Here is a 57,671-nt window from a genome sequence, read left to right as displayed (position 1 = left end):
ATACACTATGTATTGATGAGAGACACTTTGTCTCGATAAATTGAATTATTGCACGTCACGAGCCCAGCCCGCATCGACAGGAGACGGCAGATGTTCACACCGACCCACGACCTCCACCCAGATCACCCCCGCCCGGCCGGGCCCGAGAGCCTGTACGCCACCAAACCGCCCTGGGATATCGACCGCCCCCAACCGGCCTTCGACACGCTCGCCACGAGCGGGCGACTACGTGGCCGGGTTCTCGATATCGGCTGCGGCACCGGCGAACACGCGATGCTGGCCGCACGACTGGGGCACGCCGCGACCGGCATCGATCAATCGGCGCAGGCAATCCGGATCGCGGAGCAGAAGGCGCGCGACCGCGGCCTCGACGTCCGGTTCATCCGCCACGACGCGCTGCGACTGGCCGAACTCGGCGAAACTTTCGATACGGTGCTCGATTGTGGCCTGTTCCACATCTTCGACCCGGCGGCTCGCATCGCCTACGTCGAAAGCCTCGCCACGGCACTACGTCCGGGCGGCAGCTACTTCATGCTCGGATTCAGCGATCGTCAGCCCGGCAGCTCGGGTCCGCACCGGCTCGGCCGCGACGACATCACCGCCGCCTTCGCGGACGGTTGGCGCATCGACTCGATCGAGGAATCCACCATCGATATCGCCCCGGCCCCGGACAGCGTCCGGGCGTGGCTGGTCGCGATCACCCGGGTGTGATCGGCGATGCCCACCATCGAAGCCCGCATCCCGACCGATCGCCCGGGCCGATACATACGTCAATTCGCCCAGCACGCAACAGCAATGGGGACGCCGCGCGGTCACCGGATGCGCGGGCACGGCGGCCGCGTGGAGTTACGTGTCGAATCGAGCAATACCAACACCACCGTCGTCTTCGAACCGTGGGGCCGATGCGTCCTGCGCGCCGATGCCGACGCGCTGGTCGTGCGCATCGATTCGCCCGATGACACAGCGCTGCAACGGATCCGAGAACTCGTCTCCCGCGACCTGGACCGCTTCGGCCGCCACGAACTCATCGTGTGCTGGCAGCGGGTCGACGAACCCGACAGTTCGGGGGCGGCGCAGTAACCGAGTACGGCGCCTCAGCGCGGCGTATTTCCGATGTAGCGACGCCAGGCCTGTTCGAGTTGGGCGGCCATGTCGATGGTGGGGTCGATCAGCCAGCGGGCCTGGAGACCGTCCGCTAGGGCGAAGAACATGGTTGCCGCGCTGTCGGTGTCGATATCGGCGGGGAGGGTGCCTGCTGTTTGCATCTCGCGCAGCGCGTAGGAGAAGGCTTGGATGCCTAGGCGATAACGTTGCCGCATGTAGTCGTGGGCCGGATGGGTCGAGTCGGAAGCGGCGGCCTGCATGTGGGTGAAAAGTTCGATCAGCCCGGGCACCTCGGTATTGCGGCGGATCACCTCGATGAAGGCCTCGGGTGCGGAGCCGTGCAATGCGGCGACGTCGGATTCGTCGCGCTTACGCAGCACGGCTACGAACAGTTCCTCCTTCGAGCCGAAGTAGTGCAGCAGCCCGCCCTGGCTCAGCCCGACCGCATCGGCCAGCTCGGCGACCGAAGTGGCCGAGTAGCCGCGCTCGGCGATGGTGCGCAGCGCGGCATCGAGGATCTGCTCCCGCCGTTCTATGCCCTTACCGTAGGGACCTCGTTTCGCCATCGAGTCAGTGTAGGCACGAACCGCGGGTGGTCTTGCCAGCAAAAACCGAGCATTGTACGGTTTTTATTCGAGGCACCCTCGACGAACAGGAGCACCATCCGATGCGACTCCGCGCTCTCTGTGTGGCCGTGCTGACCGCCGCACTCCTGCCGAGTTCCCCCGCCTTCGCGCGGCCGGAGCCGCCCGCACAGGTCGCGCCGCTCGGACCGGACTTCCTCTGGGGTGTCGCGGCCTCGGGCTACCAGTCCGAAGGCCATGCGCCGGACAGTAATTGGAGCCGCTATGGCGCGGCGGGCAAAACCGATGATCCGTACCGGGATTCGGTCGACTTCTACAGCCGCTACGCCTCCGATATCGACCTGGCCGCGGGCTTGGGTGTGAAGGTGTACCGGATCAGCGTCGAATGGGCGCGCGTGCAGCCGCAGCCGGGTGTGTGGTCGGAGGAGGGATTCCGCTTCTACGACAATGTGATCGGGAAGATCGAGACCGCCGGTATGCGGCCCATGATCACGCTGGATCATTGGGTGTTCCCCGGCTGGGAGGTCGACCGTGGTGGCTGGCACAACCCCGATATGGTCTCGGACTGGCTCGCCAATGCCCGCACGGTCGTCGATCGCTACGCCGCCGACAACCCACTGTGGGTCACCTTCAACGAACCCACCTTCTACGGCCTGAACGAACTGCGCCACGGCGGACTTCAGGCCACCGATGTGCCCGGTATGCAGGACCGACTCGCCCAGGCACACAACGCCATCTACGACCACATCCACCAGGTGCAGCCCGGCGCCATGGTTACCAGCAATGTGGCCTATATCCCGGCGGCCGAGGATGTGGTCAATAAACCGTTCATCGACAAGATCGCCGCGAAACTCGACTACGTCGGCATCGATTACTACTACGGCATATCCCCCGACACCGTGACGGCACAGATCGACAACCTGACGAAGCTCTGGAACAACCCGCTGCAGCCCGAGGGCATCTACTATGCGCTGCAACACTATTCGCGCCAGTTTCCGGGTAAGCCGCTCTACATCGTCGAGAACGGCATGCCCACCGAAAACGGCAATCCCCGCGCCGACGGCTACACCCGCGGCGACGATCTGCGCGATACCGTCTACTGGATCCAGCGCGCCGAGGCCGACGGCATGAATGTCATCGGCTACAACTACTGGAGCCTCACCGACAACTACGAATGGGGCAGCTACACACCGCGTTTCGGTCTCTACACCGTGGATGTGCTGACCGATCCGACGCTCACCCGCAACCCCACCGACGCGGTGCCCGCCTACACCGCCATTACCCGCAACAGCGGTGTGCCCGGCGACTACCGTCCGACTCGGGCACCCCAGCCCTGCTCACTGGTCGACGCGGCGGCCAGCTGCACCGACCCGATCACTGTTCCGCGCTGAACGCAGTCCGGCTTTTCAGCAAGGCCGCGGTGGCCGCGCTGTAGGCGTGACTCGCTTCCACCGGACGCAGGGTCGGGTAGTTCGACCGGTGCATGACGATCACGCCGTTCGAGAGGGTTACGGTGCGATCCGGTACGGTGGCAACGCAATTGCCGCCGGATTTGGCGACGAGGTCGACGATCACCGTCCCGGTGCGGAGTGCGTCGAGTGCGGTGGCGTCCAGCAGCAGTGGGCCGCGGGAGCCGCGGTGCACGGCGGCACAGATGATGAGGGCGGGCGGGTCGGCGGCGAGGTGGGCGCGAAGCCCGTCCGGATTCGGCAGGAATGCCTTGGCACCGTGCCGGATTGCGGTGAACTCCTGTTCCTTGCGGTTGCCCATCGCGGTCGGCTCGTCGCCGTGGGCGGCCGCCGTGGCGATGGCGGCAAGTCCGGCCTGCCCGCAGCCGAGGATCAACGCGCGCACGGGACCGTCGGTCGAAAGGAGTTGTCGCCCTTGCTCGTAAGCCACATCGCCCGCTATCCGGCTCATCGCGGAGAGCGCATCGATATCGGGGCGGGAGTGCGGAACGGTTTCATAGCCGACGGATTCGATGCCGCGTGCGCGCAGTCCCGCAATCACGTCGTGGCGATGCAAGGGATCTTGGAATCCGATGAGGGTCATCCCCGGTCGCACCGAATCCAGTTGGTATGCCGGAGGTTTCACCCACACGACCACATCGCAGCGCGCGAAGATTTCCGCACACTCACCCACCTGTGCCCCGGCCGCCATGTAGTCCGCATCGTCGAATCCGATGGACCGGCCCGCATCGTGCTCCACGATGACCCGCACGCCCGCGAGCCCGCGCACATCGTCCGGTATCAGCGCGACGCGCCGCTCCTCGGCAGCGGTCTCCCGCAGAACTCCGATAATCATTGTTGTTCGATGACGGGCAAACCGCACCCGGCCAGCACTTTGGGATAGGTCAGCCCATTCCGGATCTCATGCAGGAGCTGTTCGAGCCGGTCGAACAATTCGTCGACCAGATCCGCCGACTCGTGCCCGGGCGCCTTGCGCGGCGCGAGCACGTTGAATCGGACACCGAGTCGCTCGGATCCGGTCCGGTCCAGCGCGACACTATCGATTCCGGCACCGGCGAGCAGCAGATCCTCTATCTCCGCACTGGTTTCGATGCCTGCTCGGTCGAGGATCGCCTCGTCGAAGACCACGGTGAGGAACATGCCCTGCCGACTGCCCAGCGGCCGAATGACTTTCGCACCGAGCCGAGCATTGATCGCATCGATGTGGCCGTGCGCGCGACCCAGCTGGTCGAGCATTCGCACGCGGTTCTCCGCGAAGTAACTCTCGGGCGTGTGCTCGACTATCGCCCGCGCCAGATGCGTCGACTCGCGCTGGAACGAAATGGTCAGCCGCTCTCGAATCCTGGCCAGCCATTCGGCATCACCCGAGCAGGCCGCGCCCAGCTTGCACGGCCCGAAGGCGTTGTAGCCCTTGGAGTTTCCGGTAATAGTGAGCACCTGGTCGTACAGCCGTCGCCCACCATCGTCGGTCGCGATCTCCATCGCGGCGATCGGAATGTGCTGTTCCACCATGCAATCGAAGGCCATATCGCAGACGACCGGTACCCCACTGGCAACAAGCACCCGGCCGATCGCCAGCAACTCATCGGCCGAATAGTCGGTGAATACCGGATTCCCGGGCAGCGTGAGCAGCACGCCGCACAGTTCGTCACGGTCGGCGAAGTAGTCCAGGCAGGATGCAAGCAGGTCCGGGTCGATCTTGAAGGAGTCGTCCGGCGCGACCGGGCACGCCTGCATCCGCAGACCGTACTTCTCCACGTGAATGCCCGAACTCTTGTACAGGCCTTCCGGATACACGATCACACCACGGGGGCGGGCCAGCGTCGCGATCGCCTCCTCTAGCAGCATGGTGCTCGAGTACGGGCAGACAATGACCTCCTCCGGCGATACCCGGACTCCGGGTATCCCGTCGACCGGCTCGGCCAATCGCCCGAACAGCTTGTGCGCCGCCAACTCTCGCAATACCAATGGCTGTCGCTTGTGATACAGCGTGCCGTCGGCGTATTCGTCCGGGGGTCGGGTATGCATCAGTTGGCGCCACGCCAGATCCAGTGCGGCGACGGCACTTTCGGCCAACGGCAGACCCGTCTCGCCGTGGTAGGCGTCCAGCACATCCGAATACGTCCGGTCGCCCGTGCCCGCGAACTGCGGCCGCGCACCCAGATGCCGACGTACTTCCCGCTTGCGCTCCTCGGAGCGATTGGTGCGGGCGGCGAGGCTGGGTGCCGGTGTCCGCCAAGGCAGCCGATCGTTATCAGCCTGCCGAGTCACGACACCTCACTTTCGAAGGACGGCTCTCCCGGCGCGGTCATCTCGCGCCAACTCTGTTCCAGCGCCGCACGGAACAGACCGCGGCAATCGCCCTCGGTGAGGCGCTCGTAACCGGCCAGTTCCGGTGACGCGACGATATCGTTGACGACAATGCCCGAACCGGCGACCTTCAGCTCATAAAGACGCTCGAACCGGCGCACCGCGAATGCGACATCGTGCTTCAAGGCCGAGAACCGGGTCGCCACGCGCGCCTGCCGGGAATAGTCGTATTCACCGACGGCGACATACTTTTCGTCGACGATGAGCATGCTCTGCGCATTGCGCGCGTGCTCGCGCTTGACCAGCACGCTCTCCACCCCGGCACGCACCTGTTTCCACAATTTGTCGTCATAGGGCCACACATCCTCGATCGTGTCGAGGACATACATGCGTCGCACATCGATTCGGGGCGGATGGGTCGTATCGGCCAGGCGCAGAATCGCGGCGTGATAGTCGTCGCCGACATCGCCGCCGATGGTGCCCAGATCAGCGGTGTGGATCGCGCGAACCGACGTCTTGGCCTGCTCGAGGATCATCAACCAGTCGCTGACGGTATTCCATTCCCAGACGGTCGCGCTACGCGAGGGGATCTGAGCCAGGATTTCCTCGGCCCGCTCCAGCTGCCGATCCGCGATCATGCGCAGCGGCTCGATCTCCTCCCGCGCGAAGGTCGCATCGATCAGGCTGCCCGCGATGCCGAGCGCCCGCTCGACGAGTTCAGGGTCCTTGCCGAGCAGGACATTGAAGCGCATGCGCAGATCGTGATATCCGCCGCCGGCGAGATCGTCGGCGATACCGTCGGTCGAGGGCAATTCCTGGCCGAGCGCCAGGCTGAGACGTTCGCGCAGCGGTAGCGGTGGCACCCGAGTCCCGTTCTCGATCTGCTGGATCAGGCTGCGCGAACAACCTGTCTTGGCCGCGAGTGCGGCCTGGGTGAACCCGCGTTCGGTGCGGAGCCGACGGACCAGATCCCCGACCTGCTCACCGCCCGGCCCTGAGCCAGCCATGCCGCGCCTCCATCTCTACGCTCGGATTTTTCAATGCTCACGATGTGTCATCCGACGTCATCATAGCCACGTTACGCCGCAAGGCAGCGATAGCGACGATGGAAGTTTTCTGGTCGATCGCTGGAAACTGTACGGGCGGGCGGATATTACGCAAGGCGACTCCGATACCTACGACCTCGGACGCGCATACCGGTACTCAAAGCTGCTCTCGCGGAGGAGATTCCAGATATGCAAGGCCGAATTTGCTTAAATGTAAGCAATATTGATTGAGAAATATCTTCAGATAGCTTCTATGCTTAGTTGACATCCAGAAGTGGCGATCCATAGCATTGTTGTCAGCGTCACATCTGATCCGGAGCCGCTTTCCGGGACAGATAGTTTCGATCGACCAAGGGAGGGGTCATGACACTGAGGCTGACCGACTGGTTGATCACCAGCGACATCACCCCCGAAACCGCCCGCTACACCGGCAGCGGCTGGGTCCTGAGCTGGCTGCCCGGCCGACTGCTGACCCGGGAGCAGGCCATGACCGGCATGGTGCTCGACGAGACCCTGAGCGATCCGGATCCCGAAGACTACGTGCTCGCCATGGAAATCGCCGCCATCCGGGCCGCTGATCTGGGCCTCGAATTGGCTCAGGCGGTCGTGCTGCTGCACGCCCGCATCGTCGAACGAGACCGGCGGCAAGCCGGCGCCAACTGCCGCATCGCGGTACCGACCACACCGGCCGCGTAACGACAGTTGGCGCCGCGGAGGGGTCGGCGCCACCTGACGTCGCGCCGAAACAGGGTCCGGCGAGTACCTCGCCGGGCCCTGTTTCACGAGCCGGAACGCCGAAGACGCTTAGCGGAGCGCGACTTTCGCTCGGTGCGCTCGATTCGCGGATCATCCGCGACCTCGTAGCGCCGCACATACAGCCCCAGAAATGCCTGCACGGTGGCCGTCGCCGGAATCGCGAGCAGCGCACCCACCGCGCCGAGCAGTGCGCCACCGGCCAACACAGCGAGCAGTGCGACGGCCGGATTCACATCGACGGTGCGCGCGGTGATGCGCGGCTGCAGAATGTAGTCCTGGAACTGCTGATACACCACCACGAAGATGAGGATCCACAGCGCATCGATCGGCTGAATGGTGAGCGCGACCAGAATCGGCAGTATCCCGGCGATATACGTGCCGACGGTCGGGACGAACGAGGCGATCACGCCGAACCAGATGCCGAGTGCGACCGAATCGGGCAGGCCGAGCAGTGCCAGGAAAATCGCATGTGCCACCGCCGATATCACCGCGAGCACCGCGCGGCTGTAGAGGTACCCACCGGTCTTCTCGATGGCCAGATCCCATGCGCGCAAGACGGTGTCGTGGCGGCGCGGCGGCAGCAGTGAGCACACCGCGCGCCGCATTTTCGGGCCGTCCGCGGTGAGGTAGATGCTGAACAGCGCGATCATCAGGAAGCGGACCAGCCCGCCGAGGATCGTGTTCGACAGCCCCCACGCATTGTTCGCGGCCCGCTCGGCGTATCCGGTGATCACATTCGAATCCTTCAGCAGCCGTTCGCGTAACTGGTCGACCGTGAAGTCCTGATCGAAGGTCCGGTTTATCCAGCCGACGAGTTCATTGAGCAGCCGGGGCAATTCATCGATCACATTGCCGACGGTGTCGACCAGCAAAGTGCCCAGTGCCGCACTGAAGCCGACGACACAGCCGAACAGCAGGACGAAAACCAATCCAGTGGCGAGGCCGCGCGGCATACCGCGTGCGGCAAGGTGGTCGACCGCGGGCTCCATGGCCAGTGAGACGAAGAAGGCGACGAGCATGATGACGAATAAGCCGATCAGCCGATGCGCCGCCCAGCTACCGAGTTCGAACAGGCCGAGCAGGACGAATGCCAGCGCCATCGCGCGCGGCAGCCAACTCGGCATGCGATCACGCGATTCGCGATCGTCGGGTGGGCCCGCGTCGGCGGCATCCGAGGGTGGGTTGGCGGCCACCGACCCAGTGTCGCCCAACCGCCGGCGAATTCCCGGTTACGACCCACTGCGAACCCCCGCTACGGCACCGACCCGAACGCCTGCTTGAAGTCGGGGCACTCGACCAGCGGTTGGTGGGTGCAGGTGGCTGCGTGGCGGAGGCTGTCGCGCATGCGGGTGAGTCGGGCGATGTCCTCGTCCAACTGCCGAGCCTTCTCCGCCATATGGCGGCGGAGTTCGGTATCGGCTGGCGTGGCCACGAGGAATCGCGCGATCTGCGCAAGTGTGAAACCCGCTGCGCGAGCACAGGATACGAGCGCCAGGCGGTCGATCACCTCGGGCCGGTAGGTGCGCCGCAGACCATTGCGCCCGTCGGATTCGATGAGCCCGCGCTTCTCGTAGTACCGCAGCGCCGACGGCGCCAATCCGGACCGTTCGGCGACTTCCGCGATGTCGAGCACCATCACCACTCCTTGACTTGAAGCATGCTTCAAGTCAGACGATAGGCCAATGAGCGAAATTAAAGAAGAGCTGCACCCCCAAGTTCAGGCGTATCTGGACCGTCTCGCCCGCGCGGATTTCGGCTCGGTGCACACCTTTACCCCGGAGCAGGCACGCGAGGGATGGCGACGACAGATCGCCCTACTGGGTGAACCGGAACCCGTTGCCGATATCGAGAACCGCACCGTCCCGGGCATAGGCGGGCTCCGGATTTACACCCCGGATGGCGAAGGCCCATTCCCCGCATTGGTGTTCTTCCACGGCGGTGGGTTCATGCTCGGCGATCTGGACACCCATGACGGACTGTGCCGCAGTCTGGCGAACGGTGCGGAATGTGTCGTGGTCTCGGTCGACTATCCCCTGGCTCCAGAACACAAGTTTCCCGCCGCACCCGACGCGTGCTTCGGGGCGACGCAGTGGGTCGCCGAGCATGCGGCGAGCATCGGCGTCGACGCCACTCGCATTGCCGTCGGCGGCGACAGTGCGGGCGGCAATCTGGCGGCTGTCGTGGCGCGGATGGCGCGCGACAACGGCGCTCCGGCACTGACCTTCCAACTGCTGATCTATCCCGATCTCGATTTCCGCAGAACGAATTTCAGCATCACGGAGTACGCGGGCAAGTACGGAAATATCAGCCGCGATGCCCAGCAGTGGTTCATGGACAGCTACTTGAATAGTTCCGAGGAGAAGCGCGATCCGCGGGTTTCCCCGCTGCTCGCCGCCGACCTGACCGGGCTGCCTCCGGCACTCATTGTCACGGCCGAATTCGACGCCCTGCGCGACGAGGGCGAAGAGTACGGTCAGCGCCTCGCGGAGGCAGGGGTCCCGGTCACGGTCGCTCGCTATCCGGGGATGATCCACGAATTCGTCCGGCATCCTTTCGACGACAGCAAGCGCGCCCGACTCGATGCGGCGACGGCACTGCGGAAGGCATTCGCCCGGTAGCGAATTGCGTCAGTCGCGGTTCGACGGTGCTCGGGAAAGGACAATGGGCATCCGCCACGACAGGCGGACCGGATTGTCGGTCGCGCGACGCATGAGCAGCCACTGGGCGACGGCCGCCATGGTGGAGCCGAGCGAGGTCGCTACCGCGAGAAATCCCCAGTGCGTAAGACCGGCGGATGCGTAGCTGGCGGTACTGGTGCCCGGGATGGCCAGTTTGCCTCGACCGGTAGCCCAGTTCAATATCTGTCCGATTTGGCCACCCAGGTCATAGGTGCGACCGGTCATGGCCTTGAGTTCGGCACCTTTGCCATTGAGGTAGATCAAGCACAGGATCACGAAAAGTGACGCACACGCCAGCGAAATCATCGAAAGGCGGGCGAGAAGTTCGTTGCGAAGGCGGATATTCAGCACGATGGCGCAGAGCGCGGTGATGATGGCGGCGCTCGCGAGGATGGCCCACGTGCCGGTGACCGGCGGGGTTTTGGGCGCCGTCTTCGACCAGACGTTCATCGCGTTCGTGGTTATTTCGAGCCGACCGAACGCGTTGGCGGCGACCCTGCCGTCGGGTCCCTGTGCGGTGATCCAGGATTGGAACAGCATGAGCAGGGTGGCGGTACTGCCGACCACAGCCAGTATGTAGCCCCAGTAAGATTGGAGCGGTCCCAGCCGCGCCCGGAGATCGGCCAACTCCGCGGCGCGGCCTTGCGTCGGTCCCGGCGGAGCGGTCCCGCGTCGAGATGCGATGGCTCGGGAGGAGTTCTGCTCCATGAAATCAGCTTAGGTGTGCAGCAGTGACGCGACTCACCTCCAGTGGGAACGTCAGTCGGTGGTGCCCGGGAACAGATCCGGTCACCGACTCTGTTACCAGTCCCGGGGGTTCGAACGAGAGCGAGGTCGACCGTGCGGGTCGAGATCTGGACCGACATCAATTGCCCCTTCTGCTACCTGGGCAAGAAACGGTTCGAACAGGCATTGACCGACTTCCCGCACCGCTCCGACGTCGAGGTGGTGCACCGCTCGTTCGAACTGGATCCGACGCTGCCCGCCGACGAATCCGGTCCGGTGATCGCCAAGATCGCGCACAAGTACGGCATCAGCGAGGCGCAGGCGGCCGCCAATGAACACGGCATCGGCGCACAAGCCGCCGCGATCGGCCTGCCCTATCTGACCGAAGGCCGCGATTACGGCAACTCCTTCGATATGCATCGCCTGCTGCACTTCGCACTCGCCGAAGGCGAACAGGACGCCCTCCTCGACGCCCTGTACCGCGCGAATTTCGCCGAAGAACAATCCCTGTTCGCCGATAACGAGCGCCTGGTGCGACTCGCCGTCAGCGCCGGACTCGACGAATCAGCCGCACGCGCCGTCCTCGACGACCCGAATGCCTACGCCGACGCCGTCCGCGCCGACGAGCAGGAAGCCGCCCAACTCGGCGCCCGAGGCGTCCCATTCTTCGTCTTCGACCGCAAATACGGTGTCTCCGGCGCCCAACCCTCCGAAGTCTTCGCCCAAGCCCTGGACCAGGCCTGGGCCGATCGGGAACCGGTCATCCAGACCATCGGCGGAGCCGACGTCTGCGGGCCGGACGGATGCGAGCTGCCCGCGCACAATTAGCCTGCGGCTATTCGGATTCTTCAGTCGACTTCGCCGCAGGACCGAGCCGCACCACACCGGCGTCGAGATCGATCTCGACGCGCGGGCGGTGCACCTGACCATCGCTGTCCGCACTGCCCTCATCGTCCAGCTTCTGCCCGGGAAACAGTTCACCCATAACGCCCATAGTTCGACGATAGCCCGCGTAGCGAGCGACATCGCCAGGTCCGCCTCCTCAGGATTCACCGGAACGAGCGGTACTGAGGGGCGGCCGAGATCACCCTCACCCGGCTTATCGGGATTGCGCCATATTCCGAAGTAGCCCGTCTACCAGAGGAAGCGGTTCGCCAGTTCGGCTGTGCGGCATGCGCAAAATATCCGCTGTGATGACGCCACCTGAGGTGCAGGAACGGCGTTCAGCCGGTTGTCGAGCTCGGCTCGGTCCGTTGACTGCACGGGTTCCAATATGCCCAAAGGTTACGGCACGGAGGGGCCGCGACGAAAGTGGCTGTCACGCTTCGAAAGTCGTCGATAGACGCGGGTCGACCGGTAGTTCGCGAATCCGACGCAGCTCCTCGAGAACCAGATTTACGGCGGCACGTGGCGGTGCGCCGCGCCGAATGACGGCGGTGATCGTGCGGGTGACGGGATTGGCGAGTTCGCGGGTCGCGACGCGATAGCGCGGATCGACCGCCAAGCCGGGGAGCAGCGCGATCGAAAGTCCGGCTTCGACGTGCTGCAACGTCATCAGGTAGTTGCTGAACCGGCACACCACCCGCGGTTCGAATCCGGATTCGCGGCACAGCCGGGTGGCCAGATTCGCCATATACGACTTCGGCATATCGAAGGCCCACGGCTCGCCGGCGTAGGCGGCGAGGTCGGCGGGCCCGCGGGCGGCGCGCTCGGGTGGCAGGACGAGCACGATCGGATCGGTGGCCAACGGAACGATGTCCACATCCGATCCGAGCGGATGTTCGACGAAATCGGTTGTGGTGATGATGATGTCGGCGTCACCGACCCGCAGTGCGGGCATGCTCTCGTGCGGTTCCAACTCGACCAGTTCGACATCGAGATGCGGATGCGTCCGGGCGAGGCGCGTCACCGCGGGCACGCACAGCGAATGGATGGCGCTCTGGAATGCGCCGAGCCGGACCGACCCGACCGGTTCCTCGCCGAGGCTGCGCAGCTCCGCCTCGACGCTGTCCATCTGATCGAGGATGGCCCTGGCGCGACGGGCCAGCATCAACCCGGCGGGGGTGAGCCGGACCCGGCGGCCGGTGCGTTCCAGCAGCTGGGTGCGGGTTTCGGCCTCCAGCACGGCGAGCTGCTGAGACACGCTGGACGCGCTGAGGTTGGCCGCCTGCGCGACCGCGCGGACGGTGCCGAGCGAGTCGAGCCGGCTGAGCAGGCGCAGTCGCCAAGGGTTGAGCATGGGTCCATTGTTGTGCGGCTGAGCCGAACAGCACAGCCGGAAATGTGAGATGGACCCGATGCTCGGACGACCCTTACCGTCGAAATATGGCCGCTCCAACCACCGCAGCACTGTCCACCGACGACTTCTGGTCCGACGCCGATCGGCACCTCATCCGCTACGCGGGCGCAGGCGAATTCACCCGTGAAATCATCGTCCGCGCCGCAGGCAGCTTCCTGCACACCGAAAGTGGCAGGAAGATATTGGATTTCACGTCCGGTCAGATGAGTGCCATTCTCGGGCACGCACATCCGGATATCGTCGCCACGGTTCGGCGCCAGGTCGGCGAGCTCGACCATCTGTTCAGCGGCATGCTGAGCCGCCCGGTCGTCGACCTCGCCCGGCGACTGGCCGAGACGCTGCCCGAACCGCTGGAGAAGGCTCTGCTGCTGACCACCGGTGCGGAGTCGAATGAGGCCGCGATCCGAATGGCCAAGCTGGTCACCGGAAAACACGAGATCGTGTCGTTCGCACGCTCCTGGCACGGTATGACGCAGGCGGCGGCGAATGCCACCTACAGCGCGGGGCGCAAGGGCTACGGTCCCGCCGCCCCAGGGAATTTCGCTATCCCCGTGCCGAATTCGTATCGTCCCGATTTCACCACGGCCGACGGCGAACACGACTGGCGGCGGCAACTCGACTTCGCGTTCGATCTGATCGACGCTCAGTCAGTGGGCAGTCTCGCGGCCTGCCTGGTGGAGCCGATTCTCAGTTCCGGTGGCGTCGTCGAACCGCCGCCCGGCTACTTCGCCGCGCTGCGGGACAAGTGTCGCGAGCGCGGCATGCTGCTGATCCTGGACGAGGCGCAAACCGGTCTGTGCCGCACCGGATCCTGGTACGCATTCGAGCGCGAGGGCGTCGTGCCGGACATTCTGACCCTATCCAAGACGCTCGGCGCGGGACTGCCGCTCGCGGCCGTGATCACCAGTGCCGAAATCGAGCAGCGGGCACACGATCGCGGGTTCCTGTTCTTCACCACCCACGTCTCGGATCCGCTGGTCGCGGCGGTCGGCAATACCGTGTTGGATGTCCTCGTACGCGACCGTCTCGACGAGCGGGCCGCGGAACTCGGCATGTTCCTCCGGCGCGGCCTGGAGCGAATCGGCCGGCGGCACAGCGTAGTCGGCGATATCAGAGGCCGCGGCCTGCTCGTCGGGCTGGAACTCGTCCTCGACCGCGAAACCAAGCAGGGGTCGGACGAACTCGGCGCACTCGTCACGCGGCGCTGTTTGGAACTGGGCTTGCATATGAATATCGTGCAGCTCCCAGGCATGGGCGGCGTCTTCCGCATCGCCCCGCCCCTGACTGCCACCGAAGACGAACTGGCCCTCGGCCTTTCCATCCTCGATCAAGCCATCGGCGAAGTCACCAGCGGCTGAGGATCAATTGCCGTTGACGCCGGTGTTGATCCGAACCACGACCTTGTCATCGGTGACGTCCTGCACCGTCGCGCTGAACCCGTTGGTGGCTTGGGTCTGCCCGACCGGAATATCGACCTGCTGACCGGCTACCTTCAACGTGACCGTATTGCCCTTCACCGCAACGAGTTCCGCTTCGATGCCGAGCACACTGGCCTTCGCGTTCACGCCGCGCGTGAAGGTGACCGTACAACCGCTGACCTGACACTCGGACTTGTACCCGGCCCCTTCGGACGAGCACGCCGCTCCCGCGAGGGGCGTGAGCAGGGCGAACGCGAACAATGCGAGCATCCGTGGCACAGACATGCGGGCCAGTGTAGAAGCAATGACCCTCAGTGACCTGTGATGGGAGTGGTTGCTCGATCCGGGTCGCCAACCACCAGCCGTACCGAGCCCGGCGACCGGCCCACCACTTGGCCTGGTGTGGCCGATCGCCGGTATCACACGGGTCGTCTGCGCCTGGTCAGCGGCTGAGCATCTGCATGTGCCTGGCCTGCTGCCGGAGATGGTTCAGCTGCATGTCCGCCTGATTGGCCCGGTCCTCCGCCCGCGCCGCCAGATCCTCGGCCCGCTGCGCCAACTGGGTGGCCTCATCGGCCTGGCCTTGCGCACCGGCCGCCCGCTGCTGCAGCTGATTGGCCTCCCCCTGAGCTTGCTGCGCCAGACTTTCCGCCTGCTGCGCCTGGCTCTGCGCCCGATCCGCCTCACTCTGGGCCTGCTGCGCCTGATGTGTGGCCTGCTGCGCCTGATGGCGAGCCTGCTGCGACTGCTGAACCGCCTGGATCGCGCTCTGGTGCGCGATCTGCGACTGATTGTTCACCTGCCGCGCCTGCCCCTGCACCTGACGTGCCAGGGCCGCAGCCTGGCTCGCGGCCTGGCGGGCGTTCTGTGCGTCTATGCGCGCCTCATTGCAGAAGGCCTGGCACTGGATCTGCGCCATTTCCGCATCCCGCCTGGCCACATCGATCTCGTCGCCTGCGTGGATGCCTTCCATCGACCGCTTGTCAGTAGCTACATCCTGGGCTGCCATATTCGAGCTCCCTTCCAGAAAGTGTGGGTGTTGCCGGGAAGAACTCGCATACCAACGGGTCTCATCTTGGCCGAAGCCGAGGAGTACCGCAGCAACTTCGAAGCAATCAATAGCCGACGCGGGGAACGCCCGAGGCTCGACGCCGTCGATGTGGCACAGACCTGAGTGCCCGCCATCTCGGTGACCGGGCTCGGCTGGTTGAACAGCCTGTTCCAGTAGACCAATGGCATCCGATTGCTGACGTAGGTCGAATGCACTCGGCCGGTCAGGATGCTGTGGTCGCCGCCAATGAACAAAGCCGTCGAAACCCGCACAGCCCTGATAGCCGCGGCCAGTGAGTTGCTGACCAAGGGCGGTCCGGACCATGTCACGCTGCGCGCCGTCGGCGCCGCGACCGGAGTGTCGCGGACCGCGCCCTACCGCCACTTCCAGGACAAGTACGCGCTGCTCAGTGCGGTGACCGCGGAAAATCTGACCTGGTTGATCGGCCGGATGCGGCAGGCGGCCACGGATACGACGGATGCGAACATCCCGCTCTACCGCGCCTGCCTCGCCTATGTCCGCGGCGCGATGGAACGCCCCGACCACTACCGGCTCGAATTCGGCGACTATCAGATCCAGTCCCCCAGCCAGGTTCTGCTCGACGCCGCCGACGAATGCGCCGCGTACTTCTACGAACTCGTCGCCGACGCGCAGCGGGACCGGATCCTCATCCACGGCGATGTTCGCGAGATCGCCGCGCTGATCTGGTCCATGCTGCACGGCCAGGTCCATCTCACGCTCGCCGAACATCTGCACGAGCCCAGAACCGTCGAGGGTGCGACGGCCATGCCGCGACTGATCGCACTGGCCCTGCAAAGCCTCGCGCCGCACTGAGTTTCGGGCTCCCCACCCGAGCCACCCCGCCACCAACCGAGCCCGGCATCCGTACACCGGCTGCGCCCGCCCAGGCTCCGTCGTCCCGCACAGCCGGGCCGCCTGGTCGAGTGTTCGCCCAGCAGTAGCTATGCTGGACATACGCGTTTGCTGATCGAAATGCCGACTCTCCACTGCCGCAGTGATTCTCGCCGCCTCGGCACCAACAGTCGTTATTACCGAATGGCATTCGAGCGCCGGCTGCCGAAAAGCGGGGATTCCGTGCCGGATTCAGCCCGTTTTACATTTTGGATACCGAAAGGTATTGATACCGAAGGGTATTCTTATCCGCGTATCCGGCGGAAATGCGTCACCCGCCGAGAAATCTGAAGAATTCGCCTTCCATCACCCGGCCGCAGTGTGTAGCGTCTGGACCGCTGGAATCCCCGAAATGACAGGCCGGGCGCGGTGATCGGTATCGACGACTGCTTGCAACGCATCATGGACATTCCCGGTGCGCGCAGCGTGACGATGGTGGACAGTGCCAGCGGTCTGGCGATCGCCGCGGCGGGTCGGCACGACCACGTCGATCAGCACGAGGACGCCGCTACCACCACCGATGTGGTCCGCACGGTGCTCGGCTGTCCGGCGCTGGCGACCGACCGTGACGACGACCTCACCGAGATCATCGTGTGCGGCACCCGCGGCTATCACCTGTTGAATCTGGTGAACGGCGACTTCGACGGTCGCCTTTTCGTGCACGTGCTATTCGACGAGGACACCGGAAATCTGGCCATTGCGAGATTTCGACTCCGGACAATTCTCGGCGAATTGGTCGAGGACGCTCATGGTCGTTGACGTCGCGACCGAACTGCGGCGACTGGAAAAGCAAAGATGCACCGGAGTGCTGTGCGCGGGCGATGGCGCATTTCACCTCGCGGACGGCGCGATAACCGCCGCCGACTGCCTGCGCACCACCGATCTGGAACGGCTCGCGATCGCGGCCGGTGTGGCGACCGCGGCGGAATGGCAACGGGCCGCAGCCGGCGAACCGGGCCGTGTGCCGGTCCTGCCGCGACTGGAAACCCTGGCATTGCTGTCGGTCTTCGACGCCGCCTACTTTCTACTCGCCACGCCGGTGGTTCCAGAATTCCGGTCGGCGCCGCCGCACTGGCTGGCCCCGGTCTGCCACATCCCGCCGCAGGTACTGCTGCACGAATGCGCCCGGCGGGGTGATCCGGAGGCCGAACCATGGCCCGCGGAACTGGTCGACCGCGCTCCCGTCGTGCCGGTGCGCCGCATCCGGCGCAGACGCGTCGCGCTCAGCGGCGGCCAGACCGAAGTACTCGCCGCCGCCGACAGCAGGCGCAGCATCACCGGTATCGCCCGCGACCTGGGCCGCACCAGCTATGGCGCGCTGGTGGCGGTGCGCGAGCTGACCGCGGCGGGGCTGATCGAGCCGCCTGATCTGGGCACCGAGCCGCGGCAGTTTCTCCCGCGCCGGGTGCGCCGAGCACCGGTCACGCACCCGGAGAGCTGGGAGCCGGTCGATCGCGACGTGCTCATCCGCCTCCGTGCGGCGTTGGAGGAGCTTGCGTGACCGCGCGGAAGAAACTGCTCGGCGAGTTGATGGGAAGGTTGACAAAGGTGGCGATGTCCGGGCCCGAACCGAATGCGGCGGTGCTGGCGGAACTGAAGGCGCTACGCGATCGTCTGCCTCATCTCACCGGCACGCTCGTCGCCTCCAGCGACGGACTGCTCGTCGCACACGATCTGCCACCCGATATCGAGCCGACCCGAATGGCCGCGCTGGCCTCGGCCCATCTGTCGCTGTCGTATCAGCTGACCGCCACCGCGCACGGCGGCGGATTCCACGAGGTCGTGGTGCACGGCACCGGCGGGCACGCGGTGATCTACGCGGCGGGCTGGGCCTCGCTGATGGTGCTCGCCGGGCCCGAGGTGAATGTCGGCCGCCTGCACCTGGAATCGCGCCCGGTCGCCCGCAACATCGCCGATCACCTGACGGCCACCGACTCCGGAAAAGACCGGACCTGGAAAACCGATCGAAAGGAACCGATATGACGAATATGGATCTGGCGCTGAAGGACATGATGGGGATAGACGGCGCGATCGGCGCCGCCGTCGTCGACTACAGCAGCGGCATGGCCCTCGGCATGCTCGGCAGTTCCAAGGCTCTGGATCTGCAGGTCGCCGCGGCGGGCAACACCGAGGTGGTGCGCGCCAAACTGCGGACCATCGAGCAGCTCCAGATCAAGGAGGATATCGAGGATGTCCTCATCACGCTGACCGGCCAGTACCACATCATCCGCCCGATGACCGGCCGCAAGTCCAAGGGGCTCTTCCTCTATATCGCCCTGGACCGCGGCCGGGCGAACCTCGCGCTGGCTCGGCACCGCCTCAAGTCCATCGAAGAGGACCTCGAGGTGTGACCTTGCGGTGCAGCACCTTTCGCAGCCGAGCGGTGTGGACATCGACCGCACCGCCCGGCGTCGAGGTGAATCGCGTTGCGGGCTAGAGCTTTCCGCCGCCACCGATCATCCAGGGATTGAAGGTGCAATCCAGGTTGCGATCACAAAAGATCGCGATAATGCGTATATCGAATTATTTCGCGCTACACGGTCGGGCGTAAATTCTCAGATGAACTGCTTCTTCAGCTCTCTCTTGTGCACCTTATGACTCGGCCCGAGCGGAAGTTCCGTGACGAACTCGACCCGTCGTGGATACTTGTGCTTCGCCAAATGCGCACGCCCGTAGGCGATCACGTCTTCGGCGGTCACCGGCGCCGCGGGCACGACGACCGCGCAGACCTCCTCGCCATAGGTCTCATCCGGCACTCCGATGACGGCGACCGCGGCGATATCCGGATGCCGCAGTAGCGCCTCTTCGACCTCGGTCGGGTACACGTTGAACCCGCCGCGGATGATCATGTCCTTGATCCGGTCGACGATCGTCAGATAGCCCTCGGCATCCTTGACACCCAGGTCACCGGTGCGGAACCAGCCGTCGACCACCGCCGCTGCCGTGACCTCCGGCTTCCCGAGATACCCGTTGAAGACATTGTGGCCGCGGATGACCACCTCGCCGAGTTCACCGGTGGGCAGCAGCACAATCCGCTTCGTCTCGGACGGATCCGCGATCTCCACATCGACGCCCCAGACCGAATGTCCGACCGTCCCTGGTTTCACGCCGAAGTCCGGCTGGTTCACCGCCGCCGTCGGCGAGGTCTCCGACAGCCCGTAGCCTTCCAGGATCCGCGCGCCGAAGACCTCCTCGAATGCCTCCAGCACCGGTTGCGGCAGCGATGCGCCGCCGGAGATGCACAGCCGCAGTCGTGGCGGATCCGGCAGGTCACGGGCGGCGCCGATCAAGCCGACATACATGGTCGGTACGCCGTGAAAAGTGTGCACGCCCTGGGCTTTCATCAAGCGGATGGCCTCGGCGGCTTCGAAACGGGGCAGCAGCACCAGGGTGGCGCCGGCCCGCCACGTCGCATTCATCGAGACCGTCTGTCCGAATACGTGGAACAGCGGCAGCGCACCGAGCGCCACATCATCGCTGCGAACATCGTTGGCGTCGAAGGCATTCACCGTGGCGTTCAGCACCATATTCAGGTGACTGAGCTCGGCGCCCTTAGGACGACCGGTGGTCCCGCTGGTGTAGAACACCACCGCCGGATCCTCGGGTCGTCGCGTTACGAAGTTCGCAATAGCTTGTGCATCAAGGGAATTCGGCTCGACCAGTGATACCCCAGCAGCGTTGGCGGCCGCTCGGCCCACCTCCGCGAACCACGGATGACACACCAGCAGTTGGACATCGCTGTCGCGCAGCACATGTTCGGCCTCACCCGCCGTCAGCAGCAGATGCACCGGGACAACCACCGCACCCGCGGCGATGATCGCGTAGTAGGCGGCCGGAAACTCGGCGGTATTCGGACACATCAACGCCACCCGGTCGCCCGGCCGTACACCGAGTTCGATCAACGCGGCGGCCTGACTCCGCGCCCGGTGCCACAGCTCGGCGAAGGTGATCCGCTGCGCGCCTTCTATCAGCGCGATCCGGTCGGGTCGCCGTCTCGCTTGTTCGGCCAGGATGCTCGCCAGGGACAGTGTCGCGTTCATGCCGCACGCCCGGTGAATCTCGTCATCGCTCTCCAAAAACTAGCAGCGCAAGTTTCTGGGCAACCGTACGGGACGGAAACTAGCGGCGCAAGTTTTACCCTGCTGCTGCAAGAATGCGAGCACCGAGAGGAGGCGATACATGGCCCGACCCCGCCGACCGCTGCTCACCCACGAGCGCATCATCGAGACCGCATTGACCCTCGTCGATGCGAATGGGCTGGCTGCGGTTTCGACCCGCCGTCTCGCCGCCGAACTCGGCGTGCAGGGACCGTCGCTGTACAACCATGTCGGCACCAAGGACGAAATCATCGATGCGGTGGTCGATTCCGTGCTCGGCGAGGTGGATACCTCGATGTTCGGCGAGCTGTCGGCCGATAATCCGGACTGGCGATCTGCGCTGCGCCGCTGGGCCCACTCGTATCGGAGCGCGGTCGCCGCGCATCCCAATATCGTCCCGGCACTGGCGAGCGGACCCGGTCGCCGGCCCAACGCATTACGCATGGCCGATGCCGTATTCGGCGGTTTGGTCGCGGCGAATTGGCCGCGCCGGGAAGCCACGACCGTGGGCACGCTGATGCGCTACTTCCTCACCGGATCGTCGCTCGGTTCGTTCGCCGCAGGCTTCCCCGCCGACGCCGAGGTCTATGCCGAGGAGTACCCCCACCTGAACGAGGCACATCTGCTCGCCGAGCGGCAGCAGCGGATCGATCAGGACGCATTCGAGGTCGGTCTGGAATCGCTGCTGGACGGGCTCGCGGGGCGCTACCGGTTGTTGCCGCACACTCGGTAGCTCGATCCCGGTGCGCTGGTAGGCATCCCGGGGCGGCTGTCTATCGGGTCACAGCCGGTGCGGCTGCCGCAGTCGTTCCGGTGCGGCTGCCCGCGCATTTTGCCGACCGCGAAAACGCCTACAAGAGAGCAAGTTTCATCGAATTCATCCTCCCCGGCGGCACGCGTATCACGGCCGTTTCACAAGTTTCGTGTGCATGGGGTCACGTTGCCCCACAGACCGAGGAGTCCTAACGTAACTTTCTGTTAACAGACGATGTCGTCTGTACCAATTCCTATTATTCGTCCCAGGAGGACATGCCCCGCAGCGTCCGCTTCCGCGAAACCGAAAGCGGCACAGCAGGTGTGGTTAGAAATGGCACACACAACGCCTTGGCAAGAAAACAATGTTCAGCTCGGTCGCCCCGGGAACGATGACGATCTCATCGGCGAGGTGACCGCACAACGCTTCGATCTACGATCCGACTGGGGTTATCTGTGTGCCCCGGGTCTGGGTCTGGTCACCTTCCTATTGCTGTTCCAGCCCTGGATTTCGGCAACCGGGCCCAACGGCACCGTCACCTCCAACGCCTTCGGCCGGATCGACGGATTCACCACCGGCTCATTCCAATCCGTGGTGAGCATCAGCAGCACCTGGGCCGTCCTCACCACCCTGGCCGTCGCCGGTGCGGTCGTCGCGACCGTGATGTATTTCCGGGTCCGCAGTCGGCTGCTTTCCTATCTGGTGCTGGGCTGCAGCATTGCCGCCGCACTTTTCGTACTCGCCGCCTTGTCCTACCTCAATGGCAAAGCGCCGGAGTTGCGCGAAATCACCGAATCCGCAAACCAGACCGGACTTTTCAGCTGGCTCTTCGGCAATAATTCGGCGACCGACCTCGGAGGTGAGCACCGAATCGCCAATGCCGGTCTCGATTTCGCCGCCACGCTCGGCGCCGTCACCGCATGCGGTGCCGCACTGGCCGCCGGCGCCATGAGCCTGCGCAAGCAAGGCTTCACAGTTCGACTGATCTCGGCCCCCCAGCCGAATGTCACTGCGGCGGAAAACACGCCGGAGCAGTCCGCCCAGAAGGCATCGGACACCAACCTATTCCTCTGGGAACAGCTGGCTTTCGACGATGACCTGGCCGTTTACGACCCCCAGGTCCGCCGCCGGATGGTTCGTCGCACCAGGACGGCCGATCGCCGCCCGCCCGCGCGCGAAACGGCACTGACCAGGTAACACGCGCAACGAAAGACCCGCATATCGGCACCGATATGCGGGTCTTTGCCGAAGCTGGATCAGGGAACGACGATTTCGGTATCGGGTACGGGGAGATCGGGTCGATCCGTTGTGAGGGAAAGGGCGACTCGGCCCGGACCGGTCGGCAGCTCGAACTGCTGTGACCGCAAATCGAATGTGCCGTTACCGGTGAGCACGCTCGAATAGGTGCCGGTCGCGCCACTGTCGAGATTGCGCCAATTCACCGAGACGCCCACCGTGCAGGGTTGGCCGAATGTCGGCGTCCAGAGATCGAAGGTCATCTGACCGCCGAGGACTCCGCTGCGGTTGTAGATATCCCATACGTAACTGTTCACCCCGCCGATGCAGATACTGCCGAGAGTCCGCAGCGTGCCGAAGTTCGCCGAGGCCGCGGCGGCCTGACCGGCCGCGCCGAAACTCACCCCGACGAGTGTGGCGACGGCCGCCACACCGCCGATAACCATCCTCCTGATACGCATTCCCTTCCTTCCTTGTCCATTGCCCCCGATCAGCCTCGCGCTGATCAGCACCAGCATGACCGCGTAGGTATGCCGATGACATCGGTAGCAGCAGGGCCTACGCCGGCAGGCAAACGAGGGCCGGGCGGCCGATAGGCGCCCGGCCCGCTTGCATTGTCTTCGATCAACTCCGATGTGTGACCTATCACGGGAACGGCGAGAAGAAGCCGATCGCCGCACCGATGGCTGCGCCGATCGCGCATCCGAAGATGGCGCCGACCAGGAAGAACCAGATACCGATCGCAACGCCGACCAAGCAACCGATGGTTGCGCCGACAGCGATCGAAATGGGTCCCCAGGCCTGGTGCACGCCGGGCATATTCTGGGAGTTGACGGCCTCAGTTGTCGGTCCGCCGACCGGCGTGAGGGTCAATTGCGTGCTGGTGCTGTCCAGCGACGGTGTCACCGCGAGGCTCTGTCCGGCTTCGGTACGCAGTGTCGTCGGGATGCTGCCGACTACCGCACCATTGTCCGCGAGGACCGTGACGGCATCGGGGGTGACGACGAATCTGCCGGAGGCCAGGCTCACCAGAGCGCTGGTGTGATCGGCTGCGAGAGTCGTTGTGTAGGCGATCGGGCCATCCGCAGCGTTGAGGCTGACATCGGTCAGCATCCCCTCACCGTGCGCGGTGGCAGTGGCTATGCCGGTCGCCGCGACAGCCATAAAGGCGGTCGCTATCAATTTCTTGACGAACATTGGACTTCCAATCTTTCCGATTTCCATTGACGTTCCCCGACAAACGGCACCGGATAGCTATAATGATGCTCCGCTCATTTGATTGAGTCGACAACTTCTTTGCGGAATAAAAGTCGGTTTTATCCCCCTAGGGATAAGAAATCGGATTCCGATTCGAATAACACCGAGTGGTCGATTCCATTTCTCCGCCGAGCGCGTCGTCGAACTACGCACAGCGCCACCGGACGGCGGAAAATCTATCGCCGATCGGCGCGAAACTCAGGTACCCCACTACTCGATACTTCGCGGCTCGCCGGGCCCACACTCATTTCGTGTCCACCGGTAAGAACATCGTCATCTGTCTCGACGGAACAGGCAATCAGGTCCGCGCCAGCGGTAGCACCAATGTGGTCCGCCTGTTCGAGATGCTGGACCTGAGCGATGCCACGAAACAGATCGCCTACTACAACCCGGGTGTCGGGACCTTCAGCTCTCAGGGCGCATGGACGCCACCGGCCCGGTGGTTCTCGCGAGTGCTGGGACTGGCGGTCGGCAGCGGGCTGCGTTCGAATCTCGCCCAGGCCTACTCCTATTTGATAGAGCACTGGCAGCCGGGCGACCGGGTATTCGTATTCGGATTCAGCCGCGGCGCGTATACCGCGCGAGCGCTGGCTGGATTACTGCATGAGCCGGGCCTGCTGCGTCCGGGCAGTGAGAATCTCGTCCAGTACGTCGTCAGCGCCTACACCCGCAAGACCACGAACTGGCCGGAACTCCGCCGATACGCGCGCACCTTCTGCTCGAAGTCCGCGGACGGCGACTTCTCGATTCCCATCGAATTCCTAGGCGTATGGGACACCGTCAAGGCGGCCGGGCTGCTGCGCTGGGAACTGAAATGGCCCTTCACCAGGCAGGTGCCCAATGTGGCGAAGGCACACCACGCGGTTTCGATCGATGAGAAGCGCCGGCCGTACGAGGAATATCTGGTCACCCCGAAGGGGAACCGGCCGGTGCTCACCGAGGCCTGGTTCGCCGGTGTCCACTCCGACGTCGGCGGGACTTTCGAGGACGATCCGAAGCTGGCCGAAATCGCGCTCAAGTGGATCACCGACGGTGCGTTCGAGGCCGGATTGCTGCTGCGCGCCGGGGCGTACCTGGACACCTGCACGATAAGCCCCGCGCATGCGAACGGCAGCGTGCACCGGATGGGCTGGATCTGGGCCCTGCTCACCTACCGCCGACGAAAGGTTCCGGCGGGTGCTCGGGTGCACGCGAGCGTGCGGTCACGGTGCGAGAGCGACACCACGTATGGAAAACGAATCCCCAGGGATGTCATGTGGGAAGACGAGCAATGGACGAAACTGCGAATTCAGTAGAGTACGCGAGCGGAATCTGTCCACCGGCCCGGCGCAGACTGCGTACCTTCGCATTCGACCCGATGTCGACGCGGCTGTCCGGCCAGTTCCTCACACTGGATATCCCGTTCGAACGCATCCGGGGACCGGGCCCCGACGGCGCACTCGTGCAGGTGGTCGACTTCGACGCCAGCCGCAATGCCTGGTACGAGCCGGTCGACCTCGACGATCCATTTATCTTGGCACAGGACGGAATTCGACCGACCGAAACCGATCCCCGGGCGCACCAACAGATCGTCTACGCGGTCGCGATGAGCGTCATCGAGCGGTTCGAACGGTTCATGGGACGTCGATTCCGGTGGCACCGCGACCAGATCCTGCGTCTGGTCCCGCACGCCTTCGAAGGGCAGAACGCCTATTTCGATCCGCGGCGCCGCGCATTACTGTTCGGCTACTACCAAGCAGATGCCGAGAATCCGGGCGCGAATCTCCCCGGCCAGGTCATCTTCACCTGTCTGTCGAGCGACATCATCGCGCACGAGGTGACACACGCGATCGTGCATCGAATTCGGCGGCTGTACAACGAATCCACGAACCGGGATGTCTTCGCCTGGCACGAGGCCGTCGCCGACTTGATCGCGCTGTTCCAGCATTTCTCCCACCGAGACGTAGTGCTCGACGCGATCGCGACCACGTCGGGAGAACTCGAGAAGAGCGCGGGGCTGCTGGACCTGGCAAGGGAGTTCGGTGAGTCCACCGGACGCGGCGCGGCATTGCGTTCGGCGCTCGAGGACCGCAGCCGCACACCCGAACGATTTCGCGCGGCACAGGAGCCGCACGAACGCGGTGCGTGTTTCGTTGCGGCGGTATTCGACGCCTACTTGGACGCCTATCAGAGCGCGATCGCGGATCTGCTGCGGATCGCCAGTGGCGGCACCGGAGTGCTGCCGCCGGGTCGCCTGCACCCGGACCTGGTATCTCGGATCGCCGACGAGGCGGTCAAAACCGCGGACCGGATGCTCGGGATGGTTGTGCGGAGTTTCGACTATCTCCCGGTATCGGACGTCACATTCGGCGATGTCGTCCGGGCGATCGTCACCGCGGATCGCGGACTTTATCCGGAGGATCGGCAACACCTGCGCAGCACCCTCGTGGAGGCGCTGCGGCGGCGCGGCATCTGGCCGATAAGCGTCACCTCGCTTACCGATGAAGCGCTGGTCTGGCAACGGCCGGACAATCCGATGAACCTCGGCGACGGCGATCACCCGGTGGATTTGTCCCGGGTCATCCTGTCCGCATCGAAGGATCTCGACCCGATCGGCATTCCGGGCGAATTGCGTACCCCCGCCGTACCCGACGGCAACGGCACCTCCGGCCGGGACAATTCTTCGACTCGACATTCCGTTTTCGAGCAGGTCGCCCAAGAGCTCATCGGATGGGCCAACGCGAACGCCGCCCGCATCGGACTGGATCCGAACTTCAAAATCAGCTGCGAAGGAATCCACGTCTCGTACCGAATGGCGGGCGATCGGTTGCCGCGTCCCGAATTGGCCATCCAGCTGCTGCAGCGTCGCACGGATCTCGAGGATGCGGGCCAAGGAAAGCAACAACCGGTGATCCGCGCCGGCACCGCGCTCGTCGTCAGCGCCGACGGGAGCGTGGACTATGTGATCGCCAAGCCGCTGCCGTTCAGCGACGAGTCGGCGGCGGCTGACGACAGTGCCATCGCGTTCCACCGGGCGGGTAAACGGCGGCTGGCCGCGATGCGGGAATGGTTCGACCAACTGGAAGCCGACGACGCGCTGAGCGCATGGACTGCCGAGCACGCGATCCACCGCCTCGACTTCGCGGCGATCCACGCGCTAACAGCTGAGTAGGTACGAAATGTCAACACCGACAACGATTGCCGTCCGGATGTACAACGTCGGATTCGGCGACGCCTTCACCGTCACGGTGCGGCGCAAGAACGAGACCTGGCGCATGTTGGTCGACTGCGGCGTGCACAGCCAAGGCCGGGCGCGCCCGATCCGCGACTCCGTGCAGGCCATCATCGCCGACCTCACCGAGGCCGATCCGCACCACCGACCGCATCTGGACATCGTGGTCGCCACCCATCACCACGCCGATCACATCACCGGATTCGCCTGCCGGGAATGGGAACAGGTGACCGTGGACGAGGTGTGGGTGCCATTCGTCGAGGACCTCGACGACGAGGACGCGCGACGGATCCGCAGCGGGCAGGTCGATGCCGCGAACGGTCTGCTCGCGCTGATCGAGCGGCGCGGCAACGGGCGTCGCATGTCGGCGACCGTCGAACAGGCACAGGCATTCGCGGTGAACTCGCAGGGCAATGCCGCCGCGACCGATCGACTCCTCGGCCGCAATTTCAGCGGATTCGCCGCACCCCACCGGGTGCGGTACCTGCCGAGCAAGGACGAAACCGAGAATACGATCGCCGTGGATCGCGTCGGGCTCGTCGCACATATCCTCGGGCCGCCGCGCGATGCCCGATTCCTGAAGCGCATGGATCCGCCCGCGAAGCAATCGTGGCCCTTGGTACGCGCGGGCGCGTCCGCGGAGAGCGACGGCAGGCCGACGCCGCTGTTCAACCGGCGCCATATCGCGCGGAATCCGCTGCCGGACCGCCTGCTTCAGGCGAAGGCGGATCTGGACCTGGACGAACTCGTCGACGATGACGATCGACTGCTGCGCGCCGCCTCGATTCTCGAGAACGCGGTCAACAACACCAGCGTCTTCTTCGTGCTGGATATCGCCGGAACCCGGTTGCTATTTCCGGGAGACGCGCAGCAGGGTGCATGGGAGCACGTCCTGTCCGATCCGCGCAATGTCGATCTCGTTTCCCGCCTGGCCTTCTACAAGGTCGGACATCACGGTTCGCACAATGCCACACCCCGGCGTTTCGTCGAAAAAGATTGGCAGACAGAAGGTTACGCGATGATTCCGTTCGGACTCGTGAAGCGCTGGGCGAAGACCATTCCGAAGAAATCACTGGTCGATTCGCTGGTGAGTCACGATCACACCGTCATCCGAGCCGACACGGCTCCCGATGTCGTCCCCGGCAAGATTGCCGTGAACGGTGACCTGTGGTCCGAGGTAACGCTCACCGCCTGATCGTCATCCCTGGTAACTGATCGCGTCCTCGAGATCGTGGAACGGGTGATGCGACCAGCGATCAGCCAGCACGAGGTGAGGGCGGCGCCGACTCCGCTCACGACCAACGTGGTTCGGTGGCCGACCAGCTTGCCTGCGGTACCGCCGAGGAGAGCTCCCAGCGGCGCCATGCCCCACACCGTGGGCGGATCGTGGGACTATCGCGCCGCAGCGTCGCAGGCGTCAACCGCCGCGCAGCCGGCGTTCCTTCGACATCCAGCGGTTGGCTCGCCAGGCTTGTACGACTTCGGGATCAGCGTTCAGCGGTGGTGGCGGGGACTCACGGGGAAAGAGCCAGTTGTTGTCCGGCGGCGGTGGTCGGAGTCGGTGCGGTCGATGTAAGGGCTTCGGTCGGGGGCGTCGTCCCCGTTGCGCACACCGCCTGGACATAACCACAGATTTGCGGTGACACACGGTATTAACAGTTCTCCCCGATCCTGCCGTGTCGGCCGCTTAAGCTGTCTGCGCCGCAACGTGCGACAAGTGCTCGAGGTCGACAAACCAAGAGGTAGACGTCCAGGAGGTGCGGAATGCCGGAAGCCGGTCGTAGGCGTGGATCGCGTCCGATGCTAATTGCTAGCATGTTGCCACTTGCGATAGTACTCGGAACCGGAGCAGCGAACGCATCCCCGGATGACACCGCGCAGGCACCTGCCATCCCATCGACGACAGCGGACTGGCTATCCCTGACGCAGCATGCGCAGGGGCAAGGTCCTTTACCGTTGCCAACCCTGTTCGCTCTACTCGGCCAGTCGCCGGTCGGCATCGCACCACCGGTCGACACGCGCCGCGGCGATCGAGCTGTCACCCCAGCGAATCCGCTCGTCGCCGACAGTTGGAACCGAGTCGAGACGGTGGACGCGCCGGACGCGCCGCCGGCCGTGGATCAGCAGCCGATCCAGGCGTTCTGCGAACGCGTCCCCGTCGATCCCGGCAGATGCACCGTCACCGCCGTCGACGCGGGCGTCGGCGCGGCCATCGGTGCGGGCATCGCCGCGGGCGTGTCCGCACCCGTCGCGATAGCCGCCGGAATGGTCGGCGCGGCCGCCGGGTTCGTCGCCGGTATCCCGTTCCTGCCGACCGGCTTGGTTGTCGGCCCGCTCCTCGGCGCGGCCGTCGGCGTCGCCGTCGTAGCCGGACCTGCCGCCCTGCTCGGCGGGGCGCTCGGGGCGTCGCTCGGGGCGATAGTCGGCATCACCACGCCTCTCCCGCAGGACGGCCGAACCGATGGATCCGGCGCGCCCACCACCTCACCGAGATAAACGCGGTCATCGATCCAGTCGTGCGTTGAGAATCCGGGCGATCTGGGCAATCGCACCCGGTTCGGTCATCGCGAGGTGGGTCGCATCGATGTCGAAAGTCGAAATCTGCCCGCTGACCACCTGCGCCCATCCTTCGTGACCCGCAGCATCGGATCGCCTTTCACGTGTCGCGGTGAAGTAGAGCATGTCGCTGTCCAAGACCGCGGGCCGCCAGAGGCCGGCCGCCCGGATCGCCAGGTTGTAGGCGTCGGTCAGGCGCTCGATCCTCGCGGCATCGATGCCCAGGCCGCCCCCCAGGTGCCGGTCGATCAGGTCGGCGGCCTCCTCGGCGGTCGCATCGGGGCGCACGAAATCGACGCCCATGACCGGGCCGAGATTGCTGATCAGTTCGCCGGCCGTGACGGCGGAGATCGTCGACTCGTCGACACCGCCCACCTCGGCGTCCAACAGTGCCAGTAGCGCAACCTGTTCGCCCGCGGCGCGCATCTCGACGGCAATGGCATGCGCGATCGCACCACCCAGCGACCAGCCGAGGAGGTGATAGGGGCCGTGTGGCTGAACCGCGCGAATCTCGTCGAAGTAGCGTTCGGCCATTTCTTCGATCGACGTCGGACCGGGCACCTCGCCGCCGATCTGTGGCGCCTGAATGCCGTAGATCGGTCGACCGTCGGAGAGGTACCGGTCGAGTGTGCGGTAACACCACGACAGACCCACGGCCGGGTGGATACAGAACAGTGGTGGTCGCTCACCGCCGGTCCGGATCGGCAGTAGCACGTCGAAGCCGACGGTCCGGTCGACGGTGGGCCCCGAGCGCATTCCGGATTCGATCCGCTTTGCCAGGTCGGCCGGGCAGGGATCCGACAGCATCCAGCTGATCGGAACCTCGTAGTCGAGTTCTTTGCGCAACTCGCTCACCACTTGCACCGACTTCAGCGAGTTACCGCCCAATGCGTAGAAGTCGTCGTCGGCGCCCACCCGATCCATGCCGAGTACCGCGCCGAAGGCCCGTGCAACCTCCGCTTCCAGCCACGACGAGGGCTCCCGGAACGCCCCTACCGCGAGCACCGGCTCCGGTAGCCGCGTCCGGTCCAGCTTGCCCGACGCGGTGAGGGGCACCGTGTCGAGCACCGACACGGTGGTGGGCACCATGTAGTCGGGCAATTCGGTTGCCGCGTGCGCCATGACTGCCGCGGTGTCGACCGTGGCGCCGGCGGCGGGCACCAGGTACCCGACGAGATGGTCCACCGCACCGGTGGAGCGCACCACAGCGATCGCCCGGGCGACGCTCGGGTGCTCGGCGAGTACTGCCTCGATTTCACCGAGTTCGATACGCAGGCCGCGCAGCTTCACCTGGAAATCGGTGCGGCCCAGGTATTCCAATTCGCCGGAGTGGCGCCAGCGCACCAAGTCGCCGGTGCGGTACAGGCGCCGGCCGTCACCGTAGGGGTCGGGCACGAATCGTTCCGCGGTGAGGCCCGGACGTGACCGATAGCCGCGCGCGAGCTGGGCGCCCGCCAAGTACAGCTCCCCGGCAACACCGGGCGGTACCGGATGTAACCGGTTGTCGAGTACGTATGCCCGCGCGTTCCATACCGGTGTGCCCATCGGCATGCTCCCGCTGTCGGCTTCGGTCACCCGGTGCGCGGTCGCGCATACGGTGAACTCGGTCGGCCCGTACAGATTGTGCAACTCGACCCCGGGCACTATTCGCCGCACCGCGTCCGCCACCTCGGTGCCGAATGCCTCACCGCCCACCAGCAACGTCCGCACCGACGCCAGCGACTCCGCAGGCGCCGCGTCCGCGAATACCGCCAGCATCGACGGCACGAACGCGGCGATCGTGACCCGCTCGGTGGCAATGGTTTCGGCGAGATAGGCCGGGTCGGCATGCCCGTCGGCTCGGGCGATCACCATCCGCGCCCCCATCGCCAGTGTCGCGAACAGCTCCCACACCGACATGTCGAACGTGGCCGGGGACTTCTGCAGCACCACGTCATTCGGCGTCAGTGCGTAGATCTCGTTGACCCACCGCAGCTGGTTCACCACCGAACCATGCAATACCGCAACACCTTTCGGTCGCCCGGTGGACCCCGAAGTGAAGAGCACGTACGCGATATTGTGCGGTCGCAGTGGCGCGAGCCGATCGGCGTCGGTGACCGGCGCGTCATCGAATCCGGACAGCTCCAGCCCATCGAGGGACGACAGCTCCAGTACCGGCGCGGCGATCGACAGCATGTACGCGATGCGGTCGGCCGGAAGGTCTGGATCGACCGGCACGTACCCACCGCCGGCGGCGTGCACCGCGTACATGGCGGTGACCTGGTCCAGTGAACGCCGCATTCGCAGCGCCACCAACGACTCCGGACCCACTCCACGGGAGATCAACCACCGCGCCAACCGGTATACGCGAGACGCGAATTCCGCATAGGTCAGCGACTGTTCGCCGAATGTCACCGCGGGCAGATCCGCGTGTGCCTGCACGGAGTGGGCGAAGAACGAGGCGAGCGTCTCGCCGGGAGGAAGCTTGCGATCAGTCGAATTCCACTGCGTCAGAACGGCTTCCCGCTCATCGACGCCGAGCAGATCCACCTCGTACACCGGCTGCGCCGCGTCGGTGACCAGCGCGCCGAGCAACCGCAGCAGTCGATCGACGATCGTGGTCACCGTCGTCGCGTCGAAGAGGTCGCTGGCGTAGGTCACCGCGCCGGTGATGCCGGCCGGGGCACCGGTGGAGTCATAGGAATCCGACACCGTGATCTGCAGATCGAACAGTGCGGTGTCGATGTCGGCCGCCATGGCCGACGCCGAGAGCCCCGGCAGTTCGAACTCGGCCCTGCCGACATTCTGGAATCCCAGCATCACCTGGAACAGTGGATGGTGGGCGTGCGACCGCACCGGGTTCAGCTCCTGGACCAGCCGCTCGAACGGAACATCGGCGTGCCCGAACGCGGCCAGATCGGTCGCGCGCACCTGCTCGAGCAGCTGGGTGAACGTCATCCCCGGGGTCAACCGGGTCCGCAGCACCAGGGTGTTGACGAACATCCCGACCAGATCGTCGAGTTCGGGCTCGCCGCGTCCGGCATAGGGACTGCCGATCGCTATATCGTCCGTACCGGCCAGCCGGGCCAGTGTGGCCGCCAGCGCTGCGTGGAAGACCATGAACAGTGTCGTGTTGTGTGCTCGCGCGATCTGCTGTAATCCCGCGTGCAGATCGGCACCGACGGTCAACGGGACGCTCGCGCCCGCATAGGTCTGCACGGGCGGACGCGGTCGGTCGGTCGGCAGCTCCAGCAAAACCGGGAGCTCCGCCAATTCGAGTGTCCAGTAGTCGATCTGGGCGCGGAGCAGCGATTCGGGATCGTCTTCGGTCCCCAGCACCGTCCGCTGCCAGATCGCGTAGTCGGCGTACTGCACCGGCAGCGGCGGCCGATTCGGTGTCTCCCCGAGCAGGTGTGCCGCGTACGCGGTCATCATGTCCCGTGCCATCGGGCCCAGCGACGACCCGTCGCAGGAAATGTGGTGCACCACCACTGCCAGGACCCACTCGTCCGGTCCGAGCTCGAACAACCGCACCCGCACCGGCGCCTCGACCGTCACATCGAACACCCTCGACACGAACGCCGACAGCGACTCGGCCAGTTCCGGTTCCGCGACCGAGGTCACGGTGATCGGCGCGATTGCCTCAGCGGTGGGAAGGACGACCTGCGACGGCTCGCCCTCGGCATACGGATATACGGTCCGCAGTACCTCGTGCCGGTTCAGCACATCCTCGACGGCAGCGCGCAGCGCGTCGAGATTCAGCTTTCCGGACAGCCGTAGCACGATCGGAATGCTGTACGCGGCCGAGCCGGGCTCGAGCCGGTTCAGGAACCACATCCGCTGCTGTGCGTACGACAGTGGAATTCGCTGCGGCCGTGGCTGTGCGGTCAGCGCCACCCGGCCGGTGTCGGCCCGCGATTCGGCGCGCGCGGCCAACCTCGCGACCGTCGGCGCCTCGAAGATCATCGATACCGGGATGGTCGCGTCGAGCGCGGCGCCGATCCGCGCGGCCAGGCGGGTGGCCACCAGGCTGTTGCCACCCAGTTCGAAGAAGTCGTCGTCGGCGCCCACCGGACCGTCGATGCCGAGGACGTCGGCGAATACGCCTGCCACTATTTCCTCCACCGGTGTCGCCGGGGCGCGGAATCGCTTGGCCTGGACGACGGGCGCGGGCAGGGCCGCCCGGTCGAGCTTGCCATTCGGCGACAGGGGGATCGCGTCGAGGATCATCACCGCGGTGGGCACCAGATATGACGGCAACACCTCGGCCAACGCCGCCCGCAACTGTTCGCCCGAGAGGCTCGCCCCGTTTTCGGGTACCACATAGGACACCAACTGCGCCGGGCCCGGGCCCGCACGCCACGGCACCGTGACCGCGTATGCCACCTCCGCCCGCGTGCTCAGTACCGCGTCGATCTCGCCGAGCTCGACCCGATGGCCACGGATTTTCACCTGGGAATCGTTGCGCCCCAGGAACTCCAGGGCACCGTCGGTATTCCAGCGCACCACATCACCCGTGCGGTACACGCGACATCCCGGTTCCCCGAACGGGTGCGCCACGAACCGTGCCGCGTTCGTCGCCGCCCTGTTCAAGTACCCCCGCGCCAGCGCCTGGCCCGCTAGATACAGCTCGCCGGCCACCCCTACCGGCACCGGCTGCAACCGGGCATCCAGGACCAGCGCCTGTATTCCCGGCAGCGGGGCACCGATCGTCGGCCGGTCATCCGGTCGCAGCGCACCCGTCGCCGTGGCGACCATTGTGGCCTCGGTCGGCCCGTACAGCACCCGGAACTTCCGGTCGCCGGCGATGTCGGTGCCCGCCCACCGGCTGACCAGATCCGCCGGGACCTCCTCGCCACCGGACATCACCAGCCGCAAGTCGTCCAGTCCGGCCGGATCCACCGACGCGAGCGCGGCCGGGGTCATGAAGGCGTGGGTGACCCGCCGCACACGCAGGAACTCGGCGAGCTCACCGCCGCCGTAGATCCCCGTCGGCGCGACGACCAATGCACCGGCCCGGCTGACCGCGATCAGGATCTCCATCAGTGCCGCGTCGAACGACGGCGACGCGAAATGCAACACCCTGGACGTGTGCCGGAGCTCGGGGTCGGCGCGCCACCCCGAGATGAAATCGGCAATGCCGGAATGGGTGATGGCGACGCCCTTCGGCACCCCGGTGGATCCGGAGGTGAAGACCACGTAAGCGACATCCGAGGCTCGCAGCGGCCGCGTCCGCTCGTCATCGTCGATCGGGCCGCTCGCCGCCTTGTCGATCTGCGCGGCGTCGGCCGGGTCGTCGAGCACGATCCAGTTCACCGCATCGGGCACCTGGGCACGCACCGACGACACCGTAACTCCCAGCGTCGCACCAGAATCCGAGACCATCTGCTCGATCCGGCTCGCGGGATAGCCAGGGTCCACCGGTACGTACGCCGCACCCGTCTTGACCACCGCCCACCACGCGACGACGGAATCCATCGACCGCGCTGCCGCCACCAGCACCGGATTCTCCGGTCCGGCGCCACGGCGGATCAGTACCCTCGCCAGCCGACTGGACCGCTCGTCCAACTGCGCATACGACAACGTGGCCTCCCCCGCGACAACGGCGATGCCGTCGCCGTTGTCCCGGACGGCCGAGGCGAACACCTCCGGCAACAATCCGGACGGCTCCGGCGGCACGGTGTGTGCCCCCACCCGCGACGTGAGCGCCGAGCGCTCGTCGGCTTCCAGCCAGTCGATATCGCCGATCACTACGGTCGGATCGTCGGCGACGGCTTCCAGCACCCGCACCAACCGTCGGACGATCGCCGCCGCGGTCGCCTCGTCGAACAGATCCCGCGCATAGGTCATCATTCCCGAGATGCCTTGTGCCACACCCGCACTGCCGGACGAATCGGACAGCATCAGTTGCAGGTCGAACTGGGTCGCCCCGGTATCCACATCCGCAAGGGCGACCCGGACGCCGGGCAGCGCCACATCGACCGTCGACACGTTCTGGAACGCCAGGGCCACCTGGAACAACGGATGCCGCGCCGCCGATCGCTCCGGACTCAACTCCTCCACGACCCGCTCGAACGGCACGTCCGCGTGCTCGAACGCGAGCAGGTCCGTCTGGCGAGTGCGCATCAGCAACTCGGTGAACGGCTCGCCGATATCTACCCGGGTCCGCAATGCGAGGGTGTTCACGAACATCCCCACCAGATCGTCCAGGCCTGGCTCGCCGCGCCCCGCGACCGGGGTGCCGATCACTACATCATCGCTGCCACCGAGCCGGCCCAATACCGTTGCCAGCGCCGAATGCATCACCATGAACAGCGACGACCCCCGCGACCGCGCCAGCGCGAGCAGCCGCTCGTGCAACCGCGCATCGATCCGCAGCGGTACCCGGCCGCCCGACAGCGAGGCGACGGCAGGGCGTGGTCGGTCCGCCGGTAGTTCCAGCCGGTCCGGTGCGCCCGCGAGCGTCGAGCGCCAGAACTCCAGCTGCGTGGACATCAACGAGGCCGGATCGTCCGGGGCACCGAGCATCTGCCGTTGCCACCACGCGAAATCCGCGTACTGCACAGCGAGCGGCTCCCATTCCGGCGCGTGCCCGGCCAGTCGCGCGGCATACGCCGCCATCACGTCACGGGCCAGCGGCCCCATCGACTGACCATCGCCTGCAATGTGATGGACCACCAGCACCAGCAGGAATTCCCCTGTGTCACTGTCGATCTCGAACAATCCCACTCGCATCGGCACCCGGGCGGTCACATCGAATCCGCGCCGCACGAACTCGCCCACCACATCCGGGACCGAATCCGCAGGCACGCGCACCGGCTCCACCGGCAGTGCGGGCTCGTCGAGGACGATCTGCCGCGGCTCACCGGAGACTTCCGGATATATGGTCCGCAGTACCTTGTGACGTGCCATCACATCTGCGAGCGCGGCCGCCAGCGCCGCGGTGTCCAGCCATCCCGACAGCCGCAGCATCACCGGAATGTTGTACGCCGCCGAGTCCGGCTCGAACCGGTTCAGGAACCACATCCGCTGCTGCGCCAGCGACAGCGGCACGGGGTCGTGGTGCACTCCGGGTAGCAAGGGCAATCGGCCCCCACCGCTGAGTGTCCCTGCAAGCGCGGCTAATTCGCCGACGGTCGGCGCCTCGAACACCGACCGCACCGGCACGCGCAGGTCCATGGCCGCACCTATGCGCGCCACCACCAGCGAGGCGCTCAGCGAATCGCCGCCCAGCGCGAAGAAGTCGTCGTCGACTCCCACCCGGTCCACGTCGAGTACCTGCTCGAATGTCCGCGCGACCAACTCTTCCAACCCCGGCGATGGCGCCCGGAATTCGCGCACGACGGCAACCGGTTCGGGCAACCGCTCGCGATCCAGCTTCCCGTTCGCGGTCAGCGGCACCTCGTCCAGCACCACCACCGCGGACGGCACCATGTACCGGGGCAACGCCTCGGCCAACGCCGCACGCAACTCCGCGCCCGATACCTCCGCCCCGGTCGTGGGCGCGACATAGGACACCAGCAGCACCGGCCGCCCTTCATCGCTGCGCGGCACGGTGACGGCGTATGCCACATCCGCACGCGCACCCAGCACCGCATCGATCTCCCCCAGCTCGATCCTGGTGCCACGCACCTTCACCTGAAAATCGTTGCGCCCCAAGAACTCCATCTCACCATCGGCGGTGCGGCGCACCATGTCACCGGTCGCGTACATGCGCTGCCCCGGCTCCCCGAACGGGCATGCGACGAACCGCGCCGCAGTCAACCCCATCCTGGCGACGTATCCATCGGCCAGGCCGGCGCCGAACAGATACAGCTCGCCCGCGACACCGGATGGCACGGGCCGCAACCAGGTATCCAGGACCACGGCCGCGACCGGGCCGACCGGCTTGCCGATCGTGATCGCGGCACCCGATACCAGAGCGTCGCCGGAGGTAGCCCAGATAGTGCATTCCGTCGGCCCGTAGACATTGAACATGGCGCGATGCGGCGCCCACCGATCGACGAGTTCCGGCCCGACCGGCTCACCGGCCGCTGCCAGTACGCGCAAACCGTCGAGACCATCGCACGGTACTGTCGCCAGCGCCGACGGAGTCACTATGGCATGCGAAACACCCTCTCGCCGGATCAGATTCGCCAGCTCGGGACCGGCGTAGACATCGGCAGGCGAGATGACGAGCCGACCGCCCGAGCCGTGCGCCATCAACAGCTCGAAGATCGAGGCGTCGAAGCTGGGCGAGGCGACCTGCAGCACCACCGACACCGGGTCGACGCTGAACATTCGCCGCTGCGCCGCGACGAGATCGACCAAGCCGCGATGGCTGACGAGAACACCCTTGGGCGTTCCGGTCGACCCCGACGTGTAGCTCACGTACGCGGTCTGATCCCGCCGAATCGGCCCTCCGCGTTCAGCATCGGTGATCGGCGCGGCAGGGACCGAGTCCATGGCGCAGAGCGTCTGCTCGGCGTCGAGGATCAGCCAGTCGACACCCTCGGGAAGATGCTTCCTGGTTGACGTGTCGGTCAGTCCAAGAACAGTTTTCGAGTCCGATAGCAGATATTCGATGCGTTCGGCCGGCAGGATCGGATCGATCGGCAGCAAGGCGGCGCCGGTCTTGGCCACGGCCCACAGGACGACCGTCGCTGCGAGGGATCGCGGAAGCACGGAGGCGACGATCTGTCCCCGCCGGGCGCCGTGCCGCAGCAGGATCCGAGCCAGACGTGCGGATCGCTCGTCGAGCTGCCGGTAGGTCATCGCGGCAGTACCGCACCGCACGGCGATCGCGTCGAGTTCGGCGGCAGCGGAAGCTGCGAGTATGCGGTCCAACGTGTCCGGAATCGCGGTATCCGTAACCGAAACCGGCCACGCGGGCCCCGGTTCCTCGTCCAGCGGCAACTTGCCCAGCAGCACGTCCGGGTTCGCGGCGATCTGGCACAGCAACTCGACGAAGCGGTCGAGGATGTGGCGCGCGGCGGCGGTGTCGAATGCACGGTCGTGGAATCGGAGGATGATCCGCAGCCCCTGTGCCGCGCCGTCCGCGGACTGCTTCGGTTCCACGACCAGACTCAGCGGGTACGGCGTCGCGTCCACACCGCTGAGTTCATCCACTCGCAGGCCCGCCGAATCGACGAGTTGCTGCAGCGCCGTCCGGTCGACGGGGAACGACTGGAAGGTGATGGCGGTGTCGAAGAGTTCGGGCAGGCCGACGCTGCGGTGAATCTCGGGTAGGCCGATATGGTGATGCTCCAGCATGCGAGCATGCCGCGCCTGAATGCCGGTCAGCAACTCGCGTACCGTCATAGTAGGTTCGAGCGGGACTCGCACCGGAACCGTAGTCAGGAACATACCGAGCGTCTGATCGACCAGCGGCAGCTCCGGCGGTCGGCCCGACACCGCGGCGCCGAAGATCACATCGCTCTCACCGGTCGATACGCGCAGATTAAGCGCCCAGGCCGCGGCCACCGCCGCATTGATGGTGACGGCCGTCTCCGCCGCCACTCGACGGAGTTCGGCGAAACGATCCGCCGTGAGTTCGGCCGCGACCTCGGCGGCGGATACGTTGCCCGCCGCGGCGGCTTCGCGAGACACCCGGGTGGGTGCGTCGACATCCGAAAAGGCTTGCGCCCACGCCGCTTTGGATGCGGCGCTGTCCTGCCGACCCAGCCAGGACAGATAGTCGCGGTAGGAGGGAGCGGGACCGGCGGAGTCGATATGCGCGGGAGATCCGTAGTAGTCGAGCAGTTCTCGCATCAGCAACGGCATCGACCAGCCGTCCAGGATCACATGGTGATTCGTGACAAGCAGCCGGAAGGACCCGGCATCGACACGGATCAGCGTCAACCGCAGCAGCGGAGGAGCCGACAGGTCGAAACCCGCCGCCGCGTCCGCTGCCGCAATGGATCCCGGGTCGGCGGGCGATTCCACATCGCCACTACCGGCGAGATCGATCTCCCGGAACGGGATTTCGGCATGGTCCAGCACGATCTGACACGGCCCTGCCGCCGTCTCCACAAAGGCGGCCCGCAGGATATCGTGCCGGTCGACCACGGCCTGGGCGGCGCGGCGCAGCCGCTCACCGTCGACCGCGCCGGACAATCCGATCATCGTCTGCACGGTGTAGTTGTCCCCGGCATCCGGGTCGAACGTCGAGTCGAAGTGCATCCCGGACTGCATGGGCGACAACGGCCAAACGTCGGACAGCCCGCCGTACTGCCGTTCCAGCCGATCGATGTCCTGTTCTGTCAGCGCGACGAGCGGTTGATCCGAGGTTCGATCCGCCGTCGAGCTTCGAGCGGGTTCCTCGATGGTCACCGGAGCCGCATCGCTGCCCGCCATCACGGCGAGGGCGGCAACTGTCTTGCCTTCGAATACATTTCGCGGCGTGAGCGTGAGTCCGGCGGATCTCGCCAGCGCCACCAGCCGCATCGAGACGATGCTGTCCCCGCCGAGCGCGAAGAAGTTGCTGTCGGCGGACACCGTGTCGAGATGGAGCACATCGGCGAACAGTTGCGCCACGACCTGCTCCGTATGCGTCGACGGCGGCCTGCCAGCTGCGGCGTCGGAATCGAAGGCGCGCTGCCGCAACGCTTTCCGATCGATCTTTCCCGTAGGCGTGCACGGCATCTCCTCGAGCTGCACGATCGCCGCGGGATTCAGATAACGGGGTAGCCTGCCCGCGAGATCGTCGCCGAGTGCCGCCACATCCACGGCAGCGCCCGGCGCCGGGACGACATAGGACACCAGAACCGGTTCGCCGGCAGGTCCTTGCACCGCAACGGTGGCGACGCTCGCCACGTCCGGATGCCGGGCCAGGTGGGCATCGATTTCCCCCGGCTCGATCCGCAGGCCGTGAATCTTGACCTGTTGATCACCGCGACCCAGGTATTCCAGTGCCAACCCGGCGCGTCCGCGCACCCAGCGCACGGAATCACCGGTGCGGTAGATCCGCTCGCCGCGGCTGGATCGCGGATCCGCAACGAAGCGCGACGCGGTCACGCCCGGTCGATCGACGTACCCGCGGGCCAGTCCGGGCCCACCGATATAGAGTTCGCCCGCGACACCGACCGGCACCGGTCGCAGCCACGTGTCGAGAACCATCGCGGACGCGCCTCGGATCGGGCCACCGATCGTCACCGGCTCGCCGGGTGCGAGGGCATCCGACCCCGTCGCCCAGATCGTGCACTCGGTCGGTCCGTAATGATTCATCAGCCGTCGCCCAGGGCTCCACCGGTGCACGGTGTCCGGCCCGGTCGCTTCGCCGACGACCGCGAGCGAGGTCAACGACGGCGTCCGGGACGGATCCATCGTGTTCAGCACGGACGGGGTGATGATCGCATGCGAAACCTGCTGCGACCTGAGCAATTCCTCTAGTTCGTTCCCGGCGTACACCTCCGGTGGCGCCACCACGAGACACGCGCCGCTGCCGTGCGCCAACAGCAACTCCGACAAGCAAGCGTCGAATCCCGGCGACGCGACCTGCAACACAACCGAATCCGTACCCACACCGAAGGCGTCGATCTGCGCCGCGACAAGGTCGGCCAGACCTCGATGGCTGAGGTGGACCGCCTTCGGTTTGCCGGTCGATCCGGACGTGTAGATCACGTATGCCGCATTGTCGGCCGACAGCCTGTCGGCCCCGGCCGGACGAACTAGACCCGCATGAGCGTCCGAAGCCGAAGCGTCCAGCATCAACCAGTCGACAGTATCCGGAAGCTGCGGTGCCACAGCGCTGGTCGTCACACCCAGAGTGATCCACGCGTCGGACAACAACTCCCCGATCCGCGCGGCGGGATTGCCGGGATCCAACGGCAGGAAGGCGGCACCTGTTTTCGCCACCGCCCAGATCGCGACGACCAGTTCCGCCGAACGGGGAATGGCCAATGCGACGATCGACTCGGCACGCGCACCATGGCCGGCCAGCAGGCGAGCGAACCCGTCGGCGCGACGCTCCAGCTCACAGTAGGTCCACGTGGTGTCACCGCACCGGACAGCCACGGCATCCGGATACCTGCGCGCGGTCCCCGACAGGATGTCGCGCAGCACGAGTTCCGCGGCCGGCTCCGCGCTGAGAGCCGAAAGCAGTTCCGCGCGTTCGGAATCCCAGCAGCAGGAGATCGCGGCGACCTTCCGGGCGGGATCGCTGACGATCTGTGTGAGCAGCAACTCGAATCGTTCGAGCAGCGTGCGGGCATCGTGGGAATCGAATCGGTCGGTGGCGAATTTCAGCGTCACCGCGTAGGTGCCGGGCTCGCCGGCGTCCGGTCGTCGGTCACGACTCGACCGCGGCGGGGTCACTTGCAAACTCAGCGGATATGGCGTGGCATCGTGTGCGTCGATCTCGACGAGCCGCAATCCGGCGTCGGATAGATTGCGTGCCAACAGTTCCCGGTCGAGCGGATAGGACTCGAGCACCGTCGCGGTGTCGAACATATCGGTGATACCGGTGGCCCGTTGCAGCTCCGCCAAGCCGATGTGCTGGTGATCCAGCATTGCGGCCTGCTCGGATTGGACGCGGACGAGCAGGTCGCCGACGGATTCGTCGGGTTCGAGCCGGACTCGGACGGGCAGCGTGTTGACGAGGAGCCCGACCATGCGCTCGACATCCGGAAGCTGCGGCGGGCGGTGCGAAAGCGTATTGCCGAACACCACGTCCGAGCGTCCGGTCAGGACGGCCACCAGCAATGCCCACGCCACCTGCAGGGCCGTGTTGGCAGTGACACCGTGTGAGCGGCCCAGATCGAGAATCGCGGCGGTGGTCGCGGCGTCCAGGTTCAGGCCGACTTCGCCTGCGTGCGCGGTGGCGGTCCGATCCGGCCCGCTCGTGACCCGCGTCGGACTGTCGATTCCGGCGAGCATCTCCCGCCACGCGGCGGTTGCGGCGTCGCGATCCTGAGCCTGTAGCCACTGCAGATACTCTCGGTACGAACGAGGGGGCACGAGCTCGGCGGTATCGCAATCGGATGCGTACAGCGCCAGCAGTTCGTGGATCAGCAGGGGCATCGACCAGCCGTCCAGCACGAGGTGGTGGTTGGTGACCAACAACTGGAACATGTCGACGCCGGTGCGCACGAGGTGGAAACGCACCAGCGGCGGTCGCGCCGGGTCGAACGGAGTCGCAGCCGCCGTCGCGAGTCGACGAAGTGCTTCGGCCTGCTGGTCGACTTCGGTGATACTCGACTCGTCCCAATCGACCTCGGTGTCGCGCAACACGATCTGACGTGGCCCATCGGCACTCTCGACGAACGCGGTCCGCAAGCTGTCGTGCCGGTCGATGAGCATCTGCGCGGCCCGCCGCATCCGCGCGCCATCCACCTGCCCGGCAAACGTCAGCGCCGCCTGCACGATGTAGCCGTCGTCGCCGTCCCGGTCGTAGATCGTGTGGAACAGCAGCCCGGACTGCAGGGCGGTGAGTGGCCACACATCGGTCATCGACGGGTATTCCCGCAGCCAGTTGTCGACATCGTCCTGCGATACCGCGGTGAGCGGAAAATCGGATGGAGTGAAGCCGGGTGTGGTGTCGGATCGGACGTGCTCGGCCAGCGCCCCCAGGGCTCGAGCCCACAGCCCGGCGAGTTCGTCGACCTCCTCGCTACTCAACACCTGTGAGGCGAACTCCCAGGTCGCGTCGAGTTCGAGCCCGTCGCGACCTTCCTCGGCGATCGCGTTGATATCGAGCACGGCGGACAGCGCCATATCCGGATCGCTCGTCGCGGTCAGTGCGGTGAATTCGGTGGTGGGCGCCCAGGGCCCCGTGCGTTCACCGATACCAACCCGCCCGAGGTAGTTGAAACTGATCTGAGGTTCGGGCAGGTCTGCGAGCTCGGCGCTTGCCCGGGAATCGAGATGACGCAGCATCTGATAGCCGATGCCGTTGCCGGGCACCGCGCGCAGCTGCTCCTTCACCTGCTTTATCGCCAGTCCCGCCCCCTTGCCGCCGGCCAGCGCATCATCGAGGTCGATGTTCCCGCAGTCGATCCGGACCGGGAAGCGTGTGGTGAACCAGCCCACGGTGGCGCTGAGATCGGCGCCGGGTACGGCCCGCTCCTCGCGGCCGTGTCCCTCCAAGGAGATCAACTCTCCGGCGGCCGCCGCCGTACCACGCCTGCGCCGCCACTCACCAAGTGCCAGTACCAGGGCCGCCAGCAGCGGATCGTTGGCACTGCAGTGAAAGCGGTCCGGAATGGTGGTGAGAACCGCCTCGGCAACCGCTGCCGGGATGCGCTGCTGTACCCGGCCCGCTGTGGCCCCGACGTCACGATCCGGAATCAGACGGCGCGATCCGAGTAGCTGATCGCCGCGCTCGAGTACGTCTTTCCACAGGTCGAGCTCCGCCGAGCGCCTGCCCGGTACCCGCTCGACCAAGCCGTGCACCCATCGCCGGAACGAGGTGGTGACCGGGCCGAAGTGTGGTTCGCCGCCGTCGGAAACCTGCGACCAGGCCTGCGCGAGGTCGGCGAGGATGACGCGCCACGACACCGCGTCGACGGCGAGATGGTGGATCACCAGCCACATCAGGTCGGGTCCGGAGCCGTTGCGATCTTGAATCCAGACGGCCTGAACGAGCACACCGTTGCCCGGGTCCAGGCGATCCGCGGCTTTGTGCAGGTGCCGGTCGACTTCGGCAGCGTCACGTCGATCGAGCCGAACATCGACGAGCGCGGCGTCCGGGTCGACCGCTTCCCGATCGAGTACCTCGACGTACCGATCAACCGAATCGCCGCCACGCAATACCGCGCGCAGCATGTCGTGGCGGTCCAGCAGGGATCCCAGTGCGCGCACGAGACCCGCTCGATCGACTCCCTCGGGCAGCTGCACGAGCGCGGCCTGCGCGAATCGGTCGTAATGACCCCGATCGAGCATTGCGCGCATGATCGGCGACAACGGCATCGGGCCTACGCCGCCACCGGGCAACTCGGCCAGCTCGGGGATATCGCGGGCTTCGCTCGCCGTGGCGGCCAGGCCCGCGACGGTCTTGTGCACGAACACATCCTGTGTGGAGAAACTCAGGCCCTCGGCCTTGGCCCTCGCCACCAGTCGGATCGACAGAATGCTGTCGCCGCCGAGAGCGAAGAAGCTGTCGTCCGCCCCGACTCGAGGCACGCCGAGCACCTCGGCGAAGAGCCTCGCGACCGTCTTTTCCCGGCCTGTGGCCGGCGCCCGGCCGACCGGCGCGGTCCCGAATTCGGGCTTCGGCAGAGCGCGGCGATCGAGCTTGCCGAAGGCGTTCACCGGGAGGCTGTCCAACGCGAGGATTACCGCCGGGACCATATGCGGCGGCAGCGAATCACGGGCGAAGCGCTGGAGTTCGAGCGGATCGATCCGGCGGCCGCTGACCGGGACGACATAGGACGCCAGCACGGTCGTACCGGCATTGTTCTGCACCGGGACGGTGACGGAAAGATCCACGTCCTCGTGTGTGGCGAGCGCGGCGTCGATTTCACCCGGTTCGATCCGGTATCCGCGGATCTTGACCTGGAAGTCGCTGCGCCCCAGCATTTCCAGCGTCATTTCGCCGTTGTCCCCGGTCCAGCGCGCGATGTCGCCGGTGCGGTACATCCGCTCGCCGAGGTCGCCATATGGATCTGCGACGAACCGGGCGGCGGTTTCGACGGACAGATGGCTGTATCCGCGGGCCAATCCCGGTCCGGCGATATACAACTCGCCCGCGGTGCCCCTGGGCACCGGCTGGAGCGTTCGGTCCAGCACCATCGCCGAGACGCCACGGATGGGGCCACCGACCGTGTGCGCACGGCCGGGTAGCAGCATGGAGCCGACGGCGGTCACGGTGGTTTCGGTGGGACCGTATTCGTTGTACATGGACAGCGAGGTCCACCGCTCGATGACGTGCGGTGGACAAACGTCACCACCGACCACGACCACCCGCAAGTCGGTCGTCGCACGCGGGTCCACGGTTGCCAGCATCGCGGGGGTCAGCGTCAGGTGGGTCACGTGCTCGTCGGCAAGCAGTTGCGTGAGCGGCTCACCGCCGGTCACCTCGGGCGGCACGATCACCAGCGTGGATCCGTTCGCGAAGCAGGTCAGAAACTGTTCCAGGGAGGCGTCGAAACTGGGCGAGAGGGCATAGGACACGCGGGATGTCGTGTCGATGCCGTACGTGGTGGCGCGGTCGGCGACGAGATTCGCGAGGCCGGTGTGGGTGACCTGGACGCCTTTCGGCGTTCCGGTGGATCCCGAGGTATACGTCACATAGGCGATATGGGATGGCCGTAGTGGTCGGATACGGTCATCGTCGGAAATCGGCCCGCTCGCGACGTCGGATTCCCACCGAGTCGCGGGATCGTCGAGAACCACATGGTGTATCTCCTGCGGGAGCCGCCCGCGCAGAGCATCGACCGTGATCGCCACAGCTGCGCCGCTGTCGGCGACCATATGTGCTATCCGCTTCGACGGGTACTCGGGGGCCAATTGGACGAACGCGGCCCCGCATTTCGCGACCGCCCACGTCGCCACGACCGATTCGACCGAGCGTCGCAGCATGATCGCCACCGCCGTGTCCGGCCCACAACCCAGAGCGATCAGATGCCGGGCCAGCTGGGAAGATCTGGCGTCGAGCTCGCCATAGGTCATCGTCTGCCCGGCCGAGGCGATCGCGCACGCACTTTCATTCCGGCGCGCGCTCTCACTCAGAATCTCCGGAAGCAGGCGTGTTTCGACCCCGCTGGGCCCCCGCACCGGCAGCAGCGCAGACCGTTCCTGCACTTCGAGCAGTGGCAGTCTGCTGACCGGACATCCCGCTCCCCCGGCGAGGAACTCGTGCAGAAACATGAGGAACCGGCGGTGGTGACCGGCGAGTTCCTCAGGGCTGTAGGCATTCGGATTCCCCTGGAAGTCGATATGGGTACTGGCCTTGCCCGCGCCCGGGTAGATATTGACGAAAAGGTCGGCGGTAGGGCCCGAGGTGAGGACGTGCAGGCGGCCGGTCGTGTTGCCCAGCACAACCTCGTTCTCGATCATCATGAGGTTCACGGCCGGTCCGAAGGATGCCGCCTCGTCGCGCGCGATCCCCATATCGTGGAATAGGTCCTCTTGGCGGTAGCGCTGCCGCCGAAGAGCACTCGTCAACTCGCCCTGCACAGCGGCGATCAGTTCACCGACGGTGCGGCCCGCGACCTGCACTCGCAGCGGGACCACATTTGCCACCATCCCCCCGGAACGGCGCAGCACGGCAGAGTGCCGACCCGAAACCGGCAGGCTCAGCAATACTTCATCGCTTCCGGTCATCCGCGCGAGATACGCGGCAAACGCCGCGACGATGGTCGGCGTCGCGCTCGGGCCGTGCTCGAGCGCGACGCTGCCCAGCAGCTGCGCGGTGGCGTCCGGCAGCTCTGCGCTGACCAGCGCTGGATGAATGGTGGGCTTGCCAACGCGACCGGCCAGGCTCACGACGGGAGGCGCGCCTGCCAGGTGCTCCAGCCAGTATCCGCGGTCGTTGTCGAAACGCGCCGAACCTCGGTACGCCAGGTCCTGCTCGACGACCGCCCCCAGATCCTGCGCCGCGCACGGCGCCGCTTCCTCGGACTTCACCCAAGCGTTGTACAACTCGGTTATCCGGTGCAGCATTGTTACCGCGGCAAACCCGTCGAGTGCGATATGGTGCGCGCGCTGATACCACAGGAAATGGTCCGCGCCGACCTGGAAGACAATGCTCGTCATGAGGTTGTCGTGCAACAAGTCCAGCGGAGCAGAATAATCCTGAACCATAATTCTGTGCGCAGTCGCAACCGGATCGGAGTGCATGCGCAAGTCCATCACCGACACCGGAGCGCCATGTTCCTCGTCGACGAACTGGCATGGCTCTCCGTCGACCTCGGTCAGGCGCATATGTCCGGAGCCGAACTCGCGACTGGCGGTTTTGCATGCCTCGGCAAGCAATTCCGCGTCCAACTCGCCTGCGATTTCGACGTATTGGGCCACAGATATCGGCGACGACTCCGCGAGATGCTGGGCAAACCAGATTCCCCGCTGCGCCGCGGTCAGTGGAAGAATATCAGGTCCGGAAGAGCGGAATGGGCCGGTTTGCAACGATTCAGATAGGTTCGGACTGCTATCGACACCACTCTTCGACTGGTCCATCTCGACCTCCGCTTATATCGTTCATCTCAGGAACTCAATAAGCGCGAGCACCGGCTGCCGATACGGTGTCGCGCGCCGGACCGACGAGCACGAACAAGGTCTGGCCGTACACGATCTCCAACACGCGCACGGTCTCGAATAGTTCGAGTCCGTGCTCCTCCCTGGCCAGCGCAGCCAGCGCCGAACGATCCGAGACCTGCGACGACGACGCCCACTTCCGCGTCGCCGGCTGCGATACGATCGCCTGCCGCTCGGATACCGTCTGGTACACGATGGCATCGTCGCCGCCCCCGGCATCGTTACCCGACTCGTCGGCCACACCGTCCAGAACTCCGGTGATCACAGCGCCGACCGCACCCCCGCGCAGAGGTCGCTGTACCGAATGCAAAACAATCCCCGGCGGTCCCGCCGCCGGAACAACCCCCCGAACCACCGATATACCGCCTGTGGACATACCGGACACCTCTACTCGAATTCAACTGTCCTCTGGGATTCGAAACGGACACGTCTTCCGATTGCACCCCGACCGATTTGCCGCATTTGTTAGCAAAACGTTCCTCGCGTCGCATATGACGGCGAATGCGTTGTCGGGTTCGCCGTGAATTCAGGGTATGAGCACTGCAACGAGTTCGCGGATTCGTTTTTCATCGAGGGGCGCTCGTCCGATCGAGGCAAGGGTGAGATAGCCCACGATTATATCGACGATCGTCCCCGACGATACGCGCACAGCCAGATCACCTGCGCTCTGCGCGGCGTGCAGACGTTCGATGATCAGCTTATTGACCGGCTCGGTAAGAATGCGATCGAATGCGTCACTTTGGTCAGGGGCGGCGGTCGATGCTGTGGCCAGCGCGCGAACGACCGAGCCGACGCCGGGCTGCCGCAGGTAGTCTGCGATACCGTCGAGCCACACGGCGAGGTCCCGGCGCAGATCACCCGCATTCGGCACCGGACTGGCAGTCATCACGAAGGCGCCCTGCAGGACCGCGTCGGCCACGACTTCAGCCTTGGAGCCCCAAACCCGGTACAGCGTCTGCTTGGCCGCTCCTGCCCGCGCGGCGATGGCCTCCATCGTGACCGAGTCATAGCCGTGTTCGACGAGCAGTTCGGCGGTAGCGGCCAGAACCGCCGATCGGAGCTGCAGGTTCACCGGACGACCCGCCCGTGCCCCTGGCCCTGTCATCGAAACCACCATGCCGATTGTTCCATGAACCGCGTGCTCGGCTGATCGATACGACCCCGCCGGGTTCGTGCCCTGGATGCGCGCCCACCTTATTATGAGACCGCGGTAACATCACCACGGCGGAGACGCTTGCCTCCTCGATCACGTGGCTGCTCAGTGACAACAGCGAGAACCTCAACGGCCAGATCCTCGCCTCCGACGGCGGCTGGTCGGTCCAGTAGCAGTATCCAGTCGAGCTCGCTCCGATTGTGGCGACACCACCGAAACGTGCCCGGAACTGCGCCGATGGTGAAGTTCGATCGTGCCCCCAGTCGGACTCGAACCGACACTTTGCAGATTTTAAGTCTGCTGCCTCTGCCAATTGGGCTATAGGGGCGCCCGGTCAGCGTACCGACTCGTACTGCCGTACCGGAATTCTGTTCTGCAGGCTAGTGCATCTCCGGTGGTGGCCAGAGTAAGGCCGCCACGCGCCGTCAGGTGCCGTCGTGGGCGGCTACCGATGTGGTGCCGTCGGAGGAACTCGCATCCGGCGCGCGGCGAGGACGGAGTGGCGGCGGCCGTAGGCGAAGTAGACGATCAGGCCGACGGCCATCCAGACGAGGAAGCGCAGCCAGGTTTCGACCGAGAGGTTGAGCATCAGCCAGAGGCAGGCGAGTACGGCGAGGACCGGGATGAGCGGGACCAAGGGCACGCGGAAGCCGCGCGGGAGGTCAGGACGGGTGCGGCGCAGGATGAGGACGCCGATGGCGACCAGGACGAAGGCGAAGAGAGTGCCGATATTGACCATCTCCTCGAGGGTGCCGAAGTCCACGAAACCGGCGAGTGCGGCGCAGACGACGCCGACCACGATGGTCAGCCGAACCGGAGTGCCGTTCTTGCCGGTGTGCGCGAGCTGACGCGGCATCAGTCCGTCGCGCGACATGGCGAACAGCACGCGGGTCTGTCCGAGGAACATCACCATGACGACCGTGGTGAGTCCGGCGAGCGCGCCGATGGAGATGATGTTCTTGGTCCAGGTGGCGCCGTGCTGCGCGAAAGCCGTTGCGAGCGTTGCGCGGTCACCGGACAGCGCGGTGTAGGGCACCATTCCGGTGAGGATCAGCGATACCGCGACATAGAGAATCGTGACGATCACCAGCGAGCCGAGAATCCCGCGCGGCACCGAGCGCTGCGGATTCTTGGTCTCCTCCGCGGTGGTCGCGACGACATCGAACCCGATGAATGCGAAGAACACCAGACTGGCCGCGGCGAGCAGGCCGTACCAGCCGAAGGTGCTGTGCCCGGCGCCGGTGAAGTAGGAGAACAACGATTGGTGCAGCCCCTCCCCTTCCGCACCGGACTGCGACGGCGGGATATAGGGCGTCAGGTTCGACTTGTCGAAGTAGGTGGCGCCGACAACGAGCACCACCGCGATAACGCTCAGCTTGATGGCGACGGCCACCGCCGAAACCCGCGACGACACCTTGGTGCCGACCGCCAGCAACACGCCCAGAATCGAGATGAGAAGTACCGCGCCCCAGTCGAAGTCGATCGGCCCCAGATGCACGATCGGCGAACGCGATCCCATCACTTCACCGAGGTATTGCGACCACCCTTTGGCGACCACCGACACCGCGAGCGCGAACTCGAGGATCAGATCCCAGCCGATGATCCATGCGACGAGTTCGCCGAAAGTGGCGTAGGAGAACGTGTACGCGCTGCCGGCAACCGGAACCGTCGAGGCGAATTCGGCGTAGCACAGCGCGGTCAACCCGCAGGCGATGGCGGCGAAGACGAAGGCGAGCGAAACCGAAGGTCCGGCGACATTGCCCGCGGTCCGCGCGGTGAGCGTGAAGATGCCCGCACCGACGACCACGGCGACACCGAAGACGGTGAGATCCCAGGCGGTCAGATCCTTGCGCAGTTTCGAATCGGGTTCGTCGGTGTCCCGGATGGACTGCTCGACCGATTTGGTGCGGAACAGACCGCCCCATCGAGTTCCTGGGGTCGCCAACACTGTCTCCTTGCTGTCGTCAACGGGTTCTCCGCTGATTTCTCTAATGCACACCGGCCATATGTCGGCTCACCCATGGTGTGAGTGCGACGACGATCAGACCGGCACAGATCGCTACCGCTCCGGTGATGCCGAAGTACGCGAATTCGTGGTCCGCGTCATAGAACCGAGCCAAAGTACCGGACATCGAGGTTCCGATGCCAACGGAGAAGAAGTACAGCGCCATCATCTGGGCCCGGAACGCCTTGGGCGCCAACTGTGTGGTGACCGAGAGGCCGATCGGAGAAAGCAGCAGCTCGGAGACCGCGAATGCGCCCATGATGAGCAGTACCGCCAGTACGGGCACCGATTTGCCGCTGCTCCCCGAGAACAGCACGAACAACCAGAACGCCAGCCCCATCCCGATGACGCCGAGGGCGAATTTGCGTGGTGTGCTCGGCGCGCGATTGCCCAGCTTGGTCCACATCAGCGCGAACAGCGGCGACAGGCAGATGATCCACACCGGCTCGACCGAACCGATCCAGTTCGACGGCGCGGTCCAGCCGAAGATGGTCCACTTCATCCGCTCATCGGAGTACACCGCGAGGACCGTGAAGATCTGCTGGAACAGCGACCAGAAAACCGCATTCGCGATGAACAGCGGAATGAAGGCGCGGACCCGGCTGCGCTCGACGGGCGTCACCTTGGCGCTGGTCAGCATGAGTACGAAATAGGCGAGCGAGGCCGCAATGATGACGCCGGTGGTGACCTCGGAGAGGTTGTCCAGGTTGACCAGCCCGGTGATCAATGCCAGCGCGACCACGATGGCCGCACCGGCCACGATGCCGAGCATCGGCCCGGCGGCGTTGCGCGGCAACGGATTGGGCACATGCCTGCCCGCGGTGCCGAGGTTGCGCCGGAAAACGACGTACTGCGTCAGACCCAGCGCCATGCCGACCGCGGCCGCACCGAAACCGTAGTGAAAGCCCCAATTCCGTTGCAGCAGACCGGTGAGCAGCGGACCGACGAACGCACCGAGGTTGATGCCCAGATAGAACAGCGTGAAGCCGCCGTCGAAGCGCGGATCACCCGGCCGGTAGAGGGTGCCGAGCAGCGAGGACGCATTGGCCTTCAGCCCGCCGCTGCCGAGCGCGACCAGCGCCAGGCCGACTCCGACACCACTCAGTCCGGGCAGAATCGCCAGCGCGATATGCCCGGCCACCACCACGATGCCGCCGTAGAAAACGGTGCGCTCCATGCCGATCAGCCGGTCGGCGATCCACCCGCCGAGCACCGTGGATAGATACACCAGCCCGCCGTATGCGCCGACGATCCCGACGCCGGTGCTCTGCGATAGACCGAGTCCGCCTTCGGTCGTCGAGTAGTACAGGTAGTACCCGAGGATGGTGAGCATTCCGTAGAACGAGAAGCGCTCCCAGAGTTCGACTCCGAAGAGATTGGCCAACCCGATGGGATGACCGAACAGGGTCCGCTCCCGAACCGATTGCTCCGCCATTGCTGCGTCGGACATGCTCAGACCATCCCATATGGGTAGGGAATTCCCGGCATCCTGAACAAAGTTTCCCTGCTCACGGCCGATATTGCCGGACATGCCAGAGCTGCCGCCGGAGCAAACCGCCAGCCGGTACGTCCATCTTGGAAGCACCCGTTCGGTGCACCTACTCGGCGAATCCGAGGCAACGTCGAATATTCGTCGACCGCGCTCGGTGACGCACAGCACTCGACAAGAAAACCGGAGAACTTCCCGGTAAAGTTCGCCTCGCTGGACGGGGAAACCTCGTTTGTTGGCTGGACGGGGGAACCTGATGACGCGCTCGAGCGCCCATGCGGCGCTGCTGCTCGCCGTGATCGGCGCGCTGGTGTCGCCGCTCGGCACCGGGTGCGCGTCGGTATCCGCGGTGGATGCCGAGCCCGTCGTCGACGCGTTGCAGGAACCTCCGCTGACGGCCAATACGCTGCACGCCGAGCTGCGCTTGCCCCCGCTACGGTGTCAGCTGCCGCCGATCGAGATGAGCGCGGCGGGCCAGCGGCAATTCGTGCAGACCGAGCTGGACTGCTTGACGAAGGTCTGGGATCCGGCCCTGCGCGCCGCGGGTATGGGCCTCGCGCCGCTGCAACTCGTGGTGGTCGACAATGCAACGACCGGCTGCTCGAAACAGGTCCAGTCCACCGATCCCGCGTTCTATTGCGGCGGCAACGTGTACTGGCCGACCGACGATCCGATCCATCGGGGCTGGGGTTCGCAACTCGGGCAGTACCTGATGTTCGTTGTGATGCACGAATACGGCCACCACCTGCAGTCCTCCACCGGCATCCTGCGTAGCGCCGATCGGGATATCGATTCCGCCGGCGAGAAGTCACCACTCGGCCTGGAACTCAGCCGACGCATCGAACTGCAGGCCCAGTGCCTGGCCGGTGTGATGCTGGTGGCAGCTCAGGTCGGCGGCATGCTGACCCCGGCCGAGGCCGTGGATTTGATCGATATCCAATCCGATACCGAGGAGGATCCGACCCACGGCACCGGCGTGAACAGCCGACGCTGGGTCGAAGCCGGTTACCGCAGCGGTTCGACGTCATCGTGCAATACCTGGGCTGCCGCGCTCGACGAAGTGGAATGACCGGTTCCTGATCGGGGCCGAAGAACGGCAGCGCGCGGCCGATCGGGTACCTGGTCGCGATCTCGTCGTAGCAGCGCACGATCGTCGTGAGGTGGATCTGGCGCGCGACGGCCGCGATAGCGGGTCAAGCGATGGACAGGGCAATTCCGTCGAGGATGTCGTGTTCGCTGACGATGAGGGCGGAAATGTCGGCACGGCGGGACAGTTCGTAGGCGAGCACCTCGGTGATGACGGCGCCGCCGCCGATCACGTCGACGCGGCCGGGATGTATGGGGCCGAGGGCAGCGCGCTCATCGTGGTTCATGCCGATCAGGCGATCGCAGACCTCGCGCACCTGGTCCAGGGTGAGGCTGGTGAGATGGACTCGCTCCGAATCGTATTCGGGCAGATCGAGGGCGACGGCGGCGATCGTGGTCATGGTGCCCGCGACGCCGACCCAGGTGTGCGCGCCGTCGACGGGGACCTTGGCGAAGGCCTCATCCAGTCGTTCGGTGGCGAATTCCCGTGCGGCGGCGACCTGTTCGGCGGTCGGCGGGTTGCCCGGCAGGCATCGCTCGGTAATGCGGACGCAACCGATATCGGCGGAGAATGCGGCCCGCACACCATCGCTGTCGCCGACGACGAGTTCGGTGGAACCGCCGCCGAGATCGACGACAACGAAAGGCCCTGCCTCGCTGGCCAATTCGCCGACCGCACCGGTGAAAGACAGCCGCGCCTCCTCGTCGCCGGTGATCACCTCGGCCTCCGCACCCGCCACCACGGTGCCGAGTTCGGCACGGGCCATGGCGAAGAAATCCTCGCGGTTCGCGGCATCGCGCGTCGCGGAGGTCGCGACCATCCGCACTCGACCGACCCCCGCCTCCCGCATCAGCGCGGCATAATCGGCGAGCGCAACCCTGGTGCGCTCGATCGCCTCCGGCGCAAGCGCCCCCGTCGCATCCACCCCCTGCCCCAGCCGCACAATGCGCATCTCCCGATGCACATCCGCCAACCGCCCATCGCCGAGCACCTCGGCGATCAATAGTCGAATCGAATTCGTCCCGCAGTCGACTGCCGCTACCCGATCACTCATTGCTCAGCTCCGCTCATATCAGCCCGGCTAATTTCCCACTCGCGCTCAACGGAGCGCCCAGTCGTCCCGGCGTCTACGCCGCCCGCCGCGGCGCCCGCGCTCATTCCAGCGCCGACGCACATTTCAGCACCTGCGGTCATCGCAGTACCCGCGCTGATCACAGCGCGCACGTTCCCCTCAGCGCCCATGGTCAGCTCGAGCGCCGCGCGCACGTCATTGCCCGTCGGTCGGAGCGTGCGGCGGCTCGTATTTCGGCCAGTCGGCGGGGATTGCGGTGCCGCGGAGGCCGTGGTCGGCGGCCATGGCCACTGCCTCGTCGCCGAAGGGGTTGACGCCTGGGCCCTTGGCGAGGGCGTGAGCGATCAGGACGTGCAGGCATTTCACTCGTTCGGGCATGCCGCCGCCGGTGAAATCGGTGCCGAGCGATTCGATTTCATTGCGCTCGGCCAGATAGCTCTCGTGGGCGGCGCGGTAGGCGGCGGCCAATTCCGGGTCGGTGGCGAGGCGTTCGGTCATTTCCCGCATGACACCCGCGGATTCCTGCCTGCTCGCCTCAGCGGTGAGGCGGGGATCGGTCAGGTAATAGAGGGTCGGGAAGGGGGTGCCGTCGGGCAGCCGCGGCGCGGTCTTGACCACCGCGGGCAGCCCGTCCGGGGTGCGGTAGGCGACGGCGAGTACGCCGCGCGGTGCGCGTCCGAGCTGCTCGGCGATGATCTCGAGATCGCGGTCGTTCGGTGCGGTCACCTGGGTCCTTCCGATGCTGGCTGCGGCGTGACGGGCGGTCCGGTCGGTGCGGCCGCGGGCGCCGGGGCCTGCTGCGGTTGCGAAATACTGCGCCACAGTTCGGTGTACCAGGGCTCGGGCGCCTTCGACTGGGTCGGTGCGGCGGGCGGCGCGGGCGCTTCGATACCCGGCACCTGGACGATATAGGGCGTCTCACCCGGCATGACCAGCCGCAACCGGTCCCTGGCCTCGGAGCGCACGTAGGCCGGATCCTGTTGCTGCGCACGGCGATCCCGCAACTTGGCGAGATCGGCCTCGAGTTCGATGCGCTCCTGCGCCAGGTGCGCGGCCTCGGCGCGCTGGGTGAAATAGGTGCGCAGCGGAACGGCCAAGGTCAGCGCGAGTGCGCAAACGACGATGGCCAGGATGACCGCCTTACCGGTGGACAGACCGAGGATGGTGCGATCGTGCTTGTCCTCGTGTCCGCCGGAGCGCAGCCCTATCTTCTGCGGTTTGGCCTTATCGGCGGATTCGGACCGCCTGCGGGTCGTCCGCTTCGGTGCGGCCGCCGGCGATTCGGCGGCCGGGCGCGATCTGGCAGAGCGCGACGTGCGGCGGTTCCCGCGTCCGGCCGGACTGGATCCACGCGCACGTCGCTCTGTCATACCGTTCCCCTAGCTGACTAGCCTTCGAACGCGAACCGCGGGAACGCGACGTCGCCCGCGTACCGTGCGGAATCGCCGAGCGCATCCTCGATGCGCAGCAGCTGGTTGTACTTGGCGACACGCTCGCTGCGCGCCGGGGCGCCGGTCTTGATCTGACCGCTGCCGACCGCGACGGCCAGGTCGGCGATGGTGGTGTCCTCGGTCTCGCCGGAGCGGTGGCTCATCATCGTCTTGTAGCCGTTGCGGTGCGCGAGCTCGACGGCATCCAAAGTCTCGGTGAGCGTGCCGATCTGGTTGACCTTCACCAGCAGCGCATTGGCCGCGCCCTTGGTGATGCCCTCCTCCAGGCGCTCCGGGTTGGTGACGAACAGGTCATCGCCGACCAGCTGCACCTTGTCGCCGATCTGGTCGGTCAGCGCGACCCAGCCGTCCCAGTCGTCCTCCGACAGCGGGTCCTCGATGGAGACCAGCGGGTAGGCGGTGAGCAGTTCGGCGTAGAACTGCGCCATGTCGGCGGCCGAGCGGACATGGCCCTCGAACTTGTAACCGCTGCCCGCGGTGTAGAACTCGGTGGCGGCGACATCGAGCGCGAGCGCGACATCGGTGCCCAGCTTCAGGCCGGTCTTCGCGATGGCGACACCGATCAGGTCGAGTGCTTCCTTGGTGCCCGCGACGGACGGCGCGAAACCACCCTCGTCACCGAGACCGGTGGACAGGCCCTTGGACTTCAGCACCGACTTGAGCGCGTGGTACACCTCGGCGCCCCAGCGCAGCGACTCCTTGAAGGTGGTCGCGCCGATCGGGGCGACCATGAACTCCTGGACGTCGACGCCACTATCGGCGTGCGCGCCACCGTTGAGGATGTTCATCATCGGCACCGGGAGCACATGCGCGTTCGGGCCGCCCAGGTAGCGGAACAGCTCCAAGCCCGAGGATTCGGCGGCGGCGCGGGCCACCGCGAGCGAAACGCCGAGCAGGGCGTTCGCACCGAGGCGGGACTTGTCCGGGGTGCCGTCCAGATCCAGCAGGACCTGGTCGACGGTGCGCTGCTCGACCGCGTCCAGGCCGATGACGGCGGGCGCGATCTCGTCGAGCACCCCCTCGACGGCCTTCTGCACACCCTTGCCGCCGTAGCGCTCGCCGCCGTCGCGCAGTTCGACGGCCTCGTGCTCACCGGTGGAGGCACCGGAGGGCACGGCAGCGCGGGTCAGGGTGCCGTCGTCGAGGGCGATCTCGACCTCGACAGTGGGGTTTCCGCGGGAATCCAGGATCTCGCGAGCTCCGACCTGTTCGATGATGGCCACGAAAACGACACTCCTTCGGCTGTTGGCACGGTAGGTCTGACGGGAAGGGCCGTGCGCCTGCGAGCCTAGCGTCCTCGCGCATTGCGCAGTAACCGGCACTCCGACGAATCGCTTCGCACTGTCGCGATACGCACCCGTTGTTTCCTCCAAGGGGTGCTCATGCCCGACGCCCGACGCTGTACGCGGCGGCACGATCGCGGACGGTCAATAGATAGGCATTCGACTGGTTGTAGGTCAGCAGAGCCTGCTGCCAGCCGCGCTCGGAGGTCAGATCGCCGCCGCTCGCGCACAGGTAGCGGGCCGCGGTGAGGGCGGCGTCATCGATATTCTGCGGATCGGCGACGCCATCGCCATTGGCGTCGACACCCCAGCGCTTCCAGGTCTCCGGAATGAATTGCAGTGGGCCCAGCGCCCTGTCGAACTCCGGATCGCCGTCGAGCTTGCCCCCGTCGGTGTCCTTGACCAGTGCCACACCCGGCGCACCGTCCAGCGGGATGCCGATGATCGGCGGGCGCACGGTGCCATCCGCATCGACCTCCGAACCGCGATGGGTCCCGTGCTTACTCTCCACACTGGC

43 protein-coding genes and 1 tRNA gene (1 of these 44 running past the window's edge) are annotated in these 57,671 nt (G+C 65.8%); 20 read left to right on the top strand and 24 right to left on the bottom strand.

The features are described 5' to 3' along the window. Positions 1-90 precede the first annotated feature (90 nt). Complete coding sequence (locus tag ACIBW7_RS22780) at positions 91-711, top strand: class I SAM-dependent methyltransferase (protein WP_397049335.1); 621 nt, start codon at positions 91-93, stop codon at positions 709-711. Positions 712-717: 6 nt separating this feature from the next. Then, on the top strand, positions 718-1,080 hold the full coding sequence (locus ACIBW7_RS22775) for a DUF2218 domain-containing protein (RefSeq protein WP_397049334.1): 363 nt from the start codon (positions 718-720) through the stop codon (positions 1,078-1,080). 14 nt (positions 1,081-1,094) lie between these two features. On the opposite strand, the gene ACIBW7_RS22770 is transcribed toward ACIBW7_RS22775, so the two are convergent. Further along, positions 1,095-1,670, bottom strand: coding sequence for a TetR/AcrR family transcriptional regulator (locus ACIBW7_RS22770; protein ID WP_397049333.1), 576 nt, complete (start codon positions 1,668-1,670; stop codon positions 1,095-1,097). Between the two features lie 101 nt (positions 1,671-1,771). Between ACIBW7_RS22770 and ACIBW7_RS22765 the strand changes: the two genes are divergently transcribed. Continuing rightward, positions 1,772-3,079 carry a family 1 glycosylhydrolase gene (locus ACIBW7_RS22765; RefSeq protein WP_397049332.1) on the top strand — a complete coding sequence of 436 codons (1,308 nt, stop codon included), beginning with the start codon at positions 1,772-1,774 and terminating at the stop codon, positions 3,077-3,079. Here ACIBW7_RS22765 and ACIBW7_RS22760 read toward each other — a convergent pair. The 3 genes from ACIBW7_RS22760 to ACIBW7_RS22750 are packed head-to-tail and all read right to left on the bottom strand — an operon-like array spanning position 3,063 to position 6,474. Beyond that, positions 3,063-3,992 (bottom strand): hypothetical protein, encoded by a 930-nt coding sequence (locus ACIBW7_RS22760; RefSeq protein WP_397049331.1) that lies wholly within the window; start codon positions 3,990-3,992, stop codon positions 3,063-3,065. The two genes, ACIBW7_RS22765 and ACIBW7_RS22760, sit on opposite strands and share 17 nt — an antisense overlap. Then, positions 3,989-5,428 (bottom strand): pyridoxal phosphate-dependent aminotransferase, encoded by a 1,440-nt coding sequence (locus ACIBW7_RS22755; protein ID WP_397049330.1) that lies wholly within the window; start codon positions 5,426-5,428, stop codon positions 3,989-3,991. The genes ACIBW7_RS22760 and ACIBW7_RS22755 overlap by 4 nt, the downstream gene beginning before the upstream one ends. Beyond that, positions 5,425-6,474, bottom strand: a complete 1,050-nt coding sequence (locus ACIBW7_RS22750; protein WP_397049328.1) for a helix-turn-helix domain-containing protein — start codon at positions 6,472-6,474, stop codon at positions 5,425-5,427. Before ACIBW7_RS22750 ends, ACIBW7_RS22755 begins: the two co-directional genes overlap by 4 nt. Positions 6,475-6,876: 402 nt before the next feature. On the opposite strand from ACIBW7_RS22750, the gene ACIBW7_RS22745 reads away from it, so the two are divergent. After that, positions 6,877-7,209 (top strand): hypothetical protein, encoded by a 333-nt coding sequence (locus ACIBW7_RS22745; RefSeq protein ID WP_357467908.1) that lies wholly within the window; start codon positions 6,877-6,879, stop codon positions 7,207-7,209. Between the two features lie 83 nt (positions 7,210-7,292). Here the strand turns inward: ACIBW7_RS22745 and ACIBW7_RS22740 are convergent, their stop codons facing one another. Further along, the gene (locus ACIBW7_RS22740) at positions 7,293-8,462 is read right to left on the bottom strand and encodes an AI-2E family transporter (protein WP_397049325.1); all 1,170 of its coding nucleotides are present in this window, start codon (positions 8,460-8,462) and stop codon (positions 7,293-7,295) included. Positions 8,463-8,521: 59 nt separating this feature from the next. Continuing rightward, positions 8,522-8,905, bottom strand: a complete 384-nt coding sequence (locus tag ACIBW7_RS22735) for a MerR family transcriptional regulator (protein ID WP_397049323.1) — start codon at positions 8,903-8,905, stop codon at positions 8,522-8,524. Between the two features lie 46 nt (positions 8,906-8,951). On the opposite strand from ACIBW7_RS22735, the gene ACIBW7_RS22730 reads away from it, so the two are divergent. Further along, positions 8,952-9,887, top strand: coding sequence for an alpha/beta hydrolase (locus tag ACIBW7_RS22730; protein WP_397049321.1), 936 nt, complete (start codon positions 8,952-8,954; stop codon positions 9,885-9,887). Between the two features lie 9 nt (positions 9,888-9,896). On the opposite strand, the gene ACIBW7_RS22725 is transcribed toward ACIBW7_RS22730, so the two are convergent. Further along, complete coding sequence (locus ACIBW7_RS22725; RefSeq protein WP_397049319.1) at positions 9,897-10,655, bottom strand: hypothetical protein; 759 nt, start codon at positions 10,653-10,655, stop codon at positions 9,897-9,899. A gap of 132 nt (positions 10,656-10,787) precedes the next feature. Here ACIBW7_RS22725 and ACIBW7_RS22720 point away from each other — a divergent pair, with 132 nt between their 5' ends. After that, entirely contained in the window at positions 10,788-11,501 is a 714-nt protein-coding gene (locus ACIBW7_RS22720) for a DsbA family oxidoreductase (RefSeq protein ID WP_397049317.1), read from the top strand. A gap of 7 nt (positions 11,502-11,508) precedes the next feature. Here ACIBW7_RS22720 and ACIBW7_RS22715 read toward each other — a convergent pair whose 3' ends face one another. Then, positions 11,509-11,667 carry a hypothetical protein gene (locus tag ACIBW7_RS22715; protein WP_397049315.1) on the bottom strand — a complete coding sequence of 53 codons (159 nt, stop codon included), beginning with the start codon at positions 11,665-11,667 and terminating at the stop codon, positions 11,509-11,511. 324 nt (positions 11,668-11,991) lie between these two features. Continuing rightward, positions 11,992-12,912, bottom strand: coding sequence for a LysR substrate-binding domain-containing protein (locus tag ACIBW7_RS22710; RefSeq protein ID WP_397049313.1), 921 nt, complete (start codon positions 12,910-12,912; stop codon positions 11,992-11,994). A gap of 86 nt (positions 12,913-12,998) precedes the next feature. Here ACIBW7_RS22710 and ACIBW7_RS22705 point away from each other — a divergent pair, with 86 nt between their 5' ends. Then, the gene (locus tag ACIBW7_RS22705; protein ID WP_397049311.1) at positions 12,999-14,330 is read left to right on the top strand and encodes an aspartate aminotransferase family protein; all 1,332 of its coding nucleotides are present in this window, start codon (positions 12,999-13,001) and stop codon (positions 14,328-14,330) included. Between the two features lie 3 nt (positions 14,331-14,333). Here ACIBW7_RS22705 and ACIBW7_RS22700 read toward each other — a convergent pair whose 3' ends face one another. Beyond that, positions 14,334-14,675 carry a hypothetical protein gene (locus tag ACIBW7_RS22700; RefSeq protein ID WP_397049309.1) on the bottom strand — a complete coding sequence of 114 codons (342 nt, stop codon included), beginning with the start codon at positions 14,673-14,675 and terminating at the stop codon, positions 14,334-14,336. A 178-nt stretch (positions 14,676-14,853) separates the two neighbouring features. Between ACIBW7_RS22700 and ACIBW7_RS22695 the strand changes: the two genes are divergently transcribed. The 6 genes from ACIBW7_RS22695 to ACIBW7_RS22670 all read left to right on the top strand — a co-directional run bounded on the left by ACIBW7_RS22695 (position 14,854) and on the right by ACIBW7_RS22670 (position 18,704). Further along, positions 14,854-15,564: a hypothetical protein gene (locus ACIBW7_RS22695; RefSeq protein ID WP_397049307.1), complete on the top strand. Its 711-nt coding sequence runs from the start codon at positions 14,854-14,856 to the stop codon at positions 15,562-15,564. A 123-nt stretch (positions 15,565-15,687) separates the two neighbouring features. Then, entirely contained in the window at positions 15,688-16,275 is a 588-nt protein-coding gene (locus ACIBW7_RS22690) for a TetR/AcrR family transcriptional regulator (protein ID WP_397049305.1), read from the top strand. 447 nt (positions 16,276-16,722) lie between these two features. Next, positions 16,723-17,112, top strand: a complete 390-nt coding sequence (locus ACIBW7_RS22685) for a hypothetical protein (RefSeq protein ID WP_397049303.1) — start codon at positions 16,723-16,725, stop codon at positions 17,110-17,112. After that, entirely contained in the window at positions 17,102-17,854 is a 753-nt protein-coding gene (locus ACIBW7_RS22680; protein WP_397049301.1) for a hypothetical protein, read from the top strand. The genes ACIBW7_RS22685 and ACIBW7_RS22680 overlap by 11 nt, the downstream gene beginning before the upstream one ends. Then, the gene (locus ACIBW7_RS22675; RefSeq protein ID WP_397049299.1) at positions 17,851-18,336 is read left to right on the top strand and encodes a roadblock/LC7 domain-containing protein; all 486 of its coding nucleotides are present in this window, start codon (positions 17,851-17,853) and stop codon (positions 18,334-18,336) included. The genes ACIBW7_RS22680 and ACIBW7_RS22675 overlap by 4 nt, the downstream gene beginning before the upstream one ends. Beyond that, positions 18,333-18,704 (top strand): hypothetical protein, encoded by a 372-nt coding sequence (locus ACIBW7_RS22670; RefSeq protein WP_327093724.1) that lies wholly within the window; start codon positions 18,333-18,335, stop codon positions 18,702-18,704. Before ACIBW7_RS22675 ends, ACIBW7_RS22670 begins: the two co-directional genes overlap by 4 nt. A gap of 204 nt (positions 18,705-18,908) precedes the next feature. Here ACIBW7_RS22670 and ACIBW7_RS22665 read toward each other — a convergent pair whose 3' ends face one another. Next, positions 18,909-20,393: a long-chain fatty acid--CoA ligase gene (locus ACIBW7_RS22665; RefSeq protein ID WP_397049296.1), complete on the bottom strand. Its 1,485-nt coding sequence runs from the start codon at positions 20,391-20,393 to the stop codon at positions 18,909-18,911. A gap of 139 nt (positions 20,394-20,532) precedes the next feature. Between ACIBW7_RS22665 and ACIBW7_RS22660 the strand changes: the two genes are divergently transcribed. Together ACIBW7_RS22660 and ACIBW7_RS22655 are read left to right on the top strand one after the other, a co-directional pair. Then, on the top strand, positions 20,533-21,183 hold the full coding sequence (locus ACIBW7_RS22660) for a TetR/AcrR family transcriptional regulator (protein WP_397049294.1): 651 nt from the start codon (positions 20,533-20,535) through the stop codon (positions 21,181-21,183). A 354-nt stretch (positions 21,184-21,537) separates the two neighbouring features. Then, positions 21,538-22,401 (top strand): hypothetical protein, encoded by an 864-nt coding sequence (locus ACIBW7_RS22655; RefSeq protein WP_397049292.1) that lies wholly within the window; start codon positions 21,538-21,540, stop codon positions 22,399-22,401. A gap of 59 nt (positions 22,402-22,460) precedes the next feature. Here ACIBW7_RS22655 and ACIBW7_RS22650 read toward each other — a convergent pair whose 3' ends face one another. Both ACIBW7_RS22650 and ACIBW7_RS22645 read right to left on the bottom strand, forming a co-directional pair. Beyond that, positions 22,461-22,901: a hypothetical protein gene (locus ACIBW7_RS22650; protein WP_397049290.1), complete on the bottom strand. Its 441-nt coding sequence runs from the start codon at positions 22,899-22,901 to the stop codon at positions 22,461-22,463. Between the two features lie 184 nt (positions 22,902-23,085). Continuing rightward, positions 23,086-23,637, bottom strand: coding sequence for a hypothetical protein (locus ACIBW7_RS22645; RefSeq protein ID WP_397049288.1), 552 nt, complete (start codon positions 23,635-23,637; stop codon positions 23,086-23,088). Positions 23,638-23,948: 311 nt separating this feature from the next. On the opposite strand from ACIBW7_RS22645, the gene ACIBW7_RS22640 reads away from it, so the two are divergent. From ACIBW7_RS22640 to ACIBW7_RS22625, 4 genes are all read left to right on the top strand, one after another. Continuing rightward, complete coding sequence (locus ACIBW7_RS22640) at positions 23,949-24,992, top strand: DUF2235 domain-containing protein (protein WP_397049286.1); 1,044 nt, start codon at positions 23,949-23,951, stop codon at positions 24,990-24,992. A 62-nt stretch (positions 24,993-25,054) separates the two neighbouring features. Further along, on the top strand, positions 25,055-26,848 hold the full coding sequence (locus ACIBW7_RS22635; protein ID WP_397049284.1) for a hypothetical protein: 1,794 nt from the start codon (positions 25,055-25,057) through the stop codon (positions 26,846-26,848). Between the two features lie 7 nt (positions 26,849-26,855). Continuing rightward, complete coding sequence (locus ACIBW7_RS22630; protein ID WP_397049282.1) at positions 26,856-28,103, top strand: hypothetical protein; 1,248 nt, start codon at positions 26,856-26,858, stop codon at positions 28,101-28,103. Positions 28,104-28,864: 761 nt separating this feature from the next. Further along, entirely contained in the window at positions 28,865-29,404 is a 540-nt protein-coding gene (locus ACIBW7_RS22625; protein ID WP_397049280.1) for a hypothetical protein, read from the top strand. A 6-nt stretch (positions 29,405-29,410) separates the two neighbouring features. Here ACIBW7_RS22625 and ACIBW7_RS22620 read toward each other — a convergent pair whose 3' ends face one another. The 6 genes from ACIBW7_RS22620 to ACIBW7_RS22595 all read right to left on the bottom strand — a co-directional run bounded on the left by ACIBW7_RS22620 (position 29,411) and on the right by ACIBW7_RS22595 (position 52,222). Next, entirely contained in the window at positions 29,411-47,536 is an 18,126-nt protein-coding gene (locus tag ACIBW7_RS22620; protein ID WP_397049278.1) for an amino acid adenylation domain-containing protein, read from the bottom strand. Between the two features lie 34 nt (positions 47,537-47,570). Continuing rightward, on the bottom strand, positions 47,571-47,879 hold the full coding sequence (locus ACIBW7_RS22615; protein ID WP_397049276.1) for a hypothetical protein: 309 nt from the start codon (positions 47,877-47,879) through the stop codon (positions 47,571-47,573). Positions 47,880-48,140: 261 nt separating this feature from the next. Beyond that, on the bottom strand, positions 48,141-48,719 hold the full coding sequence (locus tag ACIBW7_RS22610) for a TetR/AcrR family transcriptional regulator (protein WP_397049274.1): 579 nt from the start codon (positions 48,717-48,719) through the stop codon (positions 48,141-48,143). A gap of 302 nt (positions 48,720-49,021) precedes the next feature. Next, positions 49,022-49,095, bottom strand: a tRNA-Leu gene (locus ACIBW7_RS22605). A gap of 117 nt (positions 49,096-49,212) precedes the next feature. Continuing rightward, positions 49,213-50,715: an amino acid permease gene (locus ACIBW7_RS22600; protein ID WP_397049272.1), complete on the bottom strand. Its 1,503-nt coding sequence runs from the start codon at positions 50,713-50,715 to the stop codon at positions 49,213-49,215. A 40-nt stretch (positions 50,716-50,755) separates the two neighbouring features. After that, a complete protein-coding gene (locus ACIBW7_RS22595; RefSeq protein ID WP_397049270.1) occupies positions 50,756-52,222 on the bottom strand; it encodes a peptide MFS transporter in 1,467 nt (488 codons plus the stop codon). 295 nt (positions 52,223-52,517) lie between these two features. On the opposite strand from ACIBW7_RS22595, the gene ACIBW7_RS22590 reads away from it, so the two are divergent. Next, entirely contained in the window at positions 52,518-53,330 is an 813-nt protein-coding gene (locus tag ACIBW7_RS22590) for a neutral zinc metallopeptidase (protein WP_397049268.1), read from the top strand. 124 nt (positions 53,331-53,454) lie between these two features. Here the strand turns inward: ACIBW7_RS22590 and ACIBW7_RS22585 are convergent, their stop codons facing one another. The 5 genes from ACIBW7_RS22585 to ACIBW7_RS22565 form a co-directional block, all read right to left on the bottom strand. After that, positions 53,455-54,402 carry a Ppx/GppA phosphatase family protein gene (locus ACIBW7_RS22585; protein ID WP_063036635.1) on the bottom strand — a complete coding sequence of 316 codons (948 nt, stop codon included), beginning with the start codon at positions 54,400-54,402 and terminating at the stop codon, positions 53,455-53,457. A 213-nt stretch (positions 54,403-54,615) separates the two neighbouring features. Next, the gene (locus tag ACIBW7_RS22580; RefSeq protein ID WP_397049265.1) at positions 54,616-55,146 is read right to left on the bottom strand and encodes a DUF501 domain-containing protein; all 531 of its coding nucleotides are present in this window, start codon (positions 55,144-55,146) and stop codon (positions 54,616-54,618) included. After that, entirely contained in the window at positions 55,143-55,790 is a 648-nt protein-coding gene (locus ACIBW7_RS22575; protein WP_397049263.1) for a septum formation initiator family protein, read from the bottom strand. The genes ACIBW7_RS22580 and ACIBW7_RS22575 overlap by 4 nt, the downstream gene beginning before the upstream one ends. A gap of 17 nt (positions 55,791-55,807) precedes the next feature. Further along, positions 55,808-57,094: a phosphopyruvate hydratase gene (gene eno / locus ACIBW7_RS22570; protein WP_397049261.1), complete on the bottom strand. Its 1,287-nt coding sequence runs from the start codon at positions 57,092-57,094 to the stop codon at positions 55,808-55,810. Between the two features lie 157 nt (positions 57,095-57,251). Continuing rightward, positions 57,252-57,671, bottom strand: partial view of a lytic transglycosylase domain-containing protein gene (locus tag ACIBW7_RS22565; RefSeq protein WP_397049259.1) — the 3' portion only. The gene runs 306 nt beyond the window's last position; only the last 420 of its 726 coding nucleotides appear in the window; the start codon falls outside the window, past its right edge; its stop codon occupies positions 57,252-57,254.

The sequence above is a fragment of the Nocardia sp. NPDC049526 genome, assembly GCF_044465765.1.
Classification (GTDB): domain Bacteria; phylum Actinomycetota; class Actinomycetes; order Mycobacteriales; family Mycobacteriaceae; genus Nocardia.
This window is presented reverse-complemented; position numbering and strand designations above follow the sequence as displayed.

What these genes read in the sequence shown, in the direction of transcription:
- ACIBW7_RS22780 (WP_397049335.1), top strand. Translation starts at nt 91, where the DNA reads ATGTTCACACCGACCCACGACCTCCACCCAGATCACCCCCGCCCGGCC.
- ACIBW7_RS22775 (WP_397049334.1), top strand. Translation starts at nt 718, where the DNA reads ATGCCCACCATCGAAGCCCGCATCCCGACCGATCGCCCGGGCCGATAC.
- ACIBW7_RS22770 (WP_397049333.1), bottom strand. Translation starts at nt 1,670, where the DNA reads ATGGCGAAACGAGGTCCCTACGGTAAGGGCATAGAACGGCGGGAGCAG.
- ACIBW7_RS22765 (WP_397049332.1), top strand. Translation starts at nt 1,772, where the DNA reads ATGCGACTCCGCGCTCTCTGTGTGGCCGTGCTGACCGCCGCACTCCTG.
- ACIBW7_RS22760 (WP_397049331.1), bottom strand. Translation starts at nt 3,992, where the DNA reads ATGATTATCGGAGTTCTGCGGGAGACCGCTGCCGAGGAGCGGCGCGTC.
- ACIBW7_RS22750 (WP_397049328.1), bottom strand. Translation starts at nt 6,474, where the DNA reads ATGGCTGGCTCAGGGCCGGGCGGTGAGCAGGTCGGGGATCTGGTCCGT.
- ACIBW7_RS22745 (WP_357467908.1), top strand. Translation starts at nt 6,877, where the DNA reads ATGACACTGAGGCTGACCGACTGGTTGATCACCAGCGACATCACCCCC.
- ACIBW7_RS22735 (WP_397049323.1), bottom strand. Translation starts at nt 8,905, where the DNA reads ATGGTGCTCGACATCGCGGAAGTCGCCGAACGGTCCGGATTGGCGCCG.
- ACIBW7_RS22730 (WP_397049321.1), top strand. Translation starts at nt 8,952, where the DNA reads ATGAGCGAAATTAAAGAAGAGCTGCACCCCCAAGTTCAGGCGTATCTG.
- ACIBW7_RS22725 (WP_397049319.1), bottom strand. Translation starts at nt 10,655, where the DNA reads ATGGAGCAGAACTCCTCCCGAGCCATCGCATCTCGACGCGGGACCGCT.
- ACIBW7_RS22715 (WP_397049315.1), bottom strand. Translation starts at nt 11,667, where the DNA reads ATGGGCGTTATGGGTGAACTGTTTCCCGGGCAGAAGCTGGACGATGAG.
- ACIBW7_RS22710 (WP_397049313.1), bottom strand. Translation starts at nt 12,912, where the DNA reads ATGCTCAACCCTTGGCGACTGCGCCTGCTCAGCCGGCTCGACTCGCTC.
- ACIBW7_RS22705 (WP_397049311.1), top strand. Translation starts at nt 12,999, where the DNA reads ATGGCCGCTCCAACCACCGCAGCACTGTCCACCGACGACTTCTGGTCC.
- ACIBW7_RS22700 (WP_397049309.1), bottom strand. Translation starts at nt 14,675, where the DNA reads ATGTCTGTGCCACGGATGCTCGCATTGTTCGCGTTCGCCCTGCTCACG.
- ACIBW7_RS22690 (WP_397049305.1), top strand. Translation starts at nt 15,688, where the DNA reads ATGAACAAAGCCGTCGAAACCCGCACAGCCCTGATAGCCGCGGCCAGT.
- ACIBW7_RS22680 (WP_397049301.1), top strand. Translation starts at nt 17,102, where the DNA reads ATGGTCGTTGACGTCGCGACCGAACTGCGGCGACTGGAAAAGCAAAGA.
- ACIBW7_RS22670 (WP_327093724.1), top strand. Translation starts at nt 18,333, where the DNA reads ATGACGAATATGGATCTGGCGCTGAAGGACATGATGGGGATAGACGGC.
- ACIBW7_RS22665 (WP_397049296.1), bottom strand. Translation starts at nt 20,393, where the DNA reads ATGAACGCGACACTGTCCCTGGCGAGCATCCTGGCCGAACAAGCGAGA.
- ACIBW7_RS22660 (WP_397049294.1), top strand. Translation starts at nt 20,533, where the DNA reads ATGGCCCGACCCCGCCGACCGCTGCTCACCCACGAGCGCATCATCGAG.
- ACIBW7_RS22655 (WP_397049292.1), top strand. Translation starts at nt 21,538, where the DNA reads ATGGCACACACAACGCCTTGGCAAGAAAACAATGTTCAGCTCGGTCGC.
- ACIBW7_RS22650 (WP_397049290.1), bottom strand. Translation starts at nt 22,901, where the DNA reads ATGCGTATCAGGAGGATGGTTATCGGCGGTGTGGCGGCCGTCGCCACA.
- ACIBW7_RS22645 (WP_397049288.1), bottom strand. Translation starts at nt 23,637, where the DNA reads ATGTTCGTCAAGAAATTGATAGCGACCGCCTTTATGGCTGTCGCGGCG.
- ACIBW7_RS22635 (WP_397049284.1), top strand. Translation starts at nt 25,055, where the DNA reads ATGTCGACGCGGCTGTCCGGCCAGTTCCTCACACTGGATATCCCGTTC.
- ACIBW7_RS22630 (WP_397049282.1), top strand. Translation starts at nt 26,856, where the DNA reads ATGTCAACACCGACAACGATTGCCGTCCGGATGTACAACGTCGGATTC.
- ACIBW7_RS22620 (WP_397049278.1), bottom strand. Translation starts at nt 47,536, where the DNA reads ATGGACCAGTCGAAGAGTGGTGTCGATAGCAGTCCGAACCTATCTGAA.
- ACIBW7_RS22610 (WP_397049274.1), bottom strand. Translation starts at nt 48,719, where the DNA reads ATGACAGGGCCAGGGGCACGGGCGGGTCGTCCGGTGAACCTGCAGCTC.
- ACIBW7_RS22595 (WP_397049270.1), bottom strand. Translation starts at nt 52,222, where the DNA reads ATGTCCGACGCAGCAATGGCGGAGCAATCGGTTCGGGAGCGGACCCTG.
- ACIBW7_RS22590 (WP_397049268.1), top strand. Translation starts at nt 52,518, where the DNA reads ATGACGCGCTCGAGCGCCCATGCGGCGCTGCTGCTCGCCGTGATCGGC.
- ACIBW7_RS22585 (WP_063036635.1), bottom strand. Translation starts at nt 54,402, where the DNA reads ATGAGTGATCGGGTAGCGGCAGTCGACTGCGGGACGAATTCGATTCGA.
- ACIBW7_RS22575 (WP_397049263.1), bottom strand. Translation starts at nt 55,790, where the DNA reads ATGACAGAGCGACGTGCGCGTGGATCCAGTCCGGCCGGACGCGGGAAC.